Below are 54,745 nucleotides of genomic sequence, written 5' to 3' on the forward strand. Positions count from 1 at the left end.
GCTCGTTGGCCTCTTCGAACTCGACCCGGGCGCGCTCGATCTGACTCTCGAACTCGCTGCGCGCCGCGCGGACGTGCGACTGGAACGAGGACGGGTCGCCCGTCGCCCGACCGGCCCGCTTCAGCTCGGATCTGCTCGGCGGCGTCTCCGGTCCGACCGCGCTCCCCGGTGCGTCTTCGGACATGGCGCTCTCAGACCTCGAGGAGTTCTGCCTCTTTGCGCTTCAACGCCTCGTCGATGAGCTCGACGTGCGTCTTGGTCACCGCGTCGAGCTCCTTCTCGGCCCGAGCGAGGTCGTCGTCGCTCACCTCGCCCTTCAGGGCGTCGAGCTCGTCCTTGGACTTGCGGCGGATGCCGCGCACGTGGACCTTCGCGTCCTCCGCCTTGCTCTTGACGAGCTTGACGTACTCCTTGCGGCGGTCCGCGGTGAGCTCGGGCATCGTCACGCGGACGATGTTGCCGTCGTTCGTCGGGTTCGCCCCGAGGTTCGGCATGTCGCGGATCGCCTGTTCGATCGCCTTCAGCGCGGACTTGTCGTACGGCGTGATCACGAGGGTGCGCGCCTCGGGTGCGTTGAGCGACGCGAGCTGCGCGAGCGGCGTCGGCGTGCCGTAGTACTCGACCTGGACCTTCTGGAAGAGCTGGGGGTTCGCCCGTCCGGTGCGGACGGTCGCGAAGTCCTCCTTGGCGGCCTCCACGGCGCGGTCCATGCGGGTCTTCGTGTCGGCCAGGATGTCGGCGATCACGGTCTCTCCATTCGTCGGTACGTCCGGTTAAGTCTAGTCGGCAGCGTCCCCCGCCTCAGACGCTGACGAGCGTGCCGATCGATTCGCCGAGGAGGGCGCGGGTCACGTTGCCGCCGGGCTCCATGCCGAACACGCGCATGTCCATGCCGTTGTCCATGCAGAGGCTGAACGCGGTCGAGTCGACGACCTTCAGCCCGCGCTGCAGTGCGTCACGGTAGGTGATCGTGTCGAGCTTCTCGGCCGAGGCATCCGTCCTCGGGTCGGCCGTATAGACGCCGTCCACGCCGTTCTTCGCCACGAGCACCTCGACGGCGCCGATCTCGAGCGCACGCTGCGCCGCGACGGTGTCGGTGGAGAAGTACGGCAGGCCGGCACCGGCGCCGAAGATGACGACGCGCCCCTTCTCGAGGTGACGCTCCGCCCGCCGCGGGATGTAGGGCTCCGCGACCTGGGTCATCGAGATGGCGGACTGGACGCGGGTCGCCGCACCCGCCTGCTCGAGGAAGTCTTGCAGGGCGAGCGCGTTCATGACGGTGCCGAGCATGCCCATGTAGTCGGCGCGCCCGCGGTCCATCCCGCGCTGGCTGAGTTCGGCGCCGCGGAAGAAGTTGCCGCCGCCGACGACGACGGCGACCTCGACCCGGTCGACCGCTGCGGCGATCTCCTGTGCGATCTGGCTGACGACATCGGGGTTGACCCCCAGCTGTCCTGCGCCGAACGCTTCGCCGGACAGTTTCAGAAGGACGCGACGGCGTCCGGTGTTCTCGTCGATCACGCGGGGATCCTCTCGTCTAGGGGGAGACTATCGAACGGCATGGAAAAGGGGTTCGCATCATCCGATGCGAACCCCTTTCTCATGTGCTTACGCGCCGACCTTGAAGCGGGCGAAGCCGGTGACCGTGATCCCGGCGTCGGCCGCGACCTTCGCGACGCACAGCTTGTTGTCCTTGGCGTAGTCCTGGTCGAGCAGGGCGACCTGCTTGAAGAACGCGTTGACGCGGCCCTCGACGATCTTCGGGAGCGCAGCCTCGGGCTTGCCCTCGTTGCGGGAGATCTCGGTGACGATCTCGCGCTCCTTCTCGACATCCGCCTCGGGCACCTCGTCGCGCGACAGGTACGTCGGGTTCGCGAACGAGATGTGCTGCGCGATCGAGCGAGCGGTCTCGGCGTCGTCACCCGAGTAGGCGACGACGACGCCGACCTGCGGGGGCAGGTCCTTGCTGGTCTTGTGCAGGTACACCTGGAAGGCGTCCCCGGACAGCGTGCGCACGCGACGCAGCTCGACCTTCTCGCCGATGATGGCGGCCTCGTCCGAGATGAGGTCGGCGACGGTCTTGCCGCCGGCGTCGGCCGCGAGGGCCTCCTCGGCGGAGTCGGCACCGGCCGCGGCAGCGGCGTCGAGGACCTTCTCCGACAGCGCGATGAAGCGCTCGTTCTTCGCGACGAAGTCGGTCTCGGTGTTCAGCTCGATGAGCGTGACCTTGCCGTCCTGCTCCTTCGCGGCGACGAGTCCCTCGCTCGTGGAGCGATCGGCACGCTTCGCGTTGCCCTTCGCGCCCTTGAGGCGCAGGATCTCGACAGCCTTCTCGAGGTCGCCGTCGGCCTCCTCGAGCGCCTTCTTCGTGTCGACCATTCCCGTGCCGAGCTGCTCGCGCAGCGCCTTGATGTCGGCGATGGTGAAGTTTGCCATGGGTGGCGGCTCCTCAGTAGTTGGGTGGGTGTTTCCAGGCGCCTGCGCCCCGCGGATGGCGGGGCACAGGCGGGATGATCACTCGGCGGACTTCGCCTCGGCGGTCTCGTCGGCGGCGGGAGCCTCAGCGGCCTCCTCCGCGGCGGGGGCCTCGTCAGCGGGCGCCTCGGCGGCGGGGGCCTCGGTCTGCTCGGCCGGAGCGGACTCGAGCAGCTCGCGCTCCCAGTCGGCCAGCGGCTCGGCCTCGGCCGACTCGTCGGTCGGGTTGTGGCGCTGGATGAGACCCTCGGCAGCGGCGTCGGCGATGATGCGCGTCAGCAGGCTGACCGAGCGGATCGCGTCGTCGTTGCCCGGGATCGGGAACTGGAACTCGTCGGGGTCGGCGTTCGTGTCGAGGATGCCGATCACGGGGATGCCGAGCTTCTTGGCCTCGTCGATGGCGAGGTGCTCGCGCTTGGCGTCGACGACCCAGATCGCCGACGGGGTCTTCTGCAGGTTGCGGATACCCCCGAGCGACTTGTGGAGCTTGTCGAGCTCGCGCTTCTTGAGGAGGAGCTCCTTCTTCGTGAAGCCGCTCTCGGCCGGGTTCTCGAAGTCGAGCTCCTCGAGCTCCTTCATGCGCGCGAGGCGCTTGGAGACCGTCGAGAAGTTGGTGAGGAGGCCACCGAGCCACCGCTGGTTGACGAAGGGCTGGCCGACACGCGTGGCCTGCTCGGCGATGATCTCCTGCGCCTGCTTCTTGGTGCCGACGAAGAGGATCGTGCCGCCGTGGGCGACCGTCTCGCGCACGTACTCGTACGCCTTGTCGATGTACCCGAGCGACTGCTGCAGGTCGATGATGTGGATGCCGCTGCGCTCCGTGAGGATGAAGCGCTTGACCTTCGGGTTCCACCGACGGGTCTGGTGTCCGAAGTGAACGCCGCTGTCGAGCAGCTGGCGGATGGTGACGACGGCCATGGCCGTTCTCCTGTTCGTTGTGGTTGATCGCGCCGGACGATGGTCGCGGCGAGCCTGGTGCCCGGCACGCACCCGCTCCCGGAGGAGACCGTTGGGTGGGATGCCGCGATGTCGATCGACGGTGTCGGATCGAGCCGCTGTGGGCACGCGTAGTCACCCCGACGGACGGGGTGCCCCACCAGCATAGCAAGAACGAGACCTCCTCCCCCGCCGCCGCCCGCCACGATCCATCCCCCGTCGCCGAGCGGGACGCCCGTGCCGGCCACGTCGCGGAGCACCATCGGCTCATGCCCTCGATCCGCCGCGTGACCCTGGCTCTGGTGGCTGCCGCCACCCTCGTCCTGCTGACACCTCTGCGCGTCGACGCGGCCCCCGACGGCGCGCCGGCCTGGCGACTGCCGGCGGAGGGTGCCAACGTGGTCGCCCCGTTCGAAGCCCCCGCCCACGACTATGGCGCGGGCCACCGGGGAATCGACATCGGACCCGTGGCGGGTCCCGTCGTCGCACCGGCGGCGGGGGTGGTCGCCTTCGCGGGAACGGTCGTCGACCGCGGTGTCGTCACGATCGACCACGGGGGCGGGTGGGTCACGAGCGTCGAGCCGATCGCGCCCTCCGTCGCCGTGGGCGACGTGGTGGCGGCCGGGGATCCGATCGGCACCGTGTCCACGGGAGGTCACGCGCCCGCAGGGACGCTCCACGTCGGCGTCCGGCTGGACGGGGAGTACGTCAACCCGCTCCTGCTGCTCGGGCGGGTGCCGAGAGCGATCCTGCTGCCGTGTTGCTGACCTGGAGGTCCGGGTGTCTCAGGCCCGGGGGTGGGCCAGTCGATACGCGGCTGTGAGCCGTTCGGTCGAGACGTGCGTGTAGATCTGCGTCGTGCCGAGACTCGCGTGTCCGAGCATCTCCTGGACGGCCCGGAGGTCCGCGCCCCCGTCGAGCAGGTGCGTCGCCGCCGAATGCCGCAGGGCGTGGGGACCGACGGCATCCGCGCCGATCACGGGGCCGAGCGTGCGACGGACGACCTCGTAGGCCGTGCGGACACCGAGACGGCCGCCGCGGGCTCCGAGGAACAACGCGGTGGTCCCGGGGTCGGTCAGAAGAGCGGGTCGCCCGCGGACCAACCACGCATCGACGGCTCGGGCGGCTGGAGCGCCGTAGGGGACCACTCGCTCCTTTCCGCCTTTGCCGAGGACGCGGACGGTCGCCGCTGCGCGGTCGAGCGACCCGAGGTCGAGCCCGCAGGCCTCCGACACGCGGAGGGCTGCGCCGTAGAGGAGCTCCAGCAGTGCCGTATCCCGCAGCGCGACGGGGTCTCCTGTCCCGTCGGCGCCGACGCGCTGCGCTTCCAGCACGGTGTCGAGCTCCGCCGCGGCGGCGACGGTCGGTAGCGTGCGACCGCGCTTGGGCGTCACGAGGCGGAGCGTCGGGTCGTCTTCCCGCATCCGCTCGGCGGACAGCCAACCGAAGAACCCGCGCAGCGAGGCGGTGCGCCGCGCGAGGCTCGCGCGGGAGATGCCGCGCTGCGTGGCGGACCAGAGCCACTCGCGCAGGTCCTCGACGTCGAGGTCGGCGACCGCCGGGTCGTCCGCGAAGGCCGCGAGGTCGGCGAGGTCGGCCCGGTAGGCGCGGACCGTGGCCGGCGACAGCCGCCGCACCCTGGCCAGATGCTCCGTGTAAAGCTCGACCGCCTCCGACATCCGCATCCTCCCAGGATGCCTCGCCCTTCGCCCTTCCGGCGCGAGGCGTGCGGGGAAGCCCCTGCCCGACGGATGGTCACCGCGGCGCCGGGGCGCGGCGCCACCCCTCCGGTCCGCGCTGCGCGCGGCCGTCGAGCTCGAGCAGCGCCAGCAGGCCCCTGGCCTCGCCGGGGGAGAATCCGGCGCGACGGGCGACGTCGTCCGGGGTCCGCGGGCTGCGCGCGCTCAGGGCGTCCAGGATCCTCGTCGCATCATCGACCCGTTCGGCGGACGCGTCGACCCGGGGGCTGTTGAGTCCGAGGAGCTCGCGGGCCTCGTCGGCGGAGGTCACGCACCGCGCGTCGTACTCGCGGAGCAGTCGATGGCACCCCGCCGATGCGGCGCTCGTCACAGGTCCCGGGACGGCGCCCAGGGGTCTCCCGAGCGCGGCGGCATGCCCCGCGGTGTTGAGCGAGCCGCTGCGCCACCCCGCTTCGATGACGACCGTCGCTCCCGACAACGCCGCGATCAGCCTGTTCCGCTGGAGGAAGCGCCATTTCGTCGGCGCGGTCCCACAGGGCACCTCGGCGACCACGACACCCGGACCCGCCGCGATCCGCGCGAGGAGGTCCGCATGGCCCGACGGATAGGCGCGGTCGACACCGCCGGCGAGGACGGCCACCGTCACACCGCCGGCGGCGAGCGAAGCACGGTGGGCCATGCCGTCGATCCCGTAGGCCCCGCCGGAGACGACGCGGACGCCCGCGCGCACCAGATGCGTGGCGAACTCCCCCGTCATGTGCTCCCCGTACCCGGTGGCGGCCCGCGCACCGACGAGGGCCAGAGCCGGACGCGCACCGCCCAACGCGGTGGTGTCACCGCGTGCCCACAGGGCGCGCGGAGCGTGGACGCCGAGATCGTCGACCTCCCGTGGCCACCCGTGACCGCCGGGGACCAGGAGCTGGGCGCCCACCCGGCGTGCGCGATCGAACGCATCCTCGACGGAGTCCCGCCGCGCATGCCACCGCCGTCTTCCCGCCTCGAGCTCCGCCGAGGTCGGCCCGCCGCTCCCCCACGCGACGTGGAGCGCAGCGACCGCGCCGAGTTCCGCGATGAGGGATCCCGCGACGCCGTCACCGGGTTCCGTCAGGCACGACCAGACGGCGCAGGCGTGATGGTGGGCGACGGCATCCTCGTCCGCGAGGACGTCTTCCGGCACGAGACCGGCCAATCGCTCGCGGTGCCGAGCGAGGCTCACGGTCAGCACGACGATGCCCCGCGCTTCAGGAACAGGGCTCCGCCGATGTCGGCCGCGTCCGGGCGCTCTCTGCCGGCGAGGTCCGCCAGGGTCCACGCGACGCGCAGCACGCGATCGTACCCGCGCAGCGTCAGCGATCCCCGATGCAGGGCGTCGTCGAGCGGCCTGGTGGACTCGGGCGCGGGGCGCAGAGGTCCCGATCTCAGCCACGTGCCGTCGACCTCGCCGTTGGTCGTCCACGGTGTGCCGGCGAGCCGTCGTCGTGCGCGGTCGCGTGCCGCCCGGACGCGCTCGCGGGCGGCGGCGCTCGTGACACCGGCGCCCACCGTCTGCGTCGCCGACACCCGCTGGAGACCGAGCTCGATGTCGATGCGGTCGATCAACGGACCGGAGAGCCTGCCGTGGTAGCGGCGGATGGCCAGCGACGGGCACGAGCAGACGCCCCCGGGGATCCCGTAGTTGCCGCATGGGCAGGGGTTCGTCGCGACCACCAGCTGAAAGCGGGCCGGGAGCACGGCGCGGAACCCCACCCGGTGTATCTCGATGCGACCGGACTCGAGCGGTTGCCGGAGGGCGTCGAGCGCGTGGCCGCTGAACTCCCCGGCCTCGTCGAGGAAGAGCACTCCGCCGCTCGCCCTCGCGATCGCCCCCGGCTGGAGGATGCGGCTGCCGCCCCCGACGAGCGCGACGGCGGATGCGGTGTGGTGCGGCGCCTCGAAGGGCGGTCGCCGTCGGAGGGTGGTGACGGGCAGACCTGCGAGCGATCGGATCGATGCGACCTGCAACGCCGTCTCGTCATCCAGGTCCGGGAGGAGCCCGGGCAGCCTGCGGGCGAGCATCGTCTTGCCCGCCCCGGGCGGACCGCTCATGAGGACGTGGTGTCCGCCCGCAGCGGCGACGATGAGCGCCTCGACCGCATCGCTCTGCCCGATGACGTCCGCGAGATCGGGGACCGACTCCTCCTCCGCCGGCGCGCTCTCGGGGGCCGGCACGGGTTCGGCGACGACATCGGGGACGTCGAGGCCGTGAGCGCGGGCGACATCACGCAGGCTGACCGCGCCGCGGACCTCGATCCCGTCGACCAACTCCGCCTCGGAGAGGTTCGCGTGCGGCACGATGACGCGACGGAACCCTGCGCGAGCGGCCGCCAGGACCGCGGGCAGCACGCCGGAGACCGGGCGCAGACGACCGTCGAGCCCGAGCTCCCCCAGGTGGACGGTCTCGGCCAGCGACTGCCGGTCGAGAGGCGCCTCCGTCGCCACCGCGGCGATCGCGACGGCGACGTCCAGCGCGGATCCGCGCTTCGGGAGGTTCGCCGGCGACAGATTGACCGTCACGTGTCGCCGCGGCAGCGGGAGGTCGCTGTTCGCGCACGCGTTGTGCACGCGCTGCTGCGCCTCCCCGATCGCCTTGTCTGCCAATCCGATGATGGAGAAGCCCGGCACCTGGTTCGACAGATCGGCCTCCACCTCGACGATGTCGCCGACCAGCCCGGTGAGGACGACCGACCACGTGCGCCCCAGGCTCATCGCAGGTCCTCGAGGTGCTCCACCACGGCCGACTCCGGGTCGGGTCCCGTGATGCCGATGACATCGAGTCGCAGTCGGCGTCCCCGGGCCGCCTCGGGGTGTGCCACGATCCACGCAGCGGCAAGCCGCCACAGGCGATCCCGCTTGCGGGCGTCGACGGCGGCGAACGGATGCCCGAACCACTCCCCTCGGCGGGTCTTCACCTCGACGACCACGAGATCGGCCCCGTGCGCCGCGACGATGTCGATCTCCCCGCCGTGGGTACGCCAGTTCCGGTCGAGGATCCGATACCCGCCGGCACGCAGATGCCGCTCGGCGCGCTCCTCACCGGCCCGTCCGAGGTCGTCTTTCGCTGCCATGCGACCAGCGTGGCCCGCGCGTCCCGGCGAACGGCGTCGTCGACCCGTCCCGGTGGACGAACGCGGAGGGACGACTCCTGGGGAGGAGGCTCAGCCGTCGAGCGAGAGCTCCTCCGGCAGCTGGAAGTCGCGCCGCTGCAGTTCCTCGACGTTCACGTCCTTGAAGGTGAGCACCCGCACGGACTTCACGAACCGGTCGGCGCGGTAGATGTCCCACACCCACACGTCGTTCATCGAGATCTCGAAGTAGAAGTCGTGCTCGGTGTCGCGGCGGACGACGTTGACCTCGTTGGCGAGGTAGAACCGGCGCTCGGTCTCGATCACGTACTGGAACTGACCGACGACGTCGCGGTACTCCTTGTACAGGGCCAGCTCGAGTTCGCGGTCGTAGTCCTCGAAGACTTCGTCATCCATGGTGACTCCATCCTAGGCGGGCGGCGAACGGCCCCGGACCTAGAACAGGGTCGGGGCGGCCGCGATCGACCACGACGCACGGTGGTGTCCGGAAAGACCGTGCTCTTCGATGGCCGCGCGGTGTTCCGCGCTCGCGTACCCCTTGTTGCGAGCCCATCCGTAGACCGGCGCCTCGGCGTCCAGCTCGCTCATGTGCTCGTCGCGCGCCACCTTCGCGATGACGGATGCCGCCGACGCCGACGCGCAGTCACGGTCGGCCTTGACGATGGGCAGGACGCCGCGACCCACCGGCGCGACCGGGGTGATGTAGTCGTGGTTCCCGTCGAGGACCACCAGGGCATCGCCGATGTCGACACCCTGCACGCGGAGCTCCTCGATGGCGCGCGCGGCGGCAAGGCCCAGGGCCCGGATGATCCCGACCTCGTCCACTTCCGCCGCCGACGCCCACCCCACCGCGTGGGCGGGCACCCAGGCCCGGACGCGTTCCGCCATCCCTGCTCGGCGCGGTTCGACGATGAGCTTCGAGTCCCGCAGTCCCTCCGGCACGCGACGCCGGCTGAACGCGGCATCCGCGGCGACCGCGCCGACCGCGACGGGCCCCGCCAGCGCGCCCCGGCCGACCTCGTCGCACGCGATCACGAGGGGATGCTCCCGGAGCAGTCGACGCTCGAGCGACAGCGTCGGCGCGACCACGGCCATCACGGCGCCGGCACCCCGCGGAACACGTCGTGGTGCGAATCGATGAGACCGAACCGGTCGAACGGCCACGTGATGAGGAACGCCCGCCCGACGATGTTGTCCATCGGAACGAATCCCTGCCCCGGCTGCTCCTGCTGGTACCGCGAGTCCTGCGAGTTGTCGCGGTTGTCGCCGAGCACCCAGATCGAGCCCTCCGGCACCGTGACGTCGTAGTCGAACTCGTCGGGAGCCGACTGGTTCGGACCGAGGTCCAGGTAGGGCGTCTCGTCGATGGGCACGTCGTTGACGGTGACCTGCCCGAGCGCGTTGCAGCACACCACGTGATCGCCGGGCAGACCGATGATGCGTTTGATGAGGTGGTCGTCGCTGTCGGACGCCGTGAGCCCGACGAGGGATCCCAGCCAGTCCAGCGCCGCCGTCAACGGAGGCTGCGCCGGCTCGTACGTCGTCGGGAGCCACCCGCCGGGGTCCCGGAAGACGACGACGTCGCCGCGTTCGTACCCGGTGAACCGCGGCGTCAACTCGTCGACGAGGATGCGGTCGCCCTTCAGCAGCGTGCGCTCCATCGAGCCGGACGGGATGTAGAACGACCGCACCAGGAAGGTCTTGACGAGGAAGGACACGAGGACGGCCACCAGGAGGATCACCAGGACGTCCCGGATGAACGGCCACGGTCCGCGTCGGGGACGGGAATCGGAGTCGCTGCCGAGCGTCGGGGACGGGGAATCGGTGGTCATGCTGTCCTTCACCGGTGCCGGGGTTCGGCGACCATCCACCAGCGTCGCACATCATGTGGACGCCGAGCACCGAAACACCCGGGAACGACGGATGCCCCGGGACTCGGTCCCGGGGCATCCAGTGGAGAACGCGATCAGTTGTCGCGCTTCTCCTTGATCTTGGCCTTCTTGCCACGCAGCTCGCGCAGGTAGTAGAGCTTCGCGCGACGCACGTCACCGCGGGTGACGACCTCGATGTGGTCGATCACCGGGCTGTGCACCGGGAAGGTGCGCTCGACGCCCACCTGGAAGCTGATCTTGCGGACCGTGAAGGTCTCACGGACGCCGTCGCCGGAGCGGCCGATGACGACACCCTGGAACACCTGGATGCGCGAACGGTTGCCTTCGGTGATGTTGACGTGCACCTTCACGGTGTCGCCGGCGTTGAAGACGGGGATGTCGGAGCGCAGCGAAGCTGCGTCGACGGAGTCGAGGATCTGCATGATCGTCACTTCCTGCGACCGCCTCAGGTCGACCGCGAGAGTAAGAGGAGAAAAGGATGTGGCGCCCGTCGGAGCCGACTGGGCTCCGAACTCCCCCGAGGCAGAGAACTGTCAGGGCACAAAGGGTCATTCTGCCATGGATGCCGACGGCCGCCAAACCGCGGCGCGCGGCCTCACACGAGCGGGTCGCGCTTCTCCTCGACGACGACCACGCTCTCGGCTGTCCGAGCGGGCGCGGTGTACCTGCGCAGGATGACGGAGGGCCGTGTCTCCTGGAACAGCTGTCGCAGCGAAAGCCAGAACACGGCGAGGAAGACGACGGTCGCCGCGATGAGGAGAGGCCAGAACCACGCCTCCGAGAAGAAGCCCACCGCGATGGTCAGGACGTGCCAGAGACCGACGCCGCCGACGTCCCACCAGGAGACCGCGCGCGTGTGCCGAACCGTGCCGCGGGAACGGATCAGGAGCGTCAGGACGAGCTGGCCGATGAGGACGGAGGGGATCGCGACGACCAGCACCCAGGCGAGCGCCCAGCCACCGGCATCCGACACGATCCATCCGATGATCAGCCACAGGGGCAGGATGACCGCGCTCGGCAGGAGCCAGAAGAAGAATCCACGACGCAGGGGCATCCTCCGATGCTACGCCGCTGGGCAATTGCGGCGACCGCCGTCAGCTGATCACTCGCTGAGCAGGTCCGGGCGCCGAAGGCGGGTCCGCTCCACCTGCTGATCCCGCCGCCACTGCGCGACCCGCCCGTGGTGTCCGCTGAGCAGCACGTCGGGAACGTCGTAGCCGCGCCACGATGCCGGCTTCGTGTAGGAGGGGTACTCGAGGAGGCCGTCCTCGTGCGACTCCTCGACGAGGCTCTCCGGGTTGCCGACGACGCCCGGGACGAGACGTCCGACGGCCTCGATCATGGCCATCGCCGCGACCTCCCCGCCGTTCAGGACGTAGTCCCCCAGGCTCACGAGCCGCACGCGGCCGATGGTCGCGGCGTAGGCGAAGACGCGCTCGTCGATGCCTTCGTACCGCCCGCACCCGAAGACGATGTGCGATTCGGTGCTCCACTCGCGCGCCACGGACTGGGTGAAGCGCTCCCCCGCCGGCGACGGGAAGACGAAGAGCGGTCCGGATGCGGCATCCGTCACCGTCTCGTGGGAGCCGGCGACGATCGCGTCGAGGGCCTGCGCCCACGGCTCGGGCTTCATGACCATCCCGGCGCCGCCGCCGTAGGGCGTGTCGTCGACGGTGCGGTGCCGGTCGGTCGTGTGGTCGCGGAGGTCGTGGACACGGATGTCGAGCAGTCCCGCGCCCCGAGCGCGCCCCAGCAGCGACACTTCGAGGACGTCGAAGAAGGCGGGGAAGATCGTGACGACGTCGATGCGCACGTCAGGACCCGGCGTCGGCCTCGTCGCCGGCCTCCGGACGAGGCTCGTCGTCACCGGGGAGGTCTTCGAACAACCCGGCGGGCGGAGTGACGACGAGACGACCGGCGCTCATGTCCACTTCGGGCACGATGGCCTTGACGAAGGGGACGAGCACCTCGCGTTCGTCCGCGGCAAGCTGGACACCCAGCAGATCCTGCGCCGGGAAGTGGTCGACCCGCGTCACGCGTCCGACGACCTCACCGTCGCGCACGACGTCGAGCCCCACCAGCTGGTGGTCGTACCAGGCGTCGTCCTCGACGACCGGCGCAGCGGCATCCTGGTCGATCCACAGGATGGCGCGGACGATGGATTCCGCGGCGGTGCGGTCGTCGATCCCGTCCAGGAAGACGACCGGGTGCGAGTTCATCCACTTGAACTCGCGGACCGTCACCGTCTTTCCGTGCCAGGGCGAGGACTCCGGCACTTGCAGGGTGAACTCCGCACCCGGGACGAACCGGCCGTCGGGGTCGTCGGTGTAGAGCTCGAGTTTGAGGGCGCCCTTCAGACCGTGCGCCTTGACGAGGCGCCCGACGCGGAGCTGCGTGCGAGCCGACTTCGCCGACACGTCAGTCGTCCGCGACGTCGACGCGGACGCGCGTACCGTCGGCCAGAGCGGAGATGAGGGTACGCAGGGCTTTCGCCGTGCGTCCGCCGCGCCCGATCACACGACCCCGGTCGTCGGGGTGCACACGCACCTCCAGCACTTCGCCGCGGGGCGACGAGCTGGAGGCGATGGTGACGTCGTCCGGGTGATCGACGATCCCCTTGACGAGGTGTTCGAGCGCGGCGGCCAGCAAGGTCTTACTCGGACTCGGTCGCGTCGTCGGCGGCCTCGGCGTCGGCGGCGGGCGCCTCGGCCTTCTTCTCCGCCTTCGGCTTGATGACCGACTTCTTGGACGAGTCGAGCTCGAACGGCGCCTTGGGCTCCGCCGTCTTCACGGTGGAGACGGCGTCCTTGTCGCCCTTGAACTTGCCCCAGTCGCCCGTGAGCTTGAGGATGGCGGCGACCTGCTCGGTCGGCTGCGCACCGACGGAGAGCCAGTACTGCGCGCGCTCCGAGTCGACCTCGATGAACGAGGGCTGCTCGGTCGGGTGGTACTTGCCGATCTCCTCGATCACGCGGCCGTCGCGCTTGGTGCGCGAGTCGGCGACGACGATGCGGTAGTACGGCGCACGGATCTTGCCCATGCGCTTCAGACGGATCTTGACAGCCACAATTCTCCTGAATGGTGTTGCGAGTGATGATGAACGTCGCCTGGAGCGTGGGGTGCACACCCGGCGGGAGCTCTGCGGTGGACCTCCGAGCCGGATAGAGGGTCGGGCAAGGCGGTCCAACCGTCCATTCTGCCAGATGCGGAGGGATGCCGCGAACCGCCGGACGCGCGTGACACACTGGCCCCATGACGGTGACCTTCGCCACATCCGCTCGTTCGACCGTCGGGATCGAGTGGGAGATCATGCTGGCCGACCGGACCACCGGTGATCTGGTCCCGGAGGCGCCCGCGATCCTCGACCAGATCGAGGAGCAGACCCGTCACGAGCGTCACACCGTCACCGGTGAACTGCTCACCAACACGATCGAGGTCACCAGCGGCGTGGGCGACACGGTGGCCGCAGCCGTGGACGACATCGCCGATGCGATCGCCCTGGTCCGTACCGTCACCGATCCCCGCGACATCGAGCTCCTGTGCGCGGGCAGCCACCCCTTCGCCCGGTGGTACGACCAGCAGGTGACCGATAAGACCCGGTACCACAAGCTCATCGAGCGTACCCAGTGGTGGGGGCGCAACATGATGATCTGGGGCATCCACGTGCACGTCGGGGTCGAAGACGTCGCGAAGGTCTTCCCCATGATCAACGCCCTCTCCGCCTACCTCCCCCACCTGCAGGCCCTGTCCGCTTCCAGCCCGTTCTGGGCAGGCGACCGCACGGGCTACGCATCCAACCGCGCCCTCGTCTTCCAGCAGCTCCCGACCGCGGGGCTGCCCTGGCCTCTCGAGTCCTGGGCGGAGTACGAGGCCTACCTCGCGGACATGGAGCGGACCGGCGTCATGGCGGACTCCACCGAGGTCCGCTGGGACATCCGACCGGCGCCGCGGTGGGGCACGATCGAGATCCGCGCCTGCGACGGGATGTCGACGCTCCCCGAGCTCGCCGCCGTCGCCGCCCTGGTCCAGGTGCTGGCCGAGCATTTCTCTCGCATGCTCGACGAGGGTCGCCCGCTCCCCACCATCCAGCCGTGGTTCGTCCGCGAGAACAAGTGGCGTGCGGCGCGCTACGGGCTGGATGCCGACGTCATCGTCGACCGCGCGGGCCGGCAGCGTCCCGTCGCCGACCATCTGCGCGAGGTGACCGAGGCCCTCGCGCCGCTCGCCGCGGAGCTCCACTGCGCGAAGGAGTTCGCGGGGGTCACGCAGATCCTCGACCAGGGCGCCAGCTACGCGCGTCAGACCCGCGTGGCCGATGCCGCCGACGGAGACCTGCGCGAGGTGGTCCACCATCTCATCCGCGAGTTCCGGGGCGGCCCCACGCTGCGCGAGGTCGTCTCGGTCGGCTGAGCTCTCAGCCCTTGCCGAAGAGCTTCTGGATCTCGGCCAGGTCCGCCTCGCTCGGCTGCGGCGCGCCGCCGAGGCCGAAGCCCGAGCCCGAGGGTGCGGTGTTCGCCGCCGCGAGGCCCGCGTTCTCGGCCGCGCGCTTGGCGGGGTTGCCCGACCTCGACCCGCCGCTGCTCTTCTGCTTCTTGCCACGCTTGCTCGATGCGCCCGGTTTGCCGCCGATCGCACCCATCCCGGGCATGGAGGGCACCCCGCCCCGCGCCACGGTCTTCATCATCTTGGCGGCCTGATCGAAGCGCTGCACGAGTTGGTTGACGTCGGTGACCGTCATCCCCGAGCCGCGCGCGATGCGGAGCCGCCGGGATCCGTTCAGGATCTTGGGGTTCCGGCGCTCGGCGGGGGTCATGGACCGGATGATCGCCTCGGTGCGATCGATCTCGCGCTCGTCGAAGCTCTCGATCTGCTGCTTCATCTGGCCCATGCCGGGCAGCATCCCCAGCATCTTCTTCATCGAGCCCATCTTGCGGACCTGCTGCAGCTGCTCGAGGAAGTCCTCGAGGGTGAACTGCTCGGTCGCGAGCTTCTGCGCGACGCGCTGTGCTTCCTCCTCGTCGAACGCCTGCTGCGCCTGCTCGATGAGGGTGAGGATGTCACCGAGGTCGAGGATGCGGCTCGCCATCCGGTCGGGGTGGAAAGCCTCCAGGTCGTCGAGGCCTTCACCGGTCGACGCGAAGATGATGGGGCGGCCGGTGACCGACGCCACCGACAGCGCCGCACCGCCGCGGGCGTCGCCGTCGAGCTTCGACAGCACGACGCCGGTGAAGTCGACGCCGTCCTGGAACGCCTTCGCCGTGTTCACGGCGTCCTGTCCGATCATCGCGTCGATGACGAAGAGCACCTCGTCGGGATCGGTCGCCTTGCGGATGTTCGCGGCCTGCTTCATCAGCTCCGCGTCCACGCCCAGGCGTCCCGCGGTGTCGATGATGACGGTGTCGTACTGCTGGCGGCGCGCGTACTCGACGCCGTCACGGGCGACCTTCACCGGGTCGCCGACCCCGTTGCCGGGCTCGGGCGCGTAGATGGCGGCACCTGCGCGCTCGGCCACCACGGTCAGCTGGTTGACGGCGTTCGGACGCTGCAGGTCGCAGGCGACAAGCAGCGGAGTGTGACCGTCCTTCTCGAGCTGCTTCGCCAGCTTCCCGGCGAACGTCGTCTTACCGGAGCCCTGCAGGCCGGCAAGCATGATGACGGTGGGGGGCTGCTTCGCGAACTGCAGTCGCCGCTGCTGGCCGCCCAGGATGGCGACGAGCTCCTCGTTCACGATCTGGACGACCTGCTGCGCCGGATTGAGGGCGCGGTTCACCTCGTCACCGAGGGCGCGCTCGCGCACCTTGCCCGTGAAGTCCTTGACGACCTGGAGCGCCACGTCGGCGTCGAGGAGGGCGCGACGGATCTCGCGCACGGTCCCGTCGATGTCGGCGGGCGAGAGCTTGCCCTTCGTGCGGAGGTTGCGGAAGGTCTCGGTGAGACGATCGGAGAGCGTGCCGAAGGTAGCCATGATGGCTCGAGTTTAGTCGAGACCCGCCGACGCGCCGGCGAGGGACGCAAGCGTGGCCGCGGCCACCGCCAGAGCGCGGGCGAGCTCGTCAGGCAGGGACGATCTGCCGGCGCCCGAGCGGGCCCATCCGTCGATGGCGATCATGACGGCTGCAGCGTGGGCGGCCCCCGCGATCTCGGCGGCGACGGGTGGTGCCCCGAGCGCGGACCAGGATGCCGAAAGAGCCCGGGCGATCCGCGCCTGACGGACGGCGGCTCCCCGCTCGATCTCGTCCTGGACACCCATCGCCTCGGCGTGGACGAGCGCGAGGGCGAGGCTATCCGGCGCGAAGCCGTCGCAGAGCTCGATGAGCCCGGCGACGGGTTCGGACAGCGGCACCCGTGCGTGCAACCGGTCGATCCGACGATCGAGCGAGGACCACAGGATCGCTTCCTTCGAGTCGAAGTAGTTGAAGAAGCTGGATCTGCTCACGCCCGCGCGGACGGAGATGTCGGTGACGGATGTCGCGTCGTACCCGCGCTCGAGGAAGAGCTCGCACGCCGCCTCGGAGAGCACCTCCCGAGAGGATGCGCGTGGTCGGCCGGTCGTCATGCGAGGAGCCTATCGTCGCGTATTGTTGCACGCAGTCCAAAAAACAGGAGATGGCCTCGTGATCGAGATCCGCACCGTAGGGATGGCCCCCGACCTCGTCCCGTATCGACAGGGATGGGACCTCCAGCGCACCCTGCACGCCGACATCGTCGCGGGTACCCGCCCCGACACGCTGCTCCTCCTCGAACACGAAGCCGTCTACACGGCGGGCGCGCGTACGGCACGGCACGAGCGGCCGGTCGACGGAACGCCCGTCGTAGACGTCGACCGCGGCGGCAAGATCACCTGGCACGGTCCCGGACAACTCGTGGGCTACCCGCTCGTCCGACTTGCGGAACCCGTCGACGTCGTCGCGCACGTCCGCCGGCTGGAGGACCTGCTCATCGAGGTCATCCGGACCGTCGGTGTCGCGGGTGAGCGCGTCGACGGACGCAGTGGCGTCTGGGTCGAACGAGCGGGGTCGCTCGAGAAGGTGGCGGCAATCGGGGTCCGGGTGCAGCGCGGAGTCACGATGCACGGCTTCGCGCTGAACTGCGACAACTCCCTCGAACCGTTCCGCAGCATCATCCCCTGCGGGATCGCGGATGCCGGGGTGACGACCCTCAGCCAGGTCACCGGTCGCGACATCTCCCCCGTCGACGTCCTCCCCGCCGTCGTCGCGGCGTTCACGCGTGAGCACGGAGCGGAGGTCGCCGCATGAGCGCGAACACCGCACCCGAAGGCCGCCGGATGCTCCGGCTGGAGGTCCGCAACGCCGAGACCCCGATCGAGCGCAAGCCGGAATGGATCCGCACGAAGGCGAAGATGGGTCCCGAGTACCGGGAGCTGCAGGGACTCGTGAAGGACGAGGGACTCCACACCGTCTGTCAGGAGGCCGGCTGTCCCAACATCTTCGAGTGCTGGGAGGACCGGGAGGCCACGTTCCTCATCGGCGGCTCGCAGTGCACGAGGCGATGCGACTTCTGCCAGATCGACACGGGCAAACCAGCCGACTACGACACCGACGAGCCACGCCGTGTCGCCGAGAGCGTCACCCGCATGCGCCTGCGGTATGCGACCGTGACATGCGTTGCGCGCGACGACCTGCCCGACGGGGGCGCGTGGCTCAATGCGGAGACCGTCCGCCGCATCCACGCCGACAACCCCGGTACGGGTGTGGAGCTCCTCGCCACGGACTTCAACGGTGACCCTGAGCTCCTGGACGTCGTGTTCGCGTCGCGCCCCGAGGTCTTCGCGCACAACGTCGAGACCGTGCCCCGCATCTTCAAGCGGATCCGACCGGCGTTCCGGTACGAGAGGTCGCTGGGCGTCCTCACCCGCGCGCGGGACGCAGGACTCATCACGAAGTCGAATCTGATCCTCGGGATGGGCGAGGAACGCGACGAGGTGGAGGACGCACTGCGCGACCTGCATGCCGCCGGTACCGACATCATCACCCTCACGCAGTACCTCCGCCCCACGCCGCGTCACCTTCCCGTGGCGCGGTGGGTCACGCCGCAGGAGTTCGTCGAACTGCGCGAGCTCGCCGAGTCCATCGGGTTCCTCGGGGTCCTGGCCGGACCGCTCGTGCGCTCGTCGTACCGCGCCGGGCGGCTCTGGGCGCGCTCGATGCGGTCGAAGGGTCGCGAGATCCCGGCGGCGCTGGCGCACCTCGCCGACGAGGCCGACGCCGAGGGATTCGCCCAGGCGGTCTGACGCCTCCTCCCCAGGTCGGGGGAGGCCGCATCCCTCCCCCACCAGGCACGGACGGGATCGCGCGCGGCGCGACGCTTCCTACCTTCGGGACGCCGGATGCACCGGCCTCACCAAGGAGACTCATGCGTACTTCACTTCCGCTCGCGACCGCTCTCGGCGCGGCCATGGCGCTCGCCGCCCTGCTCCCCCACACGGCCTCCGCGCCGACCACGCACGATGTGCCCGAGCCCGCGCCTGACACCGTGGTGTCCGCGACCGGTGACGCCGCGAACGGGTTCGAAATCGGGTACGACGACGGGTCCGCCGAGTACCCCCCGACCAACTCCGAAGCACTCGCCGAGTGCAGTGAATACGACACCCGCGTCGAGCGGGTGCGATGCCGCACCGAGGTGACGACCTGGTACCGGGACCTCGCTACCCTGCGGGACGCGATCGACTGGGCGCACGCGTCGCGCGGCTGATCGCCCGGTGACGCAGACCGTCAGTCGGCGCTGGTCACCGACTGGACGGCGCCCGAGACGTCGAGGTTGACCAGGAGCACGTCGTCGGTCGAGTCAGGGTCGAGGGCATACTCCAGCACCGCGAAAGGGTCCTTGCCTCCGTGCTCGTCGGCGAGGATCGTCATGCTCATCAGCTGCAGGGAGCGGATGACATCCATGTGGGTGTCACCCGAGACGTCGACGAGCAGGTCCTCGATGTCCTCGCCGAGCATCTCCTGCTGTTGGAGGATGAACTCCGTGACCTCGCTCGTGCGATCGTCCAGCTCGGAGACCATCGCGTTCCGGGCACGCAGATCGATGGTCTCCAACGCCGCGATCATGGCAGCCGCGACGTCGAGGGCGTCGATCGAGACGTCGTCCTGGTCGGGCGCGGTGAGGTCGACGGTCACCCGCTGATCACCGAAGTCCACGACCTCCGACCAGAAGATCGACCCGTCGGGTCCGGACTCGAGAAGTCCGAAGTAGTCGTGCTCGATCGCCATGCATCAATGAAACCAGCCTTGACGGTCGCGCGCGACCGCCTGGGTCAATCGACGAGGGCGGATGCGAAGACGTGGGGCGTGAAACCGGTCAGATCGCCGATCCCCTCACCCTGACCGAGGAGCTTGACCGGGATGCCGGTGCGCTCCTGGACCGCGAGCACGAACCCGCCGCGGGCCGAGCCGTCGAGCTTCGTCAGGACGAGCCCCGTCACTCCGGCGTGCTCGAGGAACGCCTCGGCCTGCATGACCCCGTTCTGGCCGGTGGTGGCATCGAGCACGAGGAGGACCTCACTGATGGGCGCCTGCTTCTCGATGACCCGGCGGATCTTGGTCAACTCGTCCATGAGGCCGCCCTTGGTGTGCAGGCGACCGGCCGTGTCCACGAGGACGATCTCGGTCCCGGTGCGGATCGCGTGCTCGATCGTCTGGAAGGCGACGGATGCCGGGTCCTGCCCCTCGTGCTGCGGGCGGACGATCGCTGCTCCCCCGCGCTCGGCCCACGTCGCGAGCTGATCCACCGCGGCCGCGCGGAAAGTATCGGCCGCGCCCACCACCACCGTCCGTCCGAAGCGCTTGAGGTAGCTCGCGAACTTCCCGATCGTCGTCGTCTTGCCGACCCCGTTGACCCCGACCACGAGCACCACCGCGGGGCGCTCCGTCAGCCGGAGGGTCGTGTCGAACTTCGCGAAGTGCTCCTCGAGCGTCTCGCGCAGCATCCGTTGCAGGTCCTTGGGATCCGTCGTGCGATACCGCTCGACCTTCTCGCGAAGATCGTCGACGATGCGTTCGGTGATATCGGGCCCGAAGTCGGCGGTGAGCAGCGCGGTCTCGAGGTCCTCCCACGTGTTCTCATCGATCGTCGGCTTGACGAACATGCCGCGCAGCGCGCGACCGAGGGACCAGGAGCTCTCCGCCATGCACCCAGGCTAGTTGACCGCGTCAGCCCTTCTCGCAGGCGATGCCGTCCTTGTCGCGGTCCATCTTCTTGTTGGCGTTGTAGAGCGCCGTCGAGACGTAGGGCTTGACGGTTAACGGCTTCTTCTTGCCGCTGACCGTGTTGTGGGTCACCCCCGCCCGGGCGACACCGCCCTTGTAGGTCTTGTTGAGCGCCGTGCAGTTCTTGAATGTCTTGATCGGCGGCTTGGCGGCCGGCACGATCACCCGCACCTGTGACGCCGCGGCCGTCGGCGCGGCCGCGGCCGCCGTCACCGTCACCGGCGCTGCGACGAGCGCCGCCGCCAGCATCGTCGCCACCGCACTCCGTCGCAGCGTTCCCGCGCGCACCGAAATCCTCATCCCCACCCCTTGTCTGGTGTCGGCGACGACGACACCGTCCCCGCTGCGCACACGCTAGCGCACGCCCGCTGCGCTCAGACGCCCGCCCGCTCGCGCACGCGCTGTCCCACGACGGCGGACACGCCGTCCTGACGCATCGACACGCCGTACAGGGCGTCCGCGATCTCCATCGTCCGCTTCTGATGCGTGATGACGATCAGCTGGCTCGATTCGCGCAGCTGCTCGAACACGCCGAGCAAGCGACCGAGGTTCGCGTCGTCGAGGGCGGCCTCGACCTCGTCGAGGATGTAGAAGGGGCTCGGCCGCGCCTTGAAGATCGCCGTCAGGAGCGCGACCGCCGCGAGGGACCTCTCCCCACCCGAAAGGAGCGACAGCCGCTCGATCTTCTTGCCCACGGGTCGGACGGCGACGTCGATCCCGGTCGTGAGCGGGTCGTCGGGGTCGGTGAGCGAGATGGAGCCCGTGCCCCCGGGGAAGAGGATCGGGAACACCTCCCCGAAGGCGACCTTGGTGTCCTCGAAGGCCGCGAGGAAGATCGTCTGCATCCGCTCGTCGAGCTCCTCGATGATCGTCAGCAGATCCGTCCGGGTGCGGACGAGGTCGTCCAGCTGCTCGGTCAGGAATGCGTGACGCTGCTCGAGCGCGGCGAACTCCTCCAGGGCAAGAGGATTCACGCGACCCAACTGCGCCAGCTTGCGCTCCGCATCCTGCAATCTGCGCATCTGCGCCGAGCGGTCGAACGGCGACGCCTCGCCCTCCTCCGCTCCCGGGACGGGGGCGTCGGGACCATATTCCGCGAGGAGAATATCCTCGGAGAGGCCGAGCTCGGACTGCACCCGGTCGAGGAGGCTCTGCACATGCAGCCGCTTCTCGTGCATCTGCAGCTCGAGGCCGTGCACCGACTCGGTGAGGCGATTCAGCCTCTCGCGAGCCGCCGCATCCTCCTTCCGGAGCTCGGCCAACTCGGCCGTCAGCGCCGTCCGCGTCTGCTCCGCGCGTTCCAGCTCGACCCGCGCCTGCGCCGTCGACCGGTCGATCGAGTCGAGGACGGGCGGCAGCGCACCGACGACCTCGGATGCGATCGCCCGCTGCGCGCGTCGGATCACGGCTCGACGGGCGGCCGCTTCGGCGGCTGCGCGCTCCTTCTCGCGTTGACGTTCGAGTTGCATCACGCGGCTCTCGGCGGCACGCACCCGTTCCCGGAGCGTTTCGACGTCGAGGCGTGTGTCCATCTCGCGCGCCCGAGCCGACTCGAGCGCATCGAGCAGACCGTCCCGGGCGGACGCATCCAGGATCGGACGCGGCATCTCCTCGGCGGCGCTGAAGGCCTCCGTCGCGGCCCGTGCCGCGTTCTCGGCATCCCGGGCCGCCGACTCAGCCTGAGCGAGGCCGGCGCGTAGCCGGTCGCACTCGGCCACCGCGGATTCCAGACGCACGGTCGCACGGTTGAGCTGTTCCGCGTGGGCCGCGAGAGCGGAGTCGTGCTCGCGCAGCGCGGCGAGGGCGTCACGGGTACGCTGGCGCGCCGCATCCCAGGCAGCCTGCGCGTCGGTCAGCGCTTCACGCAGGGTATCCGCGACCACCGTCACCTCGTCGAGACGGACACGGGCCGCGTCGCGCTCGGCGGCGAGCTCGAGACGCGAGCGCGACTGCCCGGAACCGGCACGGACCGTGCTCGGCGTCACGGTCTCGCCCGCGCGCGTCACCACCACGACCCTGTCCCCCGCGTCGGCGGCCGACATCGCGGCGGCGTGGGCCGCATCCAGATCCTCCGCGATCGCGACACCCGCGAGGACGGCGCGGAGGCCCGCCGGCGCCTCGACGACGTCGACCGCCCAGGTCACCCCCGCTCCGAGGGGCGTCCTGCGAGGAGCCGCAGGACCGTCGGCCAAGGCGACGTCGATCGAACCCAGATCGTGCTCGCGCACCGTCGCGATGACCGCGCGTGCGGCCTCGAAGTCGTCGACGAGGACCCCCTCGGCGAGGGCGCCGAGTGCTGCGGCGATCGCCGCTTCATAGCCGGCCGAGACGCGGATCGCATCGCTGACGATGCCACGGATGCCGTCGCCACCCCGATCGACGACCGCCGCCGCGGCGTTGCGGATGTCGAGGGCGCGGCCGAGAGCCGCCGTCTCCGCCAGCAGCGACTCGCGCTCCCGCTCCGCCGCGTGCAACCGGTCGCGTATCGACCCCACCTCGGATTCGGCATCGGATGCCTCGCGCTGCGCGCGCTCGTACGCGGCCGAGTACTCCACCGCGGCGTCCGCAGGACCCTCGGTCGCCGGCTCGATCGCCGCCAGCGCGCCTTCCGCGTCGGCGCGACGCTCCTCGGCTGCATCGAGGGCGCGCTGCTGCCTCTCCACCGCCAGCCGAAGCGCCTCCGCCTTCGACCCGGCTGCCTCGGCTCGTCCTCTCAGTGAGGCGAGCCGCATGTCGTGCTCGGAGACCAGCGCACTCTGCGCGGCGATGTCGGTGTCGAGCGCATCGAGCTCGGCGCGCGCCCGGATGACGTCGCGCGCGGCGGCGGCGGCGGCATCCTGCGCGGCACCGAGACCCGACGCGATCTCGTCGATCTCCCGACGTGCGTCGTCGATGACGGCCTGAGTGACGGTGGTCCCGGTGTCCGGCTGGTCGCCGTCGTCGTCGAGCAGCGACAGACGCTGGCCGGCGAGCGAGTAGAGCCCGCGCAGTCGCTCCTGGACACGGCCGAGTTCGAACGTGACGGCGCGCGCCCGATCGACCGCCTCGGCGCGCTGGTCGTTCTCGAGCTCGTCGATGCGGCGACGCAAGGCGTCGGCGCGGTCCTGCAGGACCAGCCGCTCGGCGTGACGCTCGTGCTCGGCTCGGGCGTGATCCGCCAGCTCCGCTCGGAGGCGCGACATCTCATCGGCGTAGAGGCGCGCCTTCGCGTCGCGCACGACCGCGGCGATCGTGGCCGCCTCGCGCGCGACCTCGGCCTGCTTGCCGAGCGGCTTCAACTGACGCCGCAGCTCGCCGGCCAGGTCGCTCAGCCGAGTGAGGTTCGCCTCCATCGCCTCGAGCTTGCGGAGAGTCTTCTCTTTGCGGCGACGGTGTTTGAGGATGCCGGCGGCCTCCTCGATGAAGCCGCGCCGATCCTCGGGACTCGCCTGCAGGACGGTGTCGAGTCGCCCCTGACCCACGATGACGTGCATCTCGCGCCCGAGCCCCGAATCGCTCAGCAACTCCTGGACGTCGAGGAGCCGACAGGTCTCGCCGTTGATGGCGTACTCGCTCGACCCGTTGCGGAACAGGGTCCGGCTGATCGTGACCTCGCTGTACTCGATCGGCAGCGCGCCGTCGGCGTTGTCGATCGTCAGCTGCACCTCCGCGCGGCCGAGGGGACCTCGTGTCGCCGTCCCGGCGAAGATGACGTCCTCCATCTTGCCGCCGCGGAGGGTCTTCGCCCCTTGCTCGCCCATCACCCAGGCGAGGGCGTCGACGACGTTCGACTTGCCCGATCCGTTGGGACCGACGATGCACGTGACGCCGGGCTCGAGGGCGAAGGTCGTCGGCTGCGCGAAGGATTTGAACCCCTTGAGCGTCACGCTCTTCAGGTGCATGCGGGTCCTCCGGGGTCGTCGTCCCGTCCACGCTAGCGGACGATTCCCGTTTCCCCCTTGACGCCGCGCGCGGGCCGGGTCTAGTGTCAGTGCTCGCGTCAGAAGTCTGAGAAAGGAGGTCCCCTGACATGATCATCGAAATGACACCCACCGGAATCGCGTCCACCGCGTTCCCGTGCGCGCTGGGGACCGTCTCCTTCGGCGCCGCGGTGGCAGACCGCATCCGTTCCGGCCGCTGACAGCCGTCACGGATCCCGTCTTCGGACGGTGAACTCTGCCACGCCCTGAGGGCGGACTCCGTCCGTCCCCTCCCGGATGCCGGGCCTCGTTGCCCGTGCGTCCCGCGTCCTCTCGTGCTGCGGCACGATCCTCCGCCGCGCTCCGCGGCATCCATCCCTTCCGAAATGAGATCACTCATGTCCACCCTCACCGCGCCGCAGCGCACCTCGGCGGTCCTCGCCGCGCTGCAGCATCCCACCTCGACGGGCACCTCCGCCCGTCAGACGTTCCTCGACCGGATCGCCCTGCGACTGGCCGTCGCGCTGCTCCTGTGGAGCACGCGCCCCGGCCCGGATCGCGAGGCCGTCCATGCCCGCCGTGCCCAGCGTCTCGCTCGCGAGGCGCGGGAAGCCGAGTGGGAACGCCGTCGTGCGCTCCTCGCTCCGCGTCGATGACACCCCCGGGGGGCCGCGACCCGTTCGCGGCCCCCTCCTCTTAGAAACGAGTCCCTCATGACCGCGTCAGTCCCCTTCGAACTGCGCCCCCTCGTCGTGCCGGCCACCGTCGATGCCTCGGATGCCGCCGATTTCGTCGCCATGGTCGACGTCCGGAACGAGATCTACCGCGAGATCAGCGACAACGACGATGAAGCCGTGACACCGGCCCAACTGCTCCCCCACTTCCAACCCGACCCGGACAACGACAAGCGCAGCTGGATCGTTCTGGTCGAGAACCAGGTGGTGGGGCGCGTCATCGTCGACCTCCCCGCCGAGGAGGGGTCGCAGGTCGCCTACTGGACCGTCGAACTCCTCGAGCGGGTCCAGGGCAGGGGCATCGGCGGTGCGCTTCACGCCGTCGTCGAGGGCACCGCCCGTGACGCGGGACGCACCGTCCTGCAGGCATGGGCCGAGCACCCCGAACCCGACGCCGGTGCGACCTCGGAACGCCTGGCCGCGCCGACGGGCTACGGGGAGATCCCGCTGGACCGTCCCGCGCGCTACTTCCGACGCCACGGGTACACGCTCGAACAGGTCGACCGGAAGAGCGTGCTCGAGATCGAACCTGCACTGCCGAGCGTGCGAGACCTCCTCGCCGATGCCCGATCGCATGCTGACGGTTACCGCGTGGAGCAGTGGATGCTCCCGACTCCCGAGGCCTACCGCGAGAGCTTCGCCTGGGCGAAGTCGCGGATGTCGACGGACGCCCCGGCGGCGGGGCTCGAGATCGACGAGGAGACCTGGGACGTCGAGCGCCTCGCGCGCCACGACGCCCGCTTCGTCGACGGCGGACAGACGGTGCTCGTCACGGTGGCCGTCCATGAGGCGACCGGCACGGTCGTCGCGTTCAACGAGCTCTGCTCCGGCGTCGACCCGACCGCGGCGACGCAGCAGATGGACACCCTCGTGCTCCGTGAGCATCGGGGGCACCGCCTCGGGCAGCTGGTGAAGTGCGCGGGTATCCTCCGGTGGCGAGAGGTCATGCCCCGGTCCTCCCGCATCGTCACCTGGAACGCCGAGGAGAACCGTCCGATGCTCAGCATCAACGAGACGATCGGCTTCGAGCCGGCGGCGTACATCGGCGCCTGGAAAAAGGTCCTCGACTAATTGCGTCGCTGACACCGCGGGCAGTAGTGACTCGATCGGTTGGTGAAGCTCACCCGCACGATCGGCGTGCCGCAGCGCGGGCAGGGCTGACCCGTCCGCCCGTAGGCGTTCAGGGAATGGGCGAAGTATCCCGCCTGTCCGTTGACGTTCACGTACTGCGCGTCGAAGCTCGTCCCGCCCTCGGCGAGGGCCCGGTCCAGCACGGCCCGGACCTCGCCGAGCAGGCGGGTGACGGCGCGCGTCGGGAGCTCGTTCGCGGGGCGTTCCGGATGCAGCCGCGCGGCCCACAGCGCCTCGTCGGCGTAGATGTTTCCGATTCCGCTGACGACGGTCTGATCGAGCAGTGCACGCTTCACTGCGGACCGCGTCCGACCGAGCGCAGCGCGGAACGCGCGGTCGTCGAAGGCGGGATCGAGCGCATCCCGGGCGATGTGCGCCACCTGCGTGGGGACGAGCGAGATATCGCTCCCCCGTCCTGCCGGGGCCCCGTCGAGGGTGCGCTCGAGCCGATCGATCGCCAGGGAGCCGAAGGTCCGCTGGTCCACGAAGACCATCGCGATCTCACCGTGGGTCGGATGCCGCACCTCGAAGCGGATCCGCTCGTGGCGGAGTGTCGGTGTGCCGGGCTCGCGCAGCAGCATCTGCCCGCTCATCCCGAGGTGACCGACGATGGCCTCGATCGGTTCCGCACCGGCATCCGCCAGCGGCATCCAGAGGAACTTGCCGCGGCGGACCACGGCGTACACGCGCCGACCAGTCAGCCGCGCTTCGAAGTCGGGTGCGTCGCCCGGGTGACGGGTGAGGGACCGGGCGTCCAGAACGGTGACGGCGTCGAGGCGAGCGCCGGCGAGAGCGGGGACGAGACCGGCGCGCACGACCTCGACTTCGGGCAGTTCGGGCACGGGGACTCAGGCCCGCGCGGAGAGTTCGCGCCAGACCGAGAGCGCTGCCGCCATCTCGGCCTGCTTCTTACTCGAACCGCCGCCGGTCCGCGCGACCTCGCCGACGGCCACCGTCGCCGTGAACACCCGGTGGTGATCGGGCCCCGCCGCCTCGACGGTGTACGTCGGTGCCGCGTAGCCCAGGCGCGCGGCGAGTTCCTGCAGGCTGGTCTTCGGGTCCATCGCTGCGCCGTACCGCTCGGGATCCGCCATCAACGGGGACACCAGGCGCAGGACGAGAGCGGTCGCCGCTTCGATTCCGGCGGACAGGTAGGCGGCCCCGATGAGCGCCTCGGTGGTGTCGGCGAGGATCGAATCCTTGTCGCGCCCGCCGGTCTGGTCCTCGCCCCGGCCGAGCCGCAGGTGCGCACCGAGGCCCATGCCGCGGGCGACCTCCGCGAGAGCGACGGTCGAGACGACGCTCGCCCGCCGCTTGGCGAGGGATCCCTCATCCAGGTCGGGGTGCGTCCGATAAAGGTGGACGGTGACGGCCATGCCGAGGATCGAGTCGCCGAGGAATTCGAGACGCTCGTTGTGCGCGATACCGCCGTGCTCGTACGCGTACGAACGATGGGTCAACGCAAGCGACACAAGCTCGGGATCGATCTCGACCCCGAGCTTGTGTGTGAGCACCGAGTGATCGGTGGCGGCGTCCGTCACGACGCGACGATCAGATGTCGGCGACCTTGCGGCCCTTGTACTCGAGGAACAGCTCCGTACCCTGCGAGTCGGTGACGACCTTCGCCTGGTGGGGACGGCTGTAGACGACCTTGCCGTTCTCGATGGTCTTGACGAGCGTGGGGGCCTCGGCCTTCCACTGCGCGCGGCGCGAACGGGTGTTGGAGCGGGAGACCTTCCGCTTCGGGGGGTTACCTGCCATGGTCAGCTCTTCTCTGTGTCGTCGGCGTCGGGGCGCGTGGCCTCGTCGTCGTGGTCTGGGGTTCGGGCCGACAAGGCGGCCAGCGCATTCCAGCGCGGGTCGATCTGAGTCTCCGGGACCGGTGCTCCGGTCAGCCTCTCGCCCGTGGACGGATCTAGTCCGGGGCAATCCGGCTGACACACCGGCTGGAACGGAAGCGACAGGACGATCGCATCCCTGACAGGAGTTTCAAGATCCACGTGGTCGTCTTGAACCTCGAAGTCAGTCGCTTCATCCCCAGAATACCCGAAGAGCTCCTGAAACTCGACTTCGAGGGGGTGTGTCAGGTCCACGAGGCAACGGCTGCACTGGCCGTCGTAGGTCGTGGCGATCTCGGCAGTGACCAGGATGCCCTCGTGCACCGACTCGAGACGGACGTCGACCTCGACCTCTCCCCCCGCGCGGACGAAGGCGAGGCCCTCTCCCCATTTCTCCGGTGCGGGGACCCGCAGTTCGAACTCGCGCATCTCACCGGGAGCCCGGACGATGTCGCGGACGGGGAGGACGAACGGACCGCTCACACGCTTTCTGACCACGGTCGTCCATCGTACGCGTGCGCGGACGCCGGCGGGCCGGATCAGGCGGGGTGGGCTCCCGTGTCGAGGAATCGCGCGACCGGAGCCGGGACGAACGGGGACACGTCACCGCCGAGCGAGGCCACCTGGCGCACGAGCGAGCTCGAGACGAGCGCGTGCGCGGGATCGGGCAGCAGGAACACGGTCTCCACGTGGGCGAGGTGGCGGTTCACGATCGCCATGGGCGTCTCGTAGGCGACATCCACCTGCGAACGGATCCCCTTCACGAGCACCCCCGCGTCCACGTCCGTCGCGTAATCGACGAGCAGCCCGACGCTCCATGCCGCCACGACGACATCACCCTCGATGTCGCTCTCGGCGATGGACTGCTCGAGCAGCGTCAGTCGCTGCGCGATCGGGAGCATCGCCTCTTTCCCCGGGTTGTGGACCACGAGGACGTGCAGCTGGTCGTAGAGGGCGGCCGCGCGTCGGATCACATCGAGGTGGCCGAGCGTCGGCGGGTCGAAGGAGCCGGGCACGACGGCGATCCGGTTGTTCATATCGACGAGCCTAACGATGCGACACGACGTGGAGCGGGTCAGTTCTTCGCGAGGGCGGCACGCTCGCGGTGACTCACGCGCCCGGAGATGGCCGCAGCGAGGCCCGGGTGGCGATCCAAGGCCGGGTCCTCCGCGAGAAGACGCTCGGCCTCGGCGCGGGCGGTGGCGATCAGATCGGCATCCGCCACGACACGCAGCAGTCGCAGGGACGAGCGGACGCCCGACTGCGCATCGCCCAGCACGTCCCCCTCGCCCCGCAGGTCGAGGTCGACCTCGGCGAGTTCGAAACCGTCCGTCGTCGCCGCGACCGCCTCCACGCGAGCGCGGGCCGGGGTGTAGGGATCGGCCTCGGTGACGAGGATGCAGAGCCCGGGGACCGCACCGCGGCCGACGCGACCGCGGAGCTGGTGCAGCTGGGACACCCCGAAGCGGTCTGCTTCGAGGATGACCATGGTGGACGCGTTGGGGACGTCGACGCCGACCTCGACCACGGTGGTCGCGACGAGCACGTCGATGTCGCCGCGGGCGAACGCCTGCATCACGGCATCCTTCTCATCGGCGGGCATCTTGCCGTGCAGGATCTGGACGCGGATGTCGCGGTAGTCCGGGTGGCTCTCGAGGAGCGCCGCCGCCTGCAGGACGCCCCAGCGGGTGCGGCCGGGCTCGGCCTCCTCGACGGGTTCGTCCTCGTCCGTCTCGGTCGACGCGTCGATCGCCGGACACACGACGAAGGCCTGCCGTCCGAGCCGCACCTCCTCGGCCACGCGCTCCCAGACGCGAGCGAACCAGCCCGGCTTCTCCCCCACCGGCGCGACGAAGGTCGAGATGCCCGCCCGGCCGCCCGGCATCGTCCGGATCGTCGAGACGTCGAGGTCGCCGAACACCGTCATCGCGACGGTGCGAGGGATGGGCGTCGCCGTGAGCACGAGGACGTGCGGGGAACTCCCCTTCGCGCGGAGGGTCTCGCGCTGATCGACGCCGAACCGGTGCTGCTCGTCGACGACGACGAGACCCAGGTCGGCGAACGTCGTCGACTCGCTGAGGAGCGCGTGCGTCCCGACGACGATGCGCGCCTGGCCCGACGCCACCCGCAGGGCGGCGCGACGGCGTTCCGCGGCGGGTTGCTGACCCGTGAGGAGTGTCGGCATCAGTTCCGGTGCGAGCGCGGGTCCGAGCATGCGTGCCATCGAGCGGACGTGCTGCGCCGCCAGCACCTCGGTGGGGGCGATGAGCGCGGACTGGCCGCCCGACTGGGCGACCTGGAGCATGGCGCGGAGCGCGACCAGCGTCTTGCCGGAGCCGACCTCCCCCTGCACGAGCCGGTTCATCGGCCACTCGCCGACGAGGTCCGCCGCGATGCGGTCGCCCACTGTGTGCTGATCGGGGGTGCGCTCGAAGGGCAGCGCGGCATCGAAACGCTCGAGGAGGTCGCCCGCGGGGCGCGCGGTCGCCGACATCATGCGCACGAACTGCCGCTGCTGCAGGAGCGCCGCCTGCAGGACGAACGCCTCGTGCATCCGCAGGGTCTCGCGCGCCGGACCGATCTGGTCGAAGGACTCCGGGGCGTGCATGCGCACGAGCGCCGTCCGGGCGTCGAGCAGGCCCTGCGCGGCGCGGAAGGCGTCGGGGAGCGGTTCGGGCACCTCGCCGAGCCCGGTCAGCACCTGGTCGACGCAGCGTTTGACCTGCCAGCTGGAGAACGTGCTCGTGGCCGGGTAGATCGGGATGGGGACGTTGTGCCACGCCTCGGCGCTCAGCCGGGCCGTGCCCTCGTCGTCGAAGAGCTCGTAGTCGGGATGCGTCAGCTGCTTCTGCCCCCGGTACTCCCCCACCTTGCCCGAGAAGATCCCCTGGCGCCCGGCACGCAGGTCCTTCACCCGCCACGACTGCCCGAAGAACGTCAGGGACATCGTGCCGTTGCCGTCGCCGATCAGGACCTCGACGATCTCGCCGCGACGACCGCGCATCTGCCGTGTCGTCGCCGAGAGCACCTCGGCGACGATCGTCACCAGCTCGCCGACCGGGAGTTGGGCGATCGGTGTCAACTGGCCGCGGCTCGCGAAGCGTCGCGGGTAGTGCGCCATCAGGTCGCCCACCGTGGTCATCTGGAACGCTCGACGCAGCCCCTTCGCCAGCGTGTCGCCGACCGCCTCGGCGAGCGGTGTGGCGAGCGAGTACGACGGCATGCCTCGAGTCTAGGAGCGGGCGCGGACGCCGCTATCGTGGCGGGGTGACGAGGATCATCGCGGGAGACGCCGGCTCACTGCCCTTGGTCGTGCCGAGCGCCGGCACGCGGCCGACGAGCGAGCGCGTGCGCGAGTCGCTCTTCGGCGCCCTCGACGCCGGCGACGTGCTCGCCGGGGCTGCCGTGCTCGACCTCTACGCGGGGTCGGGAGCGCTGGGTCTCGAGGCGGTGAGCCGCGGGGCCGCGTCGGCCGACCTCGTCGAGCGCGCGCCGCGCGCGGCATCCGTCATCGACCGCAACGTCCGCGCCGTGGGGCCCAGCCTCCCGGGGCGCCGGCTGACCGTGCACCGGTCCGCCGCCGACACGTTCCTGCGGGCCGGCGGACCCGCGTTCGACCTCGTGTTCGTCGACCCGCCCTACGACATGACGGATGCCGAGGTGTCGACGACGCTCGGGCTGCTCGTGCCGCGGCTCACCCCCGCCGCGACGGTCGTCGTCGAACGCGCGACGCGCTCCGGAGAGCCGCTCCTGCCCGACGGTCTCGTCGTCGACCGCAGCAAGAAGTACGGCGACACGACGCTGTGGTGGCTCGCGCGATCGGGTCAGCCGAGCGCCGCGTCCCAGTCCGAATAGGGATCCCACCCGCCGAGACCGTCCGGCGCGACGCCCCGGATCAGGACGGGCGCCTCCCGCCGCTGCGCGACACGACCGATCACGGTGAAGCCGGCAGGCGCGGTGCCGGCCGGGAAGCACGCGAGCAGCGCGTGGTCCTCGCCGCCGGAGAGCGCGTCGTCACCGAGGTCCGCCTCGATGAGGAGCGTCACCTCGGAGGCGTCCGCCAGTCGGGTCGCGTCGAGGATGAGGCCGTCCGAGACGTCCATGAGGGCGGTCGCGCCGGCTCGCGCGGCAGCGAGCCCCAGCCGCACCGGCGGCTGCGGCCGGAGCTGAGCCGAGAGGTCCCGGCGCTCCTGCTCGGTGAGGACAGCGAGGTCGACGGCGACCGGGCGTGCCTCGTCGTCGCGGAAGCGGGTGAACAGCAGGCGGAGGCCGCGGGCCGCCGCGCCGAGCCCGCCCGCGACGGCGACGTCGTCACCCGGCCGCGCTCCGGAGCGGAGCACCGGCGAGACGCCGTCCAGGACGCCCAGGGCGGTGACGGCGACGGTGAGGGTGTCGGACACGGTCAGGTCCCCGCCCTCCACTGCGCACCCGGGTGCCAGCTCGTCGAGTGCGTCGCGGAACCCCGCCGCGAGGTCGTCGACGAAGGCGGCGGGGAGAGAATCCGGCAGGGCCAGGGCGACGAGCAGAGCCGTGGGGCGCGCGCCCATCGCGGCGACATCGGCGAGGTTGACGGCGGCGGCCTTGTATCCGAGGTCCCGCGGCGACGTCCACGCCAATCGGAAGTCGGGACCGTGGACGAGGGTGTCGGTCGTCGCCACGACGCGGCCGCCCGGGACGGCCAGGACCGCGGCGTCATCACCGGGGCCCACCTCGGCGCGCGAGAGCGGTCCGAGGACGCGCAGGATGCGGCGCAGCAGCTCCGCTTCGGAGACGTCGCGCACACGGAGCTCACCCATGGCTCCACGGTAGCCTGGAGCGATGCCCCGGACCCGCTCGACCGTCGCGCTCGCCCTCCTCGTCGCCGGTGTCGCGGCACTGTCGGGGTGCTCGTCGACGGTGGCGGTCGAGGCCGCCCCCGGAGCCGACGACCCGCGCTGCGCGGAGGTCATGGTGCGGCTGCCCGACGACCTGGGCGACCAGCCGCGGCGCTGGACCGACGCGCAGTCGACCGCCGCCTGGGGCGACCCCACGACCGTGCAGCTCGCGTGCGGGGTCCCGCCCCTCGGTCCGTCGGAGCTTCCCTGCGTGACGGTCGACGGTGTCGACTGGGTCGTCGACGACTCGCGGGCACCGCTGTACCGCATCACGACCTACGGCCGCGAACCGGCGATCCAGCTCATCATCAACTACGACGAGGTCAGCTCGAGCGGTCCGGTGAGCGCCGTCAGCCGCCTCATCACGAAGCGGTTCGAGACCACGGGACAGTGCGTCGCGGCATCCGACGTCGTCCCGTGAGCTGGATCAGCGCGCCAGTTCGATCAGCTCGGTGATGAGCTCGGGATAGCTCAGCCCGCTCTCGATCCAGCACGTCGGGAACATCGAAATCGGCGTGAACCCCGGCATCGTGTTCACCTCGTTCACGAAGAACTCGGTGCCGGTGTAGAAGAAGTCGACCCGCGACAGCCCCTGCCCTCCGACCGCCTCGAACGCACGGGCGGCGATCCGCTGCATCTCGCGGAGTTCGCCGTCGTGGAGCTCCGCGGGGCAGACGAGGTCGATGCCGGGGGCGCCGAGGTACTTCGCCTCGAAGTCGTAGAAGTCCCGACCGCTGACGACGATCTCGCCGGCGACGCTGACTCGCGGGTCGCCGCCGTCGCGCCCCTGCAGCACGCCGCACTCGATCTCGCGGCCGGTGACGGCCTGCTCGACGAGCACGCTCGAGTCCTCCGCGAAGGCGGTCTCGAGCGCGGCATCCAGTTCGTCCCAGTCGGAGACCTTGGACACCCCGACACTCGATCCCGCACGCGCGGGCTTGACGAACACCGGCAGTCCGAGGCCGCGGATGCGGCGACGCCAGAGGTCACCGTCGCGCTCGAGGCCCGCCCGCGTCACCGTGACCCACGGGACGACGGGCACCCCGGCCGCCTGAAGGATGCTCTTGGTGGTGTGCTTGTCCATGCCGATGGCGGACATCAGCAGGCCCGCACCGACGTACGGCAGGTCGAGGAGCTCGAGGAACCCCTGCACCGTGCCGTCCTCGCCGAAGCGGCCGTGCAGGATCGGGAAGACGACGTCGATATCCCCCAGGGACTCGACGGTCCCGTCGGGGCGACGGACCGAGAGCTCCCGCTCGACGGTCGACTCCGGCCACACGATGCGGGTGCCGTTGTCGACGACCTCCGGCAGCCGATCGGCGTTCAGCGCGAATTTGTCGGGATCGTCGTCCTCGAGGACGTACGCGCCCTCGCGGGTGACCCCGACCGGGATGACCCGGTAGCGCTCGCGATCAATCGCGCGGAGGACGCCCCCCGCTGTGGCGGAACTGATCGAGTGCTCGCTGGAACGCCCGCCGAAGAGCAGAACCACTGCCGCCTGAACCATTCTGAGTCCTCTCCTCGGTGGGCTCGTCGTCATCCGTCGTGAGATGCGGTGCGATGTCGCGCGGATTCATCGTGCCGTCGAGGACCATCTTGACCTGCTCGACGATCGGCATGTGGACGCCGGCCTCGCGGGCCAACTGCAGCACCGGTGCCACCGACGCGAGCCCCTCGGCCGTCTGGTCCATCTGCTTGACGACCTCGGTGAAGCTGTACCCCTGGCCGAGCAGCCGGCCCGCCGTGTTGTTGCGGCTCAGCGGGGACTGGCACGTCGCGATGAGGTCACCGAGACCGGCGAGGCCCTGCAGGGTCTCGGGCTGCGCGCCCTGCGCGACGGCGAAATCGGTCATCTCGACGAGACCGCGCGTGATGATCGACGCCTTGGTGTTCTCGCCGTAGCCGACCCCGTCGACGATGCCGATGGCGACGGCGATGAGGTTCTTCAGCACCCCGCCGAACTCGGTCCCGATGACGTCGGTGTTCACGAAGGTGCGGAAGTAGCGGTTGCGCGAGATGCGGGCGACGGCTTCGGCGGTCTCCTGGCTCGACGACGAGATGACGGCTGCCGTCGGCTGTTCGCGTGCGATCTCGAGGGCGAGGTTGGGTCCGGATGCCACGGCGATACGCGCCGGGTCGCAGTGGAGCTCCTGCTCGAGGACCTGACTCATCCGGAGCCCGGTCTTCTTCTCCACGCCTTTCATCAGCGACACGATCGGTGCGTCGTTCGTCGCGAGCAGAGGGCGGACGCCCTTCAGGTTCTGCCGGAGCGCCTGGCTCGAGATCGCGATGTAGACCTGCGTCGCACCGTCGAGCGCCTCGGCGAGGTGGTGGGTGGCCGACAGCCCGCGCGGCAGGTTGATTCCGGGCAGGTACTGCGAGTTGCGCTTGCCCTCGCGGATCTCGTGGGCGAGTTCGGCGCGGCGGGCCCACATGACGACGTCCGCGCCGCCGTCGGCGAGCACCTTGCCGAAGGTCGTCCCCCAGCTTCCGGAACCGAGCACGGCGACGCGGGGCGCCGCTGCCTCGCGGCGCGACGCTTCCCTAGGAGTCAAGGCGACCCGTCTCCTTCTGACCGTGCTGGGCCGGGTTCCACCGCTCGGCGGGAGGCTGGACGCCGCGCAGGCGTCCCAGCAGGATCGAGATGTCGCGCATGACGGCATCCGTCGCCGCGGTGAGCGTCGCCAGCGTGGTGTCGGTGAAGGCGGACAGGTCGACGGGCGGGCCCAGCAGGACGCGGACGCGGCGACGCGGCGGCCACAGGCGCAGACGGCCGTACCGCGGCAGGATCTCCTGCACGCCCCACGTCGCCACGGGGATGACCGGCAGCGGTTCGGGCGCGGACAGCGCGAGCCGGACGGCGCCGGTCTTGCCGCGCATCGGCCACATGTCGGGGTCGCGCGTGAGCGACCCCTCCGGGTAGACGATGACGCCGCGCTGCGCCGCCACCAGGGCGTTCGACTGCGCGAGGGTCTGCTTCGCCGCGGCGGAGGTGGATGCCCGGGCCACCGGCACCATCCCCATCGCCCGCAGCAGCCAGCCGAGAACGGGAACGTGGAACAGGCTCTCCTTGGCCATGAAGCGCGGGGCACGGCCGAGCCGCCATGTCGCGACGGCGAGGATCACCGGATCGAACTCGCTGTAGTGGTTGGGCGCGAGGATGTAGGAGCCCTCGCGGGGAAGGTGTTCGCCGCCCTCGATCTCGATCTTCGCGAACCAGCCGGTCGCGGGTACGACGATCATCGCCGCCGGCCAGAAGACGCTCGGGCGGGTCTTCTCCGGGGAGGCGCGGCGACGAGGAGCCACCGCGCTCACTCCGTGACGTCGAAGTCGGCGCCGAGATCGGTCAGCTTCTCGAGGAACTTCTCGTAGCCGCGACGGATGATCCCGATGTTGCGCACGGTCGACTCGCCCTCGGCCGCCAGGGCGGCGATGACGTAGGAGTACCCGCCGCGGAGGTCGGGCACGACGACGTCGGCGCCGTGCAGCGGGGTCGGGCCGTTGATGACGGCCGCCTGCTCGAGCGCCCGACGCGGCACGCGGCGGTCGGAGCTCGCGATGCCGTCGGGGTGCACCACGATGTCGGCGCCCATCTGGACGAGGGCACGCGTGAAGCCGAGACGGTTCTCGTACACCGTCTCGTGGACGACGGACTCGCCCTCGGCCTGCGTGAGCGCCACGATCAGGGGCTGCTGCCAGTCGGTCATGAAGCCGGGGTGCACGTCGGTCTCGACCATGACGGGCTTCAGCGGGCCGCCGCGACGGAAGCGGATGCCGTCCTCGGCGATGTCGAAGTCGCCGCCCACCTTGCGGAAGACGTTGAGGAACGTCAGCATCTCCTGCTGCTTGGCTCCGCCGACGAAGATGTCGCCGTCGGTCGCGAGGGCGGCCGCCGCCCAGGACGCCGCCTCGTTCCGGTCGAAGATGCTGCGGTGGTCGTACCCGCGCAGCGACTCGACGCCCTCGATGAAGATGACCCGGTTGGGCTCGTAGGAGATGATCGCGCCCATCTTCTGGAGGACTGCGATCAGGTCCATGATCTCGGGCTCGATGGCGGCGTTGCGCAGCTCCGTCGTGCCCTTGGCGCGAACCGCGGTCAGGAGCACCTGCTCGGTCGCGCCGACGCTCGGGTAGGGCAGCTCGATGTTCGCGCCGTGCAGGCCGTCGGGAGCCGACAGGCGGATGCCGCTGGGCAGCTTGTCGACGATGGCACCGAACGAGCGGAGGGCGTCGAGGTGGAAGTCGATCGGACGGTCGCCGATGCGGCATCCGCCCAGGTCGGGGATGAAGGCCTGGCCGAGGAGGTGCAGCAGCGGACCGCAGAACAGGATCGGGATGCGGGAGGCCCCCGCGTGCGCGTCGATCTCCTCCATGTGCGCCGAGACGGCACCGCTCGGGTCGAGTCGGAGGACGCCGTCCTCCAGGTCCTCGACGCGGACGCCGTGGACCTCGAGGAGTGAGCGGACGACGTGGACGTCGCTGATGTCCGGCACGTCACGGAGGATGCTCGCCGTCTCCCCCAGGAGGGCGGCGACCATCGCCTTCGTGGCGAGGTTCTTCGCCCCCTTCACCTCGACGCGGCCGCGCAGCGGGCGACCACCGCGGATCCGGAGCGTCTGACCGGTGCTGCCGCCGCTGGCGGGAGTCGACGCGGAGTCGCTGAGAAGTGTGTTCATCGGTGGGACCTCATTACTGGTGTCGAGGAAGCGTGGTCGGCCCCGTTGTGCGGGGCGCGGGCCGATCAGCGGACGGGGAGCGTCCGCGGCCGCCACGCCTCGCGGCGCGCCTCGAACTGCGCGATCTTGTCTTCGCTGCGCAGGGTGAGCCCGATGTCGTCGAGCCCTTCGAGAAGCCGCCACCTAGTGTAATCGTCGATGTCGAACGGGGCCTGGACGTCGCCGACCTGTACCGTGCGTGTCTCGAGGTCGACGGTCACCTCGCGCCCCGGCTCCGCCTCGAGGGCCGCCCAGATCGCCTCGAGCACGTCCTCGGTGACCACACCCGTGACGAGTCCCTGCTTCCCGGCGTTGCCGCGGAAGATGTCGGCGAACTTGGTGCTCAACACCACACGGAAGCCGTAGTCGCGGAGGGCCCACACAGCGTGCTCACGGCTCGACCCGGTGCCGAAGTCGGGTCCGGCGACGAGGACGGAGCCGTTCCGGTACGCGTCCTGATTGAGGACGAATGAGGGGTCCTGCCGCCAGTTGGCGAACAGCGCGTCGTCGAAGCCGGTCTTGGTGACGCGCTTCAGGTAGACGGCCGGGATGATCTGATCGGTGTCGACCGCGGATCGCTTCAGCGGGACGCCGACACCGGTGTGGCGGGTGAACTTCTCCATGTCAGGCCTCCGTCAGTGCGAGTGCGTCGAGATCGCTCGGGCTCGCGAGGCGGCCGAGCACGGCGGTCGCAGCGGCGACCTGGGGCGAGACGAGGTGCGTGCGACCGCCCTTGCCCTGGCGTCCCTCGAAGTTGCGGTTGCTCGTCGAGGCGCACCGCTCCCCCGGGGCGAGCTGGTCGGGGTTCATCCCGAGGCACATCGAACATCCGGCGAAACGCCACTCGGCACCGAAGTCGGTGAAGACCTTGTCGAGCCCCTCCGCCTCGGCCTCCAGCCGGACGCGCGCCGAGCCGGGCACGACCATGACGCGGACCCCGTCCGCCTTGGTCCGGCCTCGGACGATCGACGCGAACTGGCGGAGATCCTCGATGCGGCTGTTCGTGCACGAGCCCATGAAGACGGCATCCACCGGCACGTCCTTCAGCGGGGTCCCGGGGGTCAGGTCCATGTACTCGAGGGCGCGCTCCGCGGCGGCGCGCTCGTTCGGATCGGTCATCTCGGCCGGATCGGGGACCACACCGCTCAGGGTCACGCCCTGACCCGGGTTGGTGCCCCAGGTGACGAACGGCTCGAGCTCGTCGGCGTCGAGGAAGACCTCCGCGTCGTACACGGCTCCCTCGTCGGACGGCAGGGTCCGCCAGTAGGCGACCGCCTCGTCCCAGTCCGCGCCCTGCGGTGCGTGCGGCTTGTCCTTGACGTAGGCGAACGTCGTCTCGTCGGGCGCGATCATCCCCGCGCGGGCGCCGGCCTCGATGGACATATTGCACATCGTCATCCGGCCCTCCATCGAGAGCGAACGGATGGCGGAGCCGCGGAACTCGAGGACATACCCCTGCCCGCCGTTGGCCCCGATCTTGGCGATGATCGCCAGGATGATGTCCTTCGCGCTGACCCCCGGCTTGAGGGTGCCCTCGACGGTGATGGCCATCGTCTTGAAGGGCTTCAGCGGCAGGGTCTGGGTCGCCAGGACGTGCTCGACCTCGCTCGTCCCGATGCCGAACGCCATGGCGCCGAACGCACCGTGCGTCGAGGTGTGCGAGTCGCCGCACACGACGGTGATGCCCGGCATCGTCAGTCCCAGCTGCGGGCCGACGACGTGGACGATCCCCTGCTCCTTGTCGCCCAAGGAGTGCAGCCGCACCCCGAACTCCTCGGCGTTGCGGCGCAGGGTCTCGATCTGGGTGCGGCTCGTGAGATCGGCGATCGGCTTGTCGATCTCGAGCGTCGGGGTGTTGTGGTCCTCGGTCGCGATCGTGAGGTCGAGGCGGCGCACCGGGCGACCTTCGGCGCGGAGACCGTCGAAGGCCTGCGGGCTGGTCACCTCGTGGACGAGGTGGAGGTCGATGTAGATGAGGTCGGGACTGCCGTCCTCACCCTTCACGACGAGGTGGTCGTCCCACACCTTCTCGGCGAGGGTCCGCGGACGGTCGGGAATCGTGCTCATGGTGTCTCCTGATGTCGGATGGCGCCCGCGACAGCCTCCGCGACGAGAGAGGGCTCAGAGCGAGGTCTCGTCGCGGCCGATAAGGAGTCGAGCGGTCCGCACCGCGCCAGACTACCACCGGCCCGGACGGGGCGAGACGAGCCGGCGGCGTAACACCGCGTCTCACGATCGGGGCTCGCGCGCCGCCCCGTGGCACGCTGTGTGCCCTGAGGGACGGGAGACGACGATGACGGAGCGGACCACCGGAGGGTTCACGACGCGACAGGTCCACGTGGGGACGGATGCCGCGCCGGCGACCCCGCGCGCCCTGCCGATCCACCTCACGGCAGGCTTCACCTTCGACTCGTTCGACGACGCCGCCGCCCACTTCGGTGCCGGCGACGGGTACGGGTACACCCGCACCGGCAACCCCACCGTCGACGCCGTCGAGCGCAAGCTCGCGTCGCTCGAGGGCGGTGCCGAGGCGGTCCTCCTCGCGTCGGGACAGGCCGCCCTCGCCGTCGCGTTGCTCGGGCTCGTCAGCGCCGGATCGCACATCGTCAGCTCGACGCACATCTACGAGGGCACCCGCGGCCTGCTCGTCGACAACCTGGCCCGACTGGGGATCGAGACGACCTTCGTCGACGACATCCACGACCCGGATGCCTGGCGCCGCGCGATCCGCCCGGAGACGCGCGTGCTCCTCGGCGAGTCGATCGCCAACGCCCGCAACGACGTCCTGGACATCGCGGCGGTCGCCGCGATCGGCGACGCCGCCGGCATCCCCCTCATCGTCGACAACACGTTCGCGACGCCGTATCTGCTGCGTCCCCTCGAACACGGCGCCGCGATCGTCGTCCACTCGGCGAGCAAGTTCCTCGCCGGGCAGGGCGCCGTGCTCGGCGGCGTGATCGTCGACGACGGACGGTTCGACGCATCCCGTTCCGGCCGCCTCTTCCCGCACCTCGTCGACAGCGGCGCGGGCACGCCGAGCGTCTGGGAGCGGCACGGCGGGCGCGCGCGCATCGCCCACCTGCGGGAGAGCGTCGCACCGCGGTACGGGCCGACGCCCTCCCCCTTGACCGCATTCCTCATCGGTCAGGGCATCGAGACGCTCAGCCTCCGCGTGCAGCGCCAATCGGAGAACGCGCTCGCCGTCGCCGGGTGGCTGGCCGACCGCCCCGAGGTGGCGTCGGTCGACTACGCCGGGCTCGCCTCGCACCCCACCCACGACCTCGCGCGGACCTCCCTCCGCGGCGGGTACGGCTCGGTCTTCACCGTCACGCTCCGCGGCGGGCTGCCGGCTGCGCGGGCGTTCGTCGAAGCGGTCTCGGTGATCACCCACATGACGCACCTCGGCGACGTCCGCTCGCTCGTGCTGCATCCGGCGACGACCAGCCACGCCCGGCGCTCCCCCGCCGAGCGCGCGGCCCTGGGCGTCCACCCCGGCACGCTGCGGCTGTCCATCGGCATCGAGGACCTCGACGACCTGCTGGCCGATCTGGACCAAGCGCTCGCGGCGACGGCATCCGCCGTCCGGGACGATGCGGCGGTGCTCGCATGAGCCGCCCGCAGCACTTCGGGTGGTTCCTCGCGCGCGGCTTCGGCCCGCACGGATGGGGCCACCCGTACCTCGACTGGGGGTACGACTGGACCTCCCCCGCGCTGTACCAGGACGCCGTCCGGACCCTCGAGCAGGCGGGGTTCGATCTGCTCATCATCGAGGACGCGCCGTCGCTGGGTTCGGCCGAGACGATCGACCTGCGGGTGCGCCAGGCCTTCGGCGGTCCGAAGCTCGACCCCCTGCTGCTGGCTCCCTACCTGTTCGCGGCGACCGAACGCATCGGAATCGTGCCCACGGTGAACCCCGCCGCAACCCTCCCGTACACGGCGGCCCGGCAGTTCGCGACGCTGCAGCACCTCAGCGGCCACCGGCTCGGACTCAACGTCGTCACCGACACCGGCAGCGCCCGCCACTTCTCGACCTCTTCGCAGCTCGGTCACGACGCCGCGTACGACCGCGCCGAGGAGTGGATGTCGGCGATACGGGCGCTCTGGCGGAGCTGGCCCGACGGAGCGCTCATCGCCGATCCCGCCGCCGGTCGGTACGCGGACGGGACTCGGCTCGAACCCACGATCCACCGCGGTGAGTACTACGCGTTCGACGGCCCCCTCAACGCGATCCCCTTCACCGACGGGGAACCCGTCATCGTGTCTCCGGGCGGCTCACCGCGGGGCCTCGGCTTCGCCGGGGCGAACTCCGACGTGCAGCTCGCTCTCGCGCCGATGACCGAGGACTCCGTCCGCGGCTACCGCAGCCGCATCCACGACGCCGCGGTCGCGGCGGGTCGGCTAGCCGAGGACATCACGATCCTCTTCGCCATCCAGCCGGTCGTGGTCTCCTCCGCCGAGGAGGCGGACCGAATCGTCGCCGCCTCGCTCGAACCGGACGATGCGACGCTCCGACGGATCGCGGAACGGCAGTCGAGCGACCTCGAGACGGACCTGACGGCCCTGGACCTCGACCGGCCGCTGGATCGGGGGATCTTCGGGGATCACGTCTCGCACGGCAGCATCCGCCGACTCGTGGGCGACCACGACGACGACGCACCCCTGCGACGGATCCTCGCGGCGCACGCACGCCTCGGCCGTCTGAGCGACGGCTCCGGCTGGGTCGGGAACGCCGACGAGCTCGCCGACCGCATCGAGGAGTACGGCGCGTGGGGCAACGACGGCGTGCTGCTCTGGGGCGACCTGCACCCCGTGACCGTGCACCGCACGCTCGACGAGCTCGTCCCGATCCTGCGACGCCGCGGCATCCTGCGCCGGGAGTACGAACCGACCCTCCGGGCGAACCTGCGACCGTTCTGAGGCGCCCCTCAGTCCTCCCGCGACGGGCGGGGGTCGACGGTCGAAGGCGTGCCCTGCTCGGCGGCGACGTCCTCGGCGTGGCCGACGGGCGTCGGTCCCGTCGCCGGAAGGGGCTCGCGCAGCCCCTCCCGACGCGCGGCGACGAGACTGGCGACGGTCGCGACGACCATCGAGGCCACGATCACCCCGAGCGACACCCAGGTGGAGATCTCGGGCGCCCACTCGATGTGCTCGCCGCCGTTGATGAACGGCAGCTCGTTCTCGTGCATCGCGTGCAGGACGAGCTTGACGCCGATGAAGGCGAGGATGAACGCGATGCCGAAGTGCAGGTACTTCAGCCGGTCGAGCAGACCGCCGAGCAGGAAGTAGAGCTGCCGCAGGCCCATCAGGGCGAAGATGTTCGCGGTGAAGACGATGAAGGCGCTCTGCGTGATGCCGAAGATCGCGGGGATCGAGTCGATCGCGAAGAGCAGGTCGGTCATGCCGAGGGCGGCGAACACGATGATCATCGGCGTGAAGACCTTCTTGCCGTCGATGACGGTGCGCACCTTCGCGCCGTCGTACTCCTCGCTGATCGACATGCGACGGCGGAGCAGGCGGACGACGAAGCTCTCCTTCTTCTCCTCGTCCTCGTCGTCCTCACTCGAGAAGGCCTGCTTCCAGGCCGTGTAGATGAGGAAGAGCCCGAAGAGGTAGAAGACCCAGCTGAACTGCTCGATGATCGCGGCACCGAGGAGGATGAAGATGCCGCGCAGGATCAGTGCGATGATGATGCCCACCATCAGCACCTTCTGCTGCGCCGCTCGCGGCACGGAGAACTGGCTCATGATGAGGACGAACACGAACAGGTTGTCGATCGACAGGCTGTACTCCGTCAGCCAGCCGGCGACGAACTGACCGGCGTAGTCGACGTCCGTCACGACCAGCATGATCAGCGCGAACACGAGCGCGAGGGCCACGTAGAAGACGACCCAGAGCGTCGACTCCTTCGTCGAGGGGACGTGCGGACGCTTGATGATCAGCAGCAGGTCGGCGACGAGGATGAGAGTCAGCACGACCAGCGAGCCGACCTCGAACCAGAGGGGGAGCTCCATGAGGGCCTTTCATGCGGGGGCGTCCCCCAGAGTACCTTTCGAGGTGTCTGAGACGATCCCCCGTGACGCGACACTCCCCCATCGACAGAACGAACGAGGATGCCATGGCCGACCCGCTCGCGAGGCGTGACGCGGACCTGGTGGCCGCCGCCGCGGGTGGCGATCAGCAGGCCTTCCGCGAGCTGTACCGCGCCTACGCGCGGCCGGTGTACTGGCTCGCCCATGGCCTCCTCGGGAACACGGCCGATGCGGAGGACGTCATGCAGGAGACCTTCCTGGTCGCGTGGCGGCGACTGCCGACGCTCGATCTCGTCAGCGAATCGCTCCTGCCGTGGCTCGTCACGATCTGCCGGTTCCAGAGCGCGAACCGGATGCGGCGGCAGCGCCGCGACCGGCTGCACACCGCCGGGGCGGTCGAGGAGACGCTCCCGGCTACCGTCGACGTCGAGGATCAGGTGATCGGCGGGGACCTGGCCGAGCGTGTGATGGCCGAGCTCGGGACACTCTCCCCCCTCGACCAGCAGATCTTCCGGTTGTGCGCGACGGAGGGCTACGCGTACGCCGCCGCGGCCGCGGAGCTCGGGATCTCGCACGCGGTCGTCCGCAACCGCCTCTCGCGGGTGCGCACGAAGCTGCGCGCCGTCGTCGGATCGGAGGGATCATGACAGGGCCCGACCTCGAGCTCCCCGAGCTCACACCCGAGCGGCAGGACGACATCGAGGCCGCGCTGTTCGCCGACATCCGCGCCGAGGTCTCGCGCTCGACGGAGCAGTCGCAGCGCCGGCGGCGACGCTCCTGGGGGTTCACGGGCGCCGCGGCCGCAGTCATCGTGGTCGCCGGGTTCGTCGGACCCGCTCTGAGCGGCACGGGGGCGGGCAGCAGCGCGGGCGGATCCGTGGGGCTGTACGACGAGGGTGCCGGCGGCGCCGTCGCACCCGAAGCGAACGGGGACCTCGGGGGCGACGGGGGCGGTGGCGCGGAGGAGAACGGCTCGACCGCCGCCACCGGGCGCGAGGTCGTCGCGACCAGTTCGACCGTCCTCGAAGCAGGAGACCCGGCCGCCGCCGCCAGGGAGATCGGTGACCGCGCCGACGCGGCCGGCGGGTACGTCGAGTCGATGAACGTCTCGGCTGCGCCGTCCGCGGAGTCGTCGGGCGACGTCGCGACCTCCTCTGCGGACGGCACCTGGATCACCGTGCGCGTGCCGGCGGACACGCTGGGCGACTTCCTCGCCGATCTCGACGACGTGGGCGAGGTCCGGTCCTCGGAGATCTCGCGAGAGGACGTCACCGCCCAGTCGACCGACCTCCGCGCACGGATCTCGGCGCTGCAGACCTCCGTCGACCGCCTGGAGTCGCTGATCTCGGATGCCGCCACCACGGCCGACCTGCTGACCGCCGAAGAGGCGCTCTCGCAGCGACAGGCGGAGCTCGACTCGCTGCGGGCGCAGTCCGACGCGCTGGCCGACGACGTCGCCCTCTCGCGCGCCACGATCACCGTCACCGAGCCGGGTGAGGTCGTCGCCGCCGACCCGCAGGGTTTCGGCGACGGTTTCGCGACCGGATGGAATGCGCTCGTCGCGACACTGAACGGAATCGTCCTGGGTCTGGGATTCCTGCTCCCCTGGCTCGTCGTCGCCGGCATCGTCCTCGCCGTCGTCCAGGTGGTGCGCAGGGCACGACGCCGAGCACGGGTGCGGAGTGGATCGCCGGAGGCCTGAGACCCCGCGACGCGCCGAAACGACGACACCCCCGACCTGGTGGTCGGGGGTGTCGTCTGTCTGGTGATCCCAGCGGGATTCGAACCCGCGTTACCGCCGTGAGAGGGGAATCGGCTCCCCCGGAACTGCGTACCGGAGCCCGTTCTGCCCTGTGTTTACAGGGGTTCCGCGTGCGTCGAGTGCGTCGCGGAAAGTCCCGTCGTCAGCGTTCGTTGCCAAAATGTTGCCACGTTTGCGCCCCTCTGGAGGCGGGTAATCCTCGTGCCTCTGTGCAGTTGTCGAGTATGCCGAGTAGCGAACTCATGTTCCCGAGCCAGCCTGTGGGAGGATCTCCACATGCTTGACGGCAGGTACCTCGACCTCGTGAACGGAGCCGAACAGGCGGCGGACCGGGCTGCCCGCACGGCGTGTGCGTGAAGAAGGCCGCACGAGCCGGGGAATACCGGCAGTTGCCGCGGGTCGTCTCGTGGCTCGCATCCAACCCGCCTTTGCACGAGATCCGGGATCGTTTCCCGACAGCATGGTCGCAGGCGTCCGAAGCGGTGGGTCGGGCGAGCGCAGGCGGACCAGGCGCGGTCGAGCAGCTGGTCGGTCGACTCGTCCAGCCGAGCACCAGGCCGACCGACCACCTGTCGTCCGAACCAGACCGTGTCCACCGGCGGGTGCGAGACCACGTCATCCTTCGATTGATCCGGGCAGCAAGCGTCGCGGCCGAAAGCGGTGTCACCGACGGCGGCCGCGTCCGATTCGGCCTTGTCAACGGATGGCTCCTGCAACGGGTGTTCTTCGAACGAGGGCTACGGCGGAAGCCGGTCTCGATCTGGGCGTACAGGGTCGCTTGGCGAGTTGCCTGGCAACGGCGCAGGTTGATGCCGCTCGTACGCTCGAAGGGGATTTACTGCTTCTACTCGCGGCCGTTCATCCGCGCCCTCCGCGGGCTGGCACAGGGACGCGAAGTGGTCGAAATCGCGGCCGGTGACGGAACCCTGTCACGGTTCCTGTCAGCCGAAGGCGTGAGCGCCCGTGCGGCAGACGACCACGGTTGGGACAGCGTAATCGACTACGGCACCGACGTCGAGCGATCCGATGCTCGCGCCGCACTCCGAAAGCACTCGCCCCGTGTCGTCATCTGTTCCTGGCCACCGCCCGGCAACCCGTTCGAGCGGGCAGTATTCGAGACACGATCTGTTGAAACCTACGTCGTGATCACGAGCATCACCGAGACCGGCGCGAGCGACTGGCGCGCGTACGACTCGCAGCGTTCCTTCGACATGCGACACGACAAGCGCCTCAGCGACCTCGTCCTTCCCCGCGGATCCAACCGCGTACTGGTCTTCCAGCGGTGCGCAGGCTGATCGACCTGTTGGTGAAGCGCCATGCGACGAGCGGGAACGGCTCGGTCCCTCAAGCGCCGCCCGCGGCCGGTCTCCGGGGCCGGCCCGCCCGCACAGTGCTGAAGAACGCAGCCCACTTGAGCAGGAGCAGGACGACCGCGAGGCCGAGCATCGGAAAGCGGAACCAATTCGCGTCCGGCACGGCGCGGTGGAACGAGGCCGTGTAATGCAGGAACAGGAAGTATGCGGAGTGAAGGACCGCCAGGTAGAACACCACATTCGCTCCACCGTGCAGCCACTTCCAGGAACGCCCGCCCAGCAGCCGCACGGCACGGTCGGATGAGGTCACGAGCAGCACCAGGAGCCAGAGTACGGCGACGAGGCCGATGAGGTTCGCCAGACCGAACCCAGGCTCGAGCCGGACCTCCCGCCCGAGCTGCGGCACGAACTCGTATCCCAGGAAACGCTGCACGCTCCATTTCGCCCAGCCGTCGATCACGAGAACTGCATGCAGCACGCTTGCCAGACCGGCCCAGATCCCCACTTGACGCCGCCAGTGCAGCATCCCGGCCGCCACCGCGGAGAGCCGCGCGGCAGGCCCCATGGCGAGCGCTGCGAAGAGCAACACCACCGCTGAGTCGCCGACCGCACGCCAGAGCCGCATGTCGGGCGTCCACTCCATGCGGCTCCACCAGAACAGCGCAGTGAGCAGCACGGCGATGATGCCGACCGAGATGTGACGCACCACCGTCGTCCCCGCACCTCCTGCCGTCGCGCTTCCGGCATCGCGGGACACTGGGTTCGCCGTATCGACCCTCGGGCGACCGCTGTTTCGTGTCATGGAAATCCTCCGATCTCGCGGCGAGTCAACCATCACCGTACAGCGCCGCTGCCTCGGAACGGCGACCCCTCGGACGGGCGCAAGCCGCGATCGCCGGGCGGCCAAGCATCATCCGGTGCCCGGAGCTGCATGAGCGGATGTGTCGACCGGCTCACTTCTTGCTTGCCAGCACGGCTCCGACGACCAGCAGGATGCCCGCCGTCGGATAGCCGGCGACGAGGTCCAGCCATCCCGGCGGCTGTCCGGGACCGAATGCCTCGAGGTGTGCGAGCCAGTGCGACACGGCGACCAGCGCGCCGACCACCATCAGCACCTGGCCGGTGCGGAGAAACCTCTGCCTGCGCCGGTATTTCAGCTGCGCCTCGTTCAGTTCGGGCTTCTTGTTCTCCCTGGCCTTGTTGCTGTCGAGGGGCTTGCCGGAGTTGGAGATGCTCTCACTCATTGGAGTTGCCTTTTGTGTCCGTTGCTGCGAGTGCGGTTGCGGCGGGTGGGGTCGCGGACGTGTCCGTCGCGTGGCCCGTTGGCGGAGCCATGGTCTCGGGGCCAACCGCGTTCGTTCCTCCGGCGGAGCCCGGTCCGGCGGCAAGCCGACGCACACGATCGCGTTTGGCCGAGATCAGGATGATCGCGACCCCGACGACGGCGGCCGCCAGGGCCGTGAGGATGTTGATTTTCAGACCGAACAGGACGAACTCGGTCGGGTCCAGCCGGAAGGATTCGAACCACGCCCGGCCGAGCCCGTACCAGATGAGGTATGCGCCGACCGCCCAGCCGCGCCGGAATCGGATGCGCCGCTCGAGCAGGAGGATGAGCGCGAAGCCGAGCAGGTTCCAGAGCAGCTCGTAGAGGAAGAGTGGATGGAACAGCGTGTCGGCCGGCAGGCCCGCAGGGAAGGCCGGCTGATCGGGGTCGATCTGCAGCCCCCACGGCAGTGTCGTCGGAGTTCCGAACAGCTCCTGATTGAAATAGTTGCCCAGCCGGCCGATGGCCTGCGCAAGCAGCATCGCGGGGGCCACCGCATCGGCGAAGTCCACGAAGGAGACGCCGGCCCGTCGGGCGCCGATCCACGCGCCGACCGCCCCGACCATCACGGCTCCGAAGATGGCCAGGCCCCCCTCCCAGACGTACAGGGTCCGCAGCAGATCGGCACCTTCGTAGAAGTAGTCGCCAGGATGGGTGACGACGTGATACGCCCGCCCCCCGACGATCCCGATCGGCACCGCCCAGACCGCAATGTCGAGTGCGGCTCCACCGGGAGCTCCACGCCGCCGCAGTCGGAGGCCTGCGACCGCGACCGCAGCGGCGATGCCGGCGAGGATGAACAGTGCATAGAAGTAGATCCGAAATGGCCCGATCTGGAGAAAGTTGATGTCTGGACTCGGTATTGCGAATGGCAGAAGCACGGTCGCCTGGTTCTTTCCTGGTCTGTTTGCCGTCGACGTCGCGTCGTCGCAGCGCGTGAGCCGACGGAAGTCATCGGCTGAGCGCGTGATCGCTCGCTGGGCCGACGCGGATACTGCGCGTCAGGGGCTGCCCACATGTCGCCGGTCAGTGCCGGGCGCAGAGCAGCGAATGCCGGATCAGGTTCGGCTGATGCAGAGGGTGCTGAGCGGGGAGGTGCCGGAAATGAACTCTTGGAAGCGGTTCGCATTCCAGCCGGCACCCGACCGACGGCGAGCGGCGAGCAAGAGCAGGATCCGCACCGGTGATGGGACTCGCAGAAGCACCGTCAGCACCGCCAGTGCGCAGAACGCCGCCAGCACCGTGACCGTGAGTTCGCATTCCGTGCCGCATTCCTCCGGGAGGACCGGCGGGGTCCCCGATTCAGCCAAGGAGCTGCTGGACAGCATGGACACCGTCTCGGCACCCATCACCGTTGACGCGGGATCGCCTGCGGCATGGGCCACCGCCGGCGTTGTGGGCGGCGCCGCGGACGTCACGACCGCATGCATCGTCAGGAGCCCGATCACTGTGGCGAGAACCGCGAGGACCGTCATGAACGCCCTACGACGCAATTCATGGTGGGCGAACCTGCGCACAGCACCCGTCATCGCACCTCCCGGCGGAGACCACTGTACCCCACGGAACCAGGCTGTCGCGGCAAGCGACACCGAGCCATGAAGGGCGGCGTCATCCCGTTCCGGGGCACCGGCTCGGATGCCCTGCGCTATCTGGAGTCCGACCGTGCGCGGGCGGACGAGTATTACCTGGAGGCGGGGACCGCCCTGGCAGAGTTCACGGCGGTCGAAGCCGAGGGCCGAGTGATCGGCGAGCTCGGACTGACCGCCGAGGAAATACCGCCAGTGGGTCGACTGAATCAATCCGCTCACCGGGGAGTCGATGGGCCGACCCCGGCTGCGGGGCGAGGGCGGCCGAGGGTCGCCCCGGTTCATGGAGATGGTCGTGAACGTCCCCAAGTCCCTGACCATCGCGGCCGCCCTGCACCCGGAGGTGTCCGAGGCCCTGGACGCCGCCCAGCGGGACGCGGTTGCGGAGATCCGCTCCTGGCTCGGCCAGCACTCGGTCACCCGCGTCGGCTCGCGCGGGAAGCAGGAGGTCGTGCCGATCGAGCAGCTCGAAACCGTCGCCGTCTCGCACAAGACCTCCCGCGCGGGCGATCCCCACCGGCACATACACTTCCAGATCGGGACGCGCGTGTGGGCGGCCGGTCGCTGGCGCGGGCTCTACACCGCGGCGCTGTTCCGGCAGCAGGGCGCGATCCGCGCCCTCGGCACGGCGGTCATCGCCGCGCACCCGCAGCTCGCCGCGGTGCTCGACGCGCACGGCCTCACCCTTGACCCGGTGACCGGGGAGGTCGCGGAGCTGGTGCCGTGGAACGCGGTCATGTCCAAGCGCGGGCAGCAGGTGGCGCGCAACCTCGCCAAGTTCGAGGCCGACTGGGAGGCGGCGCATCCCGGCCAGGAGCCGGGGCCGGTGGTGCGCGCCAGGTTGCACGCGAAGGCGTGGGATCACGAGCGGCCGAGCAAGAAGCCCAGCGTGCTCGGCTCCGAGGCCGGCTGGCTGCGCGAGTTGCAGGAGGCCGGCTACACGCCGGACCTGCCGCGCGCCGCCGTGCAACCCCTGCGCACGTTGGACGAGCTGGCCGTGCAACAGGTCGCCTCCCGTGCGCTCGACCGCTGCGCGGCTGCTGCATCCGCATGGACGGTGCATGAGGTGCAGGAGCAGGTGGCGCGCATCGTCACCGAGGCCGGTGTGCGCGCCACCCGCGAGGAGCTGCGCGCGTTCATCAGCATCACGACCCGGCTCGCGGCGGACGACTGCCTCTCGATCCTGCCGCCGGATGCGCCACGGCTGGACCATGTGGCGCACCTCACGACGCTGCACGTCGTCGCGGTCGAGACGGAGCTGCGCGACCGACTGGCCGCGCGCGCCACCCGGCCGGCGCACGGCGCAACCCCGCGCGTGCCGGAGCCGGGGCTGGATGCGGACCAGGCGCGGGCCGCCGCCGCGCTCGCTTCCACCCGGCCGCTCGTCGTGGTGGAGGGCGCGGCGGGCGCGGGCAAGACGACCATGCTCGGTGCTGCGATCCGCGCCGCCGGACAGGAGGGCCGTTCGGTGCGGGTGGTGACGCCGACGAAGAAGGCCGCCGACGTCGCCGCCGTCGAGCTGGGCGTGCCGACCGACTCGGTAGCCGCGCTCGTCTACGACCACGGGTTCCGGTGGAACGCCGATGGGGTCTGGACCCGGCTGGCCGTGGGCGACACGGACCCGGTGACGGGCGCGACCTACCGCGGCCCGGCGAAGGAGAACCGACTGGCCGCCGCCGAGCGGGTCGTGGTGGACGAGGCGGGGATGCTCGACCAGGACACCGCCCTCGCGCTCCTGACCGTCGCGGATGAGGCCGGCGCGACGCTCGCACTCGTCGGGGACCGGGCGCAGCTCCCCGCCGCGGGGCGCGGCGGGGTGCTCGACAGCGGCCGCGCTCGTCCCCCGCGTCTACTCGCTGACGAGCCTGCACCGCTTCGCGGACCCCGACTACGCGCAGCTCACCCTCGACCTGCGCGCCGGCCGCGACCCGGCCGGGCTGTTCGACCGGCTCCATGCGCTCGGAGTCGTGCGGCTCCACGAGGACGCCGAGGCGCTGCGCGCCGCGGTCGCCGCCGAGCGGATCGACGGAGCCGCGATCACTGCAGCGACCAACGACGAGGCGCGCGAGCTGAACGCCCTGATCCGAGAGGACCGGGTGCGCGCGGGCGCGGTCGACGGCGCCCGCACCATCGACGGCGCGGACGGCCTGAGCATCGGCGCCGGCGACCTGATCCAGACCCGCCGCAACGACTCGGAGGTGGGCGTGGCGAACCGGCAGACCTGGATAGTCCAGCATGTCAGCGGCGACGGCAGCCTATGGGTGCGCGACGCCGCGAGCCAGCGCAAGCAGCAGCGCACCGTGCATCTGCCCGCCGAGTACGTGGCCGAGCACGCGCACCTGGCCTACGTCGAGCCTTTCGACAGGAACTAGAAAACCCCCGGCTGACCGGGGGTTTTCTGTTGGTGACCCCAGCGGGATTCGAACCCGCGTTACCGCCGTGAGAGGGCGGCGTACTAGGCCGCTATACGATGGGGCCGTACTTTTCGTTCCCTCCCTGCGGAGGCAACCGTTCAATTATGCATGACGTTCACAGCGGTGCAAAATCGGCGCCCCCTTGCCTCACGCCCCCCATCGTGAGTTGACTGGGACGATGCGCGTCACGAAGCACGAACATGCCTGCCTCCGCCTCGACAGCGAGGGTAAGACCCTCCTCATCGACCCCGGTTCCTTCACCCTGCCCCTCGACGATCTGAACGGTCTGGTCGGCGTGATCCTCACGCACGAGCACCCGGACCACTGGACCCCCGCCCAGCTCGACGCCGTCCTCTCCCAGGCGCCGGGTGTGCCGATCTTCGGGCCTGCGGGTGTCGTGACCGCGGCATCCGACTACGACGTCACCGCGGTGGACGTCGGCGACGAACTCGAGCTGGGTCCCTTCCGACTCCGCTTCTTCGGCGGCACCCACAGCGTGATCCACGAGTCGATCCCCGTCATCGACAACCTTGGTGTGTTGGTCAACGACGAGTTCTACTACCCTGGCGACTCCTATGCCGTTCCCGAGGGGGTCGAAGTCGGACTCCTGGCCGCCCCCGTCGGCGCCCCGTGGCTGAAGATCGGCGAGGCGATGGACTACGTGCTTGCCGTGAAGCCGCGCCGCGCCTTCGGCACGCACGACATGACGCTCTCCCGCGCGGGTCTCGCGATGCACCGTGACCGGCTGAAGTGGGCGACCGAGCAGAACGGCGGCGAGTTCGTCACCCTCGATCCGGGAGAATCGACCGACCTCTGACATCGCACGAACGAACGACGGATGCCGCGGGGTTTTCGCTCCGCGGCATCCGTCGTTCGTGGGGGTCGAGCCTCACTCGGCGTCGTGATCCGTCTCGATGAAGGCGACGAGCTTGTCGAGCGCCTCCTCGGCGCCCTCGCCCTCGGCCTTGAGCGTGACGACCGTGCCCTGCGTCGCACCGAGACCCATGAGGGTCAGGATGCTGCCGGCGTTCTGGTCGGGGCCACCGGGAACGGCGATCGTGACGGGCACACCCGTCTCCTTGACCGCCTGCACGAAGAGCTTTGCGGGGCGGGCGTGCAGTCCGGAGCTGCTCGCAACGGTTGCGGTCCGTTCGGCCATGGTGGATCTTCCTCCTTGAGTCGGTGTATCGAGACTATGCCGTGACAGCGACGGCGGGCACATCCGCCTCGATCGGGCGGCGGCGGACGAAGCGCTTCAGGAGCACGACGGCGACGGCGCTGACGATGGTGCCCGCCGCGATCGCGACCAGCCACAGCCAGAAGTTGTCGATCGCGAAGAAGACGAACACGCCGCCGTGGGGAGCGCGGGAAGTGACCGCGAAGGCCATCGACAGCGCACCGGTCACGGCACCGCCGAGCATCATGGCCGGGATGACACGGAACACGTCGGCGGCCGCGAAGGGGATCGCCCCCTCGGAGATGAAGGCGGCGCCGAGCAGCCAGGCGGCCTTGCCGTTCTCGCGCTCGGGCGCCGTGAACAGCTTGCGGCCGAGGACGGTCGAGGCGAGCGCCATCGCGAGCGGCGGGACCATCCCCGCCGCCATGACGGCGGCCATGATCTGCAGGTAGCGCTCGTCGCCGGCGATGCCCGCCGCGAGGTTCGCCGTCGCGAAACCGTACGCGACCTTATTGACCGGGCCACCGAGGTCGAAGCACATCATGAGACCCAGGATGATGCCCAGCAGGATCACGCCGGCGCCGGTGAGACTTCCCAGCCAGCCGTTCAGCGCCACGCTGAGCGCGGCGATCGGGCCGCCGAACACCATCAGCAGAAGACCCGACGCGAAGATCGAGGCGAGCAGCGGGATGATGACGACGGGCATCAGACCGCGCAGCCAGCGCGGCACGTCGAGACGGTTCAGCCACCACGCCGCGAGACCGGCGAGCAGACCGCCGACGATCGCGCCGATGAAGCCGGCACCCATGAAGGTGGCGACGGCACCGGCGACGAAACCGGGCGCGATGCCGGGGCGATCGGCGATGCCGTAGGCGATGTAACCGGCCAGGGCAGGGACGAGGAACCCGAACGAGAGGCCACCGATCTGGAAGGCGACCGCACCGAGGTAGTACGCGAGTCCCTCGGGCGGGAGGTTCCACAGCGTGAAGTTCTGGAGGGCGTAGACGGCGTTGTTGACGTCGGCTCCCTCGTGCGGCGAGGCGATCTGGTAGCCCGCGAGAGCGAAGCCGAGCGCGATCAGCAGACCGCCGCCGGCGACGAACGGGATCATGTAGCTGACACCCGTCAGCAGCGCCCGGCGGATCGCGCCGCCGAGCGAGGTGGGTGCGGCTTCGCGGGTCGCGTTCCCGCCGGACGCGGCCGGAACGCGCGCCGCGTTCGGGTTCTTCGCGGCGGCGACGGCCTCGCGGATCATCTGGGCGGGCTGCTCGATCCCGCGCTTGACCCCGGCCCGGACGACCGGCTTGCCGGCGAAACGCGCCTGCTCGCTGACGTCGACGTCGACGGCGAAGATGACGGCGTCGGCCTCGTCGATGATGCGCTGGTCGATGGCCTTGTAGCCGCTCGATCCCTGCGGCTCGACAGTGAGGTCGACGCCGTCCTTCTGCCCCGTCGCGGTCAGCGCGTCGGCGGCCATGAAGGTGTGGGCGATGCCGGTGGCGCACGCCGTGACCGCGACGATGCGCGCGGGGCGGCCGTCGATCAGGAGCGCGTCGTCGGCGGAGGCGGCGGCGGCCGGTGCCGCGGCGCGTGCC

60 protein-coding genes and 1 tRNA gene (2 of these 61 cut by a window edge) are annotated in these 54,745 nt (G+C 70.2%); 16 read left to right on the top strand and 45 right to left on the bottom strand.

What is annotated here, in order from left to right:
- The 5 genes from AB0P29_RS00575 to rpsB form a co-directional block, all read right to left on the bottom strand.
- Positions 1–184, bottom strand: the 5' end (the start) of a protein-coding gene (locus tag AB0P29_RS00575) for a phosphatidate cytidylyltransferase (protein ID WP_363377686.1). It extends 848 nt beyond the left edge of the window; only the first 184 of its 1,032 coding nucleotides appear in the window; the start codon lies at positions 182–184; its stop codon lies beyond the left edge, outside the window.
- A gap of 7 nt (positions 185–191) precedes the next feature.
- Positions 192–746 carry a ribosome recycling factor gene (gene frr / locus AB0P29_RS00580; protein WP_217532011.1) on the bottom strand — a complete coding sequence of 185 codons (555 nt, stop codon included), beginning with the start codon at positions 744–746 and terminating at the stop codon, positions 192–194.
- A 55-nt stretch (positions 747–801) separates the two neighbouring features.
- Positions 802–1,521, bottom strand: a complete 720-nt coding sequence (pyrH, locus tag AB0P29_RS00585) for a UMP kinase (RefSeq protein ID WP_064001971.1) — start codon at positions 1,519–1,521, stop codon at positions 802–804.
- Positions 1,522–1,608: 87 nt separating this feature from the next.
- Positions 1,609–2,436 (bottom strand): translation elongation factor Ts, encoded by an 828-nt coding sequence (gene tsf, locus AB0P29_RS00590; RefSeq protein WP_363377688.1) that lies wholly within the window; start codon positions 2,434–2,436, stop codon positions 1,609–1,611.
- A gap of 78 nt (positions 2,437–2,514) precedes the next feature.
- Complete coding sequence (gene rpsB / locus AB0P29_RS00595) at positions 2,515–3,393, bottom strand: 30S ribosomal protein S2 (RefSeq protein ID WP_253034403.1); 879 nt, start codon at positions 3,391–3,393, stop codon at positions 2,515–2,517.
- Between the two features lie 287 nt (positions 3,394–3,680).
- Here rpsB and AB0P29_RS00600 point away from each other — a divergent pair, with 287 nt between their 5' ends.
- Positions 3,681–4,178 carry a M23 family metallopeptidase gene (locus AB0P29_RS00600; RefSeq protein WP_253034402.1) on the top strand — a complete coding sequence of 166 codons (498 nt, stop codon included), beginning with the start codon at positions 3,681–3,683 and terminating at the stop codon, positions 4,176–4,178.
- An 18-nt stretch (positions 4,179–4,196) separates the two neighbouring features.
- On the opposite strand, the gene AB0P29_RS00605 is transcribed toward AB0P29_RS00600, so the two are convergent.
- From AB0P29_RS00605 to rpsP, 13 genes are all read right to left on the bottom strand, one after another.
- On the bottom strand, positions 4,197–5,096 hold the full coding sequence (locus AB0P29_RS00605; protein ID WP_253034401.1) for a tyrosine recombinase XerC: 900 nt from the start codon (positions 5,094–5,096) through the stop codon (positions 4,197–4,199).
- Between the two features lie 70 nt (positions 5,097–5,166).
- Positions 5,167–6,336, bottom strand: a complete 1,170-nt coding sequence (gene dprA / locus AB0P29_RS00610) for a DNA-processing protein DprA (RefSeq protein ID WP_363377691.1) — start codon at positions 6,334–6,336, stop codon at positions 5,167–5,169.
- Positions 6,330–7,856, bottom strand: coding sequence for a YifB family Mg chelatase-like AAA ATPase (locus tag AB0P29_RS00615; protein ID WP_363377693.1), 1,527 nt, complete (start codon positions 7,854–7,856; stop codon positions 6,330–6,332). Before AB0P29_RS00615 ends, dprA begins: the two co-directional genes overlap by 7 nt.
- Positions 7,853–8,215: a YraN family protein gene (locus tag AB0P29_RS00620; protein ID WP_064001965.1), complete on the bottom strand. Its 363-nt coding sequence runs from the start codon at positions 8,213–8,215 to the stop codon at positions 7,853–7,855. Before AB0P29_RS00620 ends, AB0P29_RS00615 begins: the two co-directional genes overlap by 4 nt.
- A gap of 90 nt (positions 8,216–8,305) precedes the next feature.
- On the bottom strand, positions 8,306–8,629 hold the full coding sequence (locus AB0P29_RS00625) for a DUF2469 family protein (RefSeq protein ID WP_036309185.1): 324 nt from the start codon (positions 8,627–8,629) through the stop codon (positions 8,306–8,308).
- Positions 8,630–8,668: 39 nt separating this feature from the next.
- Entirely contained in the window at positions 8,669–9,328 is a 660-nt protein-coding gene (locus AB0P29_RS00630; protein ID WP_363377695.1) for a ribonuclease HII, read from the bottom strand.
- Positions 9,328–10,065, bottom strand: a complete 738-nt coding sequence (gene lepB / locus AB0P29_RS00635; RefSeq protein ID WP_253035189.1) for a signal peptidase I — start codon at positions 10,063–10,065, stop codon at positions 9,328–9,330. The genes AB0P29_RS00630 and lepB overlap by 1 nt, the downstream gene beginning before the upstream one ends.
- Before the next feature lie 134 nt (positions 10,066–10,199).
- On the bottom strand, positions 10,200–10,547 hold the full coding sequence (rplS, locus tag AB0P29_RS00640; RefSeq protein WP_064002469.1) for a 50S ribosomal protein L19: 348 nt from the start codon (positions 10,545–10,547) through the stop codon (positions 10,200–10,202).
- 173 nt (positions 10,548–10,720) lie between these two features.
- Positions 10,721–11,179 (bottom strand): MFS transporter permease, encoded by a 459-nt coding sequence (locus tag AB0P29_RS00645; RefSeq protein ID WP_363377697.1) that lies wholly within the window; start codon positions 11,177–11,179, stop codon positions 10,721–10,723.
- Positions 11,180–11,227: 48 nt separating this feature from the next.
- On the bottom strand, positions 11,228–11,938 hold the full coding sequence (gene trmD, locus AB0P29_RS00650; RefSeq protein ID WP_064001962.1) for a tRNA (guanosine(37)-N1)-methyltransferase TrmD: 711 nt from the start codon (positions 11,936–11,938) through the stop codon (positions 11,228–11,230).
- Position 11,939: 1 nt separating this feature from the next.
- A complete protein-coding gene (gene rimM / locus AB0P29_RS00655; RefSeq protein WP_311283812.1) occupies positions 11,940–12,542 on the bottom strand; it encodes a ribosome maturation factor RimM in 603 nt (200 codons plus the stop codon).
- Position 12,543: 1 nt separating this feature from the next.
- Positions 12,544–12,774, bottom strand: coding sequence for an RNA-binding protein (locus AB0P29_RS00660; RefSeq protein WP_217532027.1), 231 nt, complete (start codon positions 12,772–12,774; stop codon positions 12,544–12,546).
- 4 nt (positions 12,775–12,778) lie between these two features.
- The gene (gene rpsP / locus AB0P29_RS00665; protein WP_064001959.1) at positions 12,779–13,192 is read right to left on the bottom strand and encodes a 30S ribosomal protein S16; all 414 of its coding nucleotides are present in this window, start codon (positions 13,190–13,192) and stop codon (positions 12,779–12,781) included.
- A gap of 185 nt (positions 13,193–13,377) precedes the next feature.
- Between rpsP and AB0P29_RS00670 the strand changes: the two genes are divergently transcribed.
- The gene (locus AB0P29_RS00670; protein ID WP_363377700.1) at positions 13,378–14,535 is read left to right on the top strand and encodes a glutamate--cysteine ligase; all 1,158 of its coding nucleotides are present in this window, start codon (positions 13,378–13,380) and stop codon (positions 14,533–14,535) included.
- A gap of 4 nt (positions 14,536–14,539) precedes the next feature.
- Here AB0P29_RS00670 and ffh read toward each other — a convergent pair whose 3' ends face one another.
- The gene (gene ffh / locus AB0P29_RS00675) at positions 14,540–16,090 is read right to left on the bottom strand and encodes a signal recognition particle protein (RefSeq protein ID WP_363377702.1); all 1,551 of its coding nucleotides are present in this window, start codon (positions 16,088–16,090) and stop codon (positions 14,540–14,542) included.
- A gap of 12 nt (positions 16,091–16,102) precedes the next feature.
- The gene (locus AB0P29_RS00680) at positions 16,103–16,681 is read right to left on the bottom strand and encodes a TetR/AcrR family transcriptional regulator (RefSeq protein WP_217532032.1); all 579 of its coding nucleotides are present in this window, start codon (positions 16,679–16,681) and stop codon (positions 16,103–16,105) included.
- A gap of 58 nt (positions 16,682–16,739) precedes the next feature.
- On the opposite strand from AB0P29_RS00680, the gene lipB reads away from it, so the two are divergent.
- The 3 genes from lipB (at position 16,740) to AB0P29_RS00695 (ending at position 18,837) form a co-directional block, all read left to right on the top strand.
- Positions 16,740–17,381 (top strand): lipoyl(octanoyl) transferase LipB, encoded by a 642-nt coding sequence (gene lipB, locus AB0P29_RS00685; RefSeq protein WP_217532034.1) that lies wholly within the window; start codon positions 16,740–16,742, stop codon positions 17,379–17,381.
- Positions 17,378–18,376 (top strand): lipoyl synthase, encoded by a 999-nt coding sequence (lipA, locus tag AB0P29_RS00690; RefSeq protein WP_217532036.1) that lies wholly within the window; start codon positions 17,378–17,380, stop codon positions 18,374–18,376. Before lipB ends, lipA begins: the two co-directional genes overlap by 4 nt.
- Before the next feature lie 122 nt (positions 18,377–18,498).
- The gene (locus AB0P29_RS00695) at positions 18,499–18,837 is read left to right on the top strand and encodes a hypothetical protein (protein WP_363377705.1); all 339 of its coding nucleotides are present in this window, start codon (positions 18,499–18,501) and stop codon (positions 18,835–18,837) included.
- A 20-nt stretch (positions 18,838–18,857) separates the two neighbouring features.
- On the opposite strand, the gene AB0P29_RS00700 is transcribed toward AB0P29_RS00695, so the two are convergent.
- The 4 genes from AB0P29_RS00700 to smc form a co-directional block, all read right to left on the bottom strand.
- Positions 18,858–19,358, bottom strand: coding sequence for a DUF2004 domain-containing protein (locus AB0P29_RS00700; RefSeq protein WP_064001952.1), 501 nt, complete (start codon positions 19,356–19,358; stop codon positions 18,858–18,860).
- Positions 19,359–19,402: 44 nt separating this feature from the next.
- Entirely contained in the window at positions 19,403–20,275 is an 873-nt protein-coding gene (ftsY, locus tag AB0P29_RS00705; RefSeq protein WP_363377708.1) for a signal recognition particle-docking protein FtsY, read from the bottom strand.
- Positions 20,276–20,297: 22 nt separating this feature from the next.
- Positions 20,298–20,654: an excalibur calcium-binding domain-containing protein gene (locus AB0P29_RS00710; RefSeq protein ID WP_363377710.1), complete on the bottom strand. Its 357-nt coding sequence runs from the start codon at positions 20,652–20,654 to the stop codon at positions 20,298–20,300.
- Positions 20,655–20,728: 74 nt separating this feature from the next.
- Positions 20,729–24,235 carry a chromosome segregation protein SMC gene (gene smc, locus AB0P29_RS00715; RefSeq protein WP_363377712.1) on the bottom strand — a complete coding sequence of 1,169 codons (3,507 nt, stop codon included), beginning with the start codon at positions 24,233–24,235 and terminating at the stop codon, positions 20,729–20,731.
- A gap of 416 nt (positions 24,236–24,651) precedes the next feature.
- Between smc and AB0P29_RS00720 the strand changes: the two genes are divergently transcribed.
- Positions 24,652–24,909, top strand: coding sequence for a hypothetical protein (locus AB0P29_RS00720; protein ID WP_311283818.1), 258 nt, complete (start codon positions 24,652–24,654; stop codon positions 24,907–24,909).
- A gap of 57 nt (positions 24,910–24,966) precedes the next feature.
- The gene (locus tag AB0P29_RS00725; protein WP_363377714.1) at positions 24,967–26,058 is read left to right on the top strand and encodes a GNAT family N-acetyltransferase; all 1,092 of its coding nucleotides are present in this window, start codon (positions 24,967–24,969) and stop codon (positions 26,056–26,058) included.
- On the opposite strand, the gene mutM is transcribed toward AB0P29_RS00725, so the two are convergent.
- Genes mutM through AB0P29_RS00755 form a run of 6 tightly spaced genes read right to left on the bottom strand, consistent with a single transcriptional unit; the run spans position 26,055 to position 31,179 of the window.
- On the bottom strand, positions 26,055–26,960 hold the full coding sequence (gene mutM / locus AB0P29_RS00730; RefSeq protein WP_363377716.1) for a bifunctional DNA-formamidopyrimidine glycosylase/DNA-(apurinic or apyrimidinic site) lyase: 906 nt from the start codon (positions 26,958–26,960) through the stop codon (positions 26,055–26,057). The two genes, AB0P29_RS00725 and mutM, sit on opposite strands and share 4 nt — an antisense overlap.
- A 6-nt stretch (positions 26,961–26,966) precedes the next feature.
- A complete protein-coding gene (rnc, locus tag AB0P29_RS00735) occupies positions 26,967–27,659 on the bottom strand; it encodes a ribonuclease III (RefSeq protein ID WP_217532050.1) in 693 nt (230 codons plus the stop codon).
- Positions 27,660–27,669: 10 nt separating this feature from the next.
- A complete protein-coding gene (gene rpmF / locus AB0P29_RS00740; RefSeq protein ID WP_018188062.1) occupies positions 27,670–27,879 on the bottom strand; it encodes a 50S ribosomal protein L32 in 210 nt (69 codons plus the stop codon).
- A 2-nt stretch (positions 27,880–27,881) separates the two neighbouring features.
- Positions 27,882–28,439: a YceD family protein gene (locus tag AB0P29_RS00745; protein WP_253035192.1), complete on the bottom strand. Its 558-nt coding sequence runs from the start codon at positions 28,437–28,439 to the stop codon at positions 27,882–27,884.
- A 56-nt stretch (positions 28,440–28,495) separates the two neighbouring features.
- Entirely contained in the window at positions 28,496–28,993 is a 498-nt protein-coding gene (coaD, locus tag AB0P29_RS00750) for a pantetheine-phosphate adenylyltransferase (RefSeq protein WP_217532052.1), read from the bottom strand.
- Positions 28,994–29,031: 38 nt separating this feature from the next.
- Positions 29,032–31,179 carry an ATP-dependent DNA helicase RecG gene (locus tag AB0P29_RS00755; RefSeq protein ID WP_359917764.1) on the bottom strand — a complete coding sequence of 716 codons (2,148 nt, stop codon included), beginning with the start codon at positions 31,177–31,179 and terminating at the stop codon, positions 29,032–29,034.
- 44 nt (positions 31,180–31,223) lie between these two features.
- Between AB0P29_RS00755 and rsmD the strand changes: the two genes are divergently transcribed.
- Complete coding sequence (gene rsmD, locus AB0P29_RS00760; RefSeq protein WP_253035174.1) at positions 31,224–31,811, top strand: 16S rRNA (guanine(966)-N(2))-methyltransferase RsmD; 588 nt, start codon at positions 31,224–31,226, stop codon at positions 31,809–31,811.
- Here rsmD and thiL read toward each other — a convergent pair.
- Positions 31,781–32,752, bottom strand: a complete 972-nt coding sequence (gene thiL, locus AB0P29_RS00765; RefSeq protein WP_253035173.1) for a thiamine-phosphate kinase — start codon at positions 32,750–32,752, stop codon at positions 31,781–31,783. The two genes, rsmD and thiL, sit on opposite strands and share 31 nt — an antisense overlap.
- A 22-nt stretch (positions 32,753–32,774) precedes the next feature.
- On the opposite strand from thiL, the gene AB0P29_RS00770 reads away from it, so the two are divergent.
- Positions 32,775–33,251 (top strand): DUF3515 family protein, encoded by a 477-nt coding sequence (locus tag AB0P29_RS00770; protein ID WP_253035172.1) that lies wholly within the window; start codon positions 32,775–32,777, stop codon positions 33,249–33,251.
- Between the two features lie 6 nt (positions 33,252–33,257).
- Here the strand turns inward: AB0P29_RS00770 and AB0P29_RS00775 are convergent, their stop codons facing one another.
- The 6 genes from AB0P29_RS00775 to leuC all read right to left on the bottom strand — a co-directional run bounded on the left by AB0P29_RS00775 (position 33,258) and on the right by leuC (position 39,612).
- Entirely contained in the window at positions 33,258–34,337 is a 1,080-nt protein-coding gene (locus tag AB0P29_RS00775) for a D-alanine--D-alanine ligase family protein (protein ID WP_311283826.1), read from the bottom strand.
- A complete protein-coding gene (locus tag AB0P29_RS00780; protein ID WP_311283827.1) occupies positions 34,243–35,385 on the bottom strand; it encodes an NAD(P)H-dependent glycerol-3-phosphate dehydrogenase in 1,143 nt (380 codons plus the stop codon). The genes AB0P29_RS00775 and AB0P29_RS00780 overlap by 95 nt, the downstream gene beginning before the upstream one ends.
- Positions 35,375–36,145, bottom strand: a complete 771-nt coding sequence (locus tag AB0P29_RS00785; protein WP_359917754.1) for a lysophospholipid acyltransferase family protein — start codon at positions 36,143–36,145, stop codon at positions 35,375–35,377. Before AB0P29_RS00785 ends, AB0P29_RS00780 begins: the two co-directional genes overlap by 11 nt.
- Positions 36,142–37,506 (bottom strand): UDP-N-acetylglucosamine 1-carboxyvinyltransferase, encoded by a 1,365-nt coding sequence (gene murA, locus AB0P29_RS00790; RefSeq protein ID WP_359917751.1) that lies wholly within the window; start codon positions 37,504–37,506, stop codon positions 36,142–36,144. The genes AB0P29_RS00785 and murA overlap by 4 nt, the downstream gene beginning before the upstream one ends.
- A 65-nt stretch (positions 37,507–37,571) precedes the next feature.
- Complete coding sequence (leuD, locus tag AB0P29_RS00795) at positions 37,572–38,168, bottom strand: 3-isopropylmalate dehydratase small subunit (RefSeq protein WP_359917748.1); 597 nt, start codon at positions 38,166–38,168, stop codon at positions 37,572–37,574.
- 1 nt (position 38,169) lies between these two features.
- Complete coding sequence (gene leuC, locus AB0P29_RS00800) at positions 38,170–39,612, bottom strand: 3-isopropylmalate dehydratase large subunit (RefSeq protein WP_359917745.1); 1,443 nt, start codon at positions 39,610–39,612, stop codon at positions 38,170–38,172.
- Between the two features lie 226 nt (positions 39,613–39,838).
- On the opposite strand from leuC, the gene AB0P29_RS00805 reads away from it, so the two are divergent.
- On the top strand, positions 39,839–41,155 hold the full coding sequence (locus AB0P29_RS00805) for a PLP-dependent transferase (RefSeq protein WP_363377722.1): 1,317 nt from the start codon (positions 39,839–39,841) through the stop codon (positions 41,153–41,155).
- Positions 41,152–42,462, top strand: a complete 1,311-nt coding sequence (locus AB0P29_RS00810) for an LLM class flavin-dependent oxidoreductase (RefSeq protein WP_363377724.1) — start codon at positions 41,152–41,154, stop codon at positions 42,460–42,462. Before AB0P29_RS00805 ends, AB0P29_RS00810 begins: the two co-directional genes overlap by 4 nt.
- Positions 42,463–42,470: 8 nt before the next feature.
- Here AB0P29_RS00810 and AB0P29_RS00815 read toward each other — a convergent pair whose 3' ends face one another.
- Entirely contained in the window at positions 42,471–43,556 is a 1,086-nt protein-coding gene (locus AB0P29_RS00815) for a TerC family protein (RefSeq protein ID WP_311283833.1), read from the bottom strand.
- A 104-nt stretch (positions 43,557–43,660) separates the two neighbouring features.
- On the opposite strand from AB0P29_RS00815, the gene AB0P29_RS00820 reads away from it, so the two are divergent.
- From AB0P29_RS00820 to AB0P29_RS00830, 3 genes are all read left to right on the top strand, one after another.
- On the top strand, positions 43,661–44,221 hold the full coding sequence (locus tag AB0P29_RS00820) for a sigma-70 family RNA polymerase sigma factor (protein WP_064001932.1): 561 nt from the start codon (positions 43,661–43,663) through the stop codon (positions 44,219–44,221).
- Positions 44,218–45,276 carry a DUF4349 domain-containing protein gene (locus AB0P29_RS00825; RefSeq protein WP_363377726.1) on the top strand — a complete coding sequence of 353 codons (1,059 nt, stop codon included), beginning with the start codon at positions 44,218–44,220 and terminating at the stop codon, positions 45,274–45,276. The genes AB0P29_RS00820 and AB0P29_RS00825 overlap by 4 nt, the downstream gene beginning before the upstream one ends.
- 413 nt (positions 45,277–45,689) lie before the next feature.
- Positions 45,690–46,631 carry a hypothetical protein gene (locus tag AB0P29_RS00830; protein WP_363377728.1) on the top strand — a complete coding sequence of 314 codons (942 nt, stop codon included), beginning with the start codon at positions 45,690–45,692 and terminating at the stop codon, positions 46,629–46,631.
- A 49-nt stretch (positions 46,632–46,680) separates the two neighbouring features.
- Here AB0P29_RS00830 and AB0P29_RS00835 read toward each other — a convergent pair whose 3' ends face one another.
- The 4 genes from AB0P29_RS00835 to AB0P29_RS00850 form a co-directional block, all read right to left on the bottom strand.
- Positions 46,681–47,451 carry a ferric reductase-like transmembrane domain-containing protein gene (locus AB0P29_RS00835; RefSeq protein WP_363377730.1) on the bottom strand — a complete coding sequence of 257 codons (771 nt, stop codon included), beginning with the start codon at positions 47,449–47,451 and terminating at the stop codon, positions 46,681–46,683.
- A gap of 151 nt (positions 47,452–47,602) precedes the next feature.
- Positions 47,603–47,893 carry a hypothetical protein gene (locus AB0P29_RS00840; RefSeq protein WP_254632299.1) on the bottom strand — a complete coding sequence of 97 codons (291 nt, stop codon included), beginning with the start codon at positions 47,891–47,893 and terminating at the stop codon, positions 47,603–47,605.
- Entirely contained in the window at positions 47,886–48,854 is a 969-nt protein-coding gene (gene lgt, locus AB0P29_RS00845; protein ID WP_217532086.1) for a prolipoprotein diacylglyceryl transferase, read from the bottom strand. Before lgt ends, AB0P29_RS00840 begins: the two co-directional genes overlap by 8 nt.
- A gap of 177 nt (positions 48,855–49,031) precedes the next feature.
- Positions 49,032–49,448, bottom strand: a complete 417-nt coding sequence (locus AB0P29_RS00850; RefSeq protein ID WP_363377733.1) for a hypothetical protein — start codon at positions 49,446–49,448, stop codon at positions 49,032–49,034.
- Positions 49,449–49,791: 343 nt separating this feature from the next.
- On the opposite strand from AB0P29_RS00850, the gene AB0P29_RS00855 reads away from it, so the two are divergent.
- Positions 49,792–52,002 (top strand): AAA family ATPase, encoded by a 2,211-nt coding sequence (locus tag AB0P29_RS00855; protein ID WP_363378519.1) that lies wholly within the window; start codon positions 49,792–49,794, stop codon positions 52,000–52,002.
- Here AB0P29_RS00855 and AB0P29_RS00860 read toward each other — a convergent pair.
- A tRNA-Glu gene (locus tag AB0P29_RS00860) sits at positions 51,962–52,037 on the bottom strand. The two genes, AB0P29_RS00855 and AB0P29_RS00860, sit on opposite strands and share 41 nt — an antisense overlap.
- A gap of 114 nt (positions 52,038–52,151) precedes the next feature.
- Between AB0P29_RS00860 and AB0P29_RS00865 the strand changes: the two genes are divergently transcribed.
- Positions 52,152–52,790: an MBL fold metallo-hydrolase gene (locus AB0P29_RS00865; RefSeq protein ID WP_363377735.1), complete on the top strand. Its 639-nt coding sequence runs from the start codon at positions 52,152–52,154 to the stop codon at positions 52,788–52,790.
- A gap of 72 nt (positions 52,791–52,862) precedes the next feature.
- On the opposite strand, the gene AB0P29_RS00870 is transcribed toward AB0P29_RS00865, so the two are convergent.
- Positions 52,863–53,132, bottom strand: a complete 270-nt coding sequence (locus AB0P29_RS00870; protein ID WP_064001929.1) for an HPr family phosphocarrier protein — start codon at positions 53,130–53,132, stop codon at positions 52,863–52,865.
- A 34-nt stretch (positions 53,133–53,166) separates the two neighbouring features.
- A protein-coding gene (locus tag AB0P29_RS00875; RefSeq protein ID WP_363377737.1) for a fructose-specific PTS transporter subunit EIIC crosses the window boundary here: on the bottom strand, positions 53,167–54,745 show its 3' portion. The gene runs 485 nt beyond the window's last position; the window shows 1,579 of its 2,064 coding nt (coding positions 486–2,064); its start codon lies off the right edge, out of view — the gene reads right to left on this strand; it ends in the stop codon at positions 53,167–53,169.

It is taken from the genome of Microbacterium sp. NPDC080220 (genome assembly GCF_040686395.1).
Taxonomy (GTDB): Bacteria; Actinomycetota; Actinomycetes; order Actinomycetales; family Microbacteriaceae; genus Microbacterium; species Microbacterium gawkjiense.

Bases quoted from the DNA above. Each gene is read 5' to 3' on its own strand.
- tsf (WP_363377688.1), bottom strand. From the start codon at position 2,436: ATGGCAAACTTCACCATCGCCGACATCAAGGCGCTGCGCGAGCAGCTC.
- rpsB (WP_253034403.1), bottom strand. From the start codon at position 3,393: ATGGCCGTCGTCACCATCCGCCAGCTGCTCGACAGCGGCGTTCACTTC.
- AB0P29_RS00600 (WP_253034402.1), top strand. From the start codon at position 3,681: ATGCCCTCGATCCGCCGCGTGACCCTGGCTCTGGTGGCTGCCGCCACC.
- AB0P29_RS00605 (WP_253034401.1), bottom strand. From the start codon at position 5,096: ATGCGGATGTCGGAGGCGGTCGAGCTTTACACGGAGCATCTGGCCAGG.
- AB0P29_RS00615 (WP_363377693.1), bottom strand. From the start codon at position 7,856: ATGAGCCTGGGGCGCACGTGGTCGGTCGTCCTCACCGGGCTGGTCGGC.
- AB0P29_RS00620 (WP_064001965.1), bottom strand. From the start codon at position 8,215: ATGGCAGCGAAAGACGACCTCGGACGGGCCGGTGAGGAGCGCGCCGAG.
- AB0P29_RS00625 (WP_036309185.1), bottom strand. From the start codon at position 8,629: ATGGATGACGAAGTCTTCGAGGACTACGACCGCGAACTCGAGCTGGCC.
- AB0P29_RS00630 (WP_363377695.1), bottom strand. From the start codon at position 9,328: ATGGCCGTGGTCGCGCCGACGCTGTCGCTCGAGCGTCGACTGCTCCGG.
- lepB (WP_253035189.1), bottom strand. From the start codon at position 10,065: ATGACCACCGATTCCCCGTCCCCGACGCTCGGCAGCGACTCCGATTCC.
- rplS (WP_064002469.1), bottom strand. From the start codon at position 10,547: ATGCAGATCCTCGACTCCGTCGACGCAGCTTCGCTGCGCTCCGACATC.
- AB0P29_RS00645 (WP_363377697.1), bottom strand. From the start codon at position 11,179: ATGCCCCTGCGTCGTGGATTCTTCTTCTGGCTCCTGCCGAGCGCGGTC.
- AB0P29_RS00670 (WP_363377700.1), top strand. From the start codon at position 13,378: ATGACGGTGACCTTCGCCACATCCGCTCGTTCGACCGTCGGGATCGAG.
- ffh (WP_363377702.1), bottom strand. From the start codon at position 16,090: ATGGCTACCTTCGGCACGCTCTCCGATCGTCTCACCGAGACCTTCCGC.
- AB0P29_RS00680 (WP_217532032.1), bottom strand. From the start codon at position 16,681: ATGACGACCGGCCGACCACGCGCATCCTCTCGGGAGGTGCTCTCCGAG.
- lipA (WP_217532036.1), top strand. From the start codon at position 17,378: ATGAGCGCGAACACCGCACCCGAAGGCCGCCGGATGCTCCGGCTGGAG.
- AB0P29_RS00695 (WP_363377705.1), top strand. From the start codon at position 18,499: ATGCGTACTTCACTTCCGCTCGCGACCGCTCTCGGCGCGGCCATGGCG.
- AB0P29_RS00700 (WP_064001952.1), bottom strand. From the start codon at position 19,358: ATGGCGATCGAGCACGACTACTTCGGACTTCTCGAGTCCGGACCCGAC.
- ftsY (WP_363377708.1), bottom strand. From the start codon at position 20,275: ATGGCGGAGAGCTCCTGGTCCCTCGGTCGCGCGCTGCGCGGCATGTTC.
- AB0P29_RS00710 (WP_363377710.1), bottom strand. From the start codon at position 20,654: ATGAGGATTTCGGTGCGCGCGGGAACGCTGCGACGGAGTGCGGTGGCG.
- smc (WP_363377712.1), bottom strand. From the start codon at position 24,235: ATGCACCTGAAGAGCGTGACGCTCAAGGGGTTCAAATCCTTCGCGCAG.
- AB0P29_RS00720 (WP_311283818.1), top strand. From the start codon at position 24,652: ATGTCCACCCTCACCGCGCCGCAGCGCACCTCGGCGGTCCTCGCCGCG.
- AB0P29_RS00725 (WP_363377714.1), top strand. From the start codon at position 24,967: ATGACCGCGTCAGTCCCCTTCGAACTGCGCCCCCTCGTCGTGCCGGCC.
- rpmF (WP_018188062.1), bottom strand. From the start codon at position 27,879: ATGGCAGGTAACCCCCCGAAGCGGAAGGTCTCCCGCTCCAACACCCGT.
- coaD (WP_217532052.1), bottom strand. From the start codon at position 28,993: ATGAACAACCGGATCGCCGTCGTGCCCGGCTCCTTCGACCCGCCGACG.
- AB0P29_RS00755 (WP_359917764.1), bottom strand. From the start codon at position 31,179: ATGCCGTCGTACTCGCTCGCCACACCGCTCGCCGAGGCGGTCGGCGAC.
- thiL (WP_253035173.1), bottom strand. From the start codon at position 32,752: ATGGGTGAGCTCCGTGTGCGCGACGTCTCCGAAGCGGAGCTGCTGCGC.
- AB0P29_RS00770 (WP_253035172.1), top strand. From the start codon at position 32,775: ATGCCCCGGACCCGCTCGACCGTCGCGCTCGCCCTCCTCGTCGCCGGT.
- AB0P29_RS00775 (WP_311283826.1), bottom strand. From the start codon at position 34,337: ATGGTTCAGGCGGCAGTGGTTCTGCTCTTCGGCGGGCGTTCCAGCGAG.
- murA (WP_359917751.1), bottom strand. From the start codon at position 37,506: ATGAACACACTTCTCAGCGACTCCGCGTCGACTCCCGCCAGCGGCGGC.
- leuD (WP_359917748.1), bottom strand. From the start codon at position 38,168: ATGGAGAAGTTCACCCGCCACACCGGTGTCGGCGTCCCGCTGAAGCGA.
- leuC (WP_359917745.1), bottom strand. From the start codon at position 39,612: ATGAGCACGATTCCCGACCGTCCGCGGACCCTCGCCGAGAAGGTGTGG.
- AB0P29_RS00805 (WP_363377722.1), top strand. From the start codon at position 39,839: ATGACGGAGCGGACCACCGGAGGGTTCACGACGCGACAGGTCCACGTG.
- AB0P29_RS00810 (WP_363377724.1), top strand. From the start codon at position 41,152: ATGAGCCGCCCGCAGCACTTCGGGTGGTTCCTCGCGCGCGGCTTCGGC.
- AB0P29_RS00815 (WP_311283833.1), bottom strand. From the start codon at position 43,556: ATGGAGCTCCCCCTCTGGTTCGAGGTCGGCTCGCTGGTCGTGCTGACT.
- AB0P29_RS00820 (WP_064001932.1), top strand. From the start codon at position 43,661: ATGGCCGACCCGCTCGCGAGGCGTGACGCGGACCTGGTGGCCGCCGCC.
- AB0P29_RS00825 (WP_363377726.1), top strand. From the start codon at position 44,218: ATGACAGGGCCCGACCTCGAGCTCCCCGAGCTCACACCCGAGCGGCAG.
- AB0P29_RS00835 (WP_363377730.1), bottom strand. From the start codon at position 47,451: ATGACACGAAACAGCGGTCGCCCGAGGGTCGATACGGCGAACCCAGTG.
- AB0P29_RS00840 (WP_254632299.1), bottom strand. From the start codon at position 47,893: ATGAGTGAGAGCATCTCCAACTCCGGCAAGCCCCTCGACAGCAACAAG.
- AB0P29_RS00850 (WP_363377733.1), bottom strand. From the start codon at position 49,448: ATGACGGTCCTCGCGGTTCTCGCCACAGTGATCGGGCTCCTGACGATG.
- AB0P29_RS00855 (WP_363378519.1), top strand. From the start codon at position 49,792: ATGGGCCGACCCCGGCTGCGGGGCGAGGGCGGCCGAGGGTCGCCCCGG.
- AB0P29_RS00865 (WP_363377735.1), top strand. From the start codon at position 52,152: ATGCGCGTCACGAAGCACGAACATGCCTGCCTCCGCCTCGACAGCGAG.
- AB0P29_RS00870 (WP_064001929.1), bottom strand. From the start codon at position 53,132: ATGGCCGAACGGACCGCAACCGTTGCGAGCAGCTCCGGACTGCACGCC.